At 73.4% G+C, this 52,955-nt stretch carries 52 protein-coding genes and 2 pseudogenes; 28 read left to right on the top strand and 26 right to left on the bottom strand.

The features are described from left to right. Together JHAT_RS26110 and JHAT_RS26105 are read right to left on the bottom strand one after the other, a co-directional pair. On the bottom strand, nt 1-550 hold a 550-nt coding region (locus JHAT_RS26110; RefSeq protein WP_077800716.1), incomplete at its 3' end, for a phosphatase PAP2 family protein. Nucleotides 551-636: 86 nt separating this feature from the next. Then, entirely contained in the window at nt 637-1,197 is a 561-nt protein-coding gene (locus JHAT_RS26105) for a DUF5134 domain-containing protein (RefSeq protein ID WP_077800710.1), read from the bottom strand. 181 nt (nt 1,198-1,378) lie between these two features. Here JHAT_RS26105 and JHAT_RS26100 point away from each other — a divergent pair, with 181 nt between their 5' ends. Both JHAT_RS26100 and JHAT_RS26095 read left to right on the top strand, forming a co-directional pair. Continuing rightward, the gene (locus JHAT_RS26100; protein WP_077800709.1) at nt 1,379-3,076 is read left to right on the top strand and encodes an FUSC family protein; all 1,698 of its coding nucleotides are present in this window, start codon (nt 1,379-1,381) and stop codon (nt 3,074-3,076) included. Next, nucleotides 3,073-3,639: a MarR family winged helix-turn-helix transcriptional regulator gene (locus JHAT_RS26095; protein ID WP_077800708.1), complete on the top strand. Its 567-nt coding sequence runs from the start codon at nt 3,073-3,075 to the stop codon at nt 3,637-3,639. The genes JHAT_RS26100 and JHAT_RS26095 overlap by 4 nt, the downstream gene beginning before the upstream one ends. Before the next feature lie 30 nt (nt 3,640-3,669). Here the strand turns inward: JHAT_RS26095 and JHAT_RS35515 are convergent. Continuing rightward, nucleotides 3,670-3,855: pseudogene (locus tag JHAT_RS35515) on the bottom strand (VOC family protein); the annotation flags it as partial. A 12-nt stretch (nt 3,856-3,867) separates the two neighbouring features. Next, nucleotides 3,868-4,260 carry a VOC family protein gene (locus tag JHAT_RS26085; RefSeq protein ID WP_077800707.1) on the bottom strand — a complete coding sequence of 131 codons (393 nt, stop codon included), beginning with the start codon at nt 4,258-4,260 and terminating at the stop codon, nt 3,868-3,870. 76 nt (nt 4,261-4,336) lie between these two features. Here JHAT_RS26085 and JHAT_RS26080 point away from each other — a divergent pair, with 76 nt between their 5' ends. Then, nucleotides 4,337-4,876 carry a GNAT family N-acetyltransferase gene (locus tag JHAT_RS26080; RefSeq protein WP_077800706.1) on the top strand — a complete coding sequence of 180 codons (540 nt, stop codon included), beginning with the start codon at nt 4,337-4,339 and terminating at the stop codon, nt 4,874-4,876. A 17-nt stretch (nt 4,877-4,893) separates the two neighbouring features. Here the strand turns inward: JHAT_RS26080 and JHAT_RS26075 are convergent, their stop codons facing one another. After that, on the bottom strand, nt 4,894-5,577 hold the full coding sequence (locus JHAT_RS26075; protein ID WP_077800705.1) for a glycerophosphodiester phosphodiesterase family protein: 684 nt from the start codon (nt 5,575-5,577) through the stop codon (nt 4,894-4,896). Between the two features lie 228 nt (nt 5,578-5,805). Between JHAT_RS26075 and JHAT_RS26070 the strand changes: the two genes are divergently transcribed. The 4 genes from JHAT_RS26070 to JHAT_RS26055 all read left to right on the top strand — a co-directional run bounded on the left by JHAT_RS26070 (nt 5,806) and on the right by JHAT_RS26055 (nt 9,735). Then, entirely contained in the window at nt 5,806-7,203 is a 1,398-nt protein-coding gene (locus JHAT_RS26070) for a DUF6421 family protein (RefSeq protein WP_077800704.1), read from the top strand. Nucleotides 7,204-7,262: 59 nt separating this feature from the next. After that, nucleotides 7,263-8,009, top strand: coding sequence for an SDR family NAD(P)-dependent oxidoreductase (locus JHAT_RS26065; protein WP_171991057.1), 747 nt, complete (start codon nt 7,263-7,265; stop codon nt 8,007-8,009). After that, nucleotides 8,006-9,076: a low specificity L-threonine aldolase gene (locus JHAT_RS26060; RefSeq protein ID WP_077800702.1), complete on the top strand. Its 1,071-nt coding sequence runs from the start codon at nt 8,006-8,008 to the stop codon at nt 9,074-9,076. The genes JHAT_RS26065 and JHAT_RS26060 overlap by 4 nt, the downstream gene beginning before the upstream one ends. Nucleotides 9,077-9,162: 86 nt before the next feature. Next, the gene (locus tag JHAT_RS26055) at nt 9,163-9,735 is read left to right on the top strand and encodes a transglutaminase domain-containing protein (protein ID WP_171991056.1); all 573 of its coding nucleotides are present in this window, start codon (nt 9,163-9,165) and stop codon (nt 9,733-9,735) included. A 10-nt stretch (nt 9,736-9,745) separates the two neighbouring features. Here the strand turns inward: JHAT_RS26055 and JHAT_RS26050 are convergent, their stop codons facing one another. Beyond that, the gene (locus tag JHAT_RS26050) at nt 9,746-10,474 is read right to left on the bottom strand and encodes a 1-acyl-sn-glycerol-3-phosphate acyltransferase (RefSeq protein WP_077800700.1); all 729 of its coding nucleotides are present in this window, start codon (nt 10,472-10,474) and stop codon (nt 9,746-9,748) included. 295 nt (nt 10,475-10,769) lie between these two features. Here JHAT_RS26050 and JHAT_RS26045 point away from each other — a divergent pair, with 295 nt between their 5' ends. The 5 genes from JHAT_RS26045 (at nt 10,770) to JHAT_RS26025 (ending at nt 15,297) form a co-directional block, all read left to right on the top strand. Next, entirely contained in the window at nt 10,770-11,111 is a 342-nt protein-coding gene (locus tag JHAT_RS26045) for a thioredoxin family protein (protein WP_077800699.1), read from the top strand. Nucleotides 11,112-11,256: 145 nt separating this feature from the next. Then, complete coding sequence (locus JHAT_RS26040; protein ID WP_077800698.1) at nt 11,257-11,769, top strand: flavin reductase family protein; 513 nt, start codon at nt 11,257-11,259, stop codon at nt 11,767-11,769. Nucleotides 11,770-12,004: 235 nt separating this feature from the next. Beyond that, the gene (locus JHAT_RS26035) at nt 12,005-12,793 is read left to right on the top strand and encodes an electron transfer flavoprotein subunit beta/FixA family protein (RefSeq protein ID WP_077800697.1); all 789 of its coding nucleotides are present in this window, start codon (nt 12,005-12,007) and stop codon (nt 12,791-12,793) included. Nucleotides 12,794-12,851: 58 nt separating this feature from the next. Continuing rightward, nucleotides 12,852-13,814, top strand: coding sequence for an electron transfer flavoprotein subunit alpha/FixB family protein (locus JHAT_RS26030; protein ID WP_077800696.1), 963 nt, complete (start codon nt 12,852-12,854; stop codon nt 13,812-13,814). A 184-nt stretch (nt 13,815-13,998) separates the two neighbouring features. Next, complete coding sequence (locus JHAT_RS26025; RefSeq protein ID WP_077800695.1) at nt 13,999-15,297, top strand: DUF6986 family protein; 1,299 nt, start codon at nt 13,999-14,001, stop codon at nt 15,295-15,297. A 313-nt stretch (nt 15,298-15,610) separates the two neighbouring features. Here the strand turns inward: JHAT_RS26025 and JHAT_RS26020 are convergent, their stop codons facing one another. Next, the gene (locus JHAT_RS26020) at nt 15,611-16,690 is read right to left on the bottom strand and encodes a LacI family DNA-binding transcriptional regulator (RefSeq protein ID WP_171991055.1); all 1,080 of its coding nucleotides are present in this window, start codon (nt 16,688-16,690) and stop codon (nt 15,611-15,613) included. Nucleotides 16,691-16,920: 230 nt separating this feature from the next. Here JHAT_RS26020 and JHAT_RS26015 point away from each other — a divergent pair, with 230 nt between their 5' ends. Beyond that, complete coding sequence (locus tag JHAT_RS26015) at nt 16,921-17,874, top strand: ROK family protein (RefSeq protein WP_077800694.1); 954 nt, start codon at nt 16,921-16,923, stop codon at nt 17,872-17,874. A 16-nt stretch (nt 17,875-17,890) separates the two neighbouring features. On the opposite strand, the gene JHAT_RS26010 is transcribed toward JHAT_RS26015, so the two are convergent. Beyond that, the gene (locus JHAT_RS26010) at nt 17,891-19,957 is read right to left on the bottom strand and encodes an NPCBM/NEW2 domain-containing protein (RefSeq protein ID WP_171991054.1); all 2,067 of its coding nucleotides are present in this window, start codon (nt 19,955-19,957) and stop codon (nt 17,891-17,893) included. A 274-nt stretch (nt 19,958-20,231) separates the two neighbouring features. Here JHAT_RS26010 and JHAT_RS26005 point away from each other — a divergent pair, with 274 nt between their 5' ends. Beyond that, entirely contained in the window at nt 20,232-21,272 is a 1,041-nt protein-coding gene (locus tag JHAT_RS26005) for an NUDIX hydrolase (protein ID WP_077800693.1), read from the top strand. A gap of 257 nt (nt 21,273-21,529) precedes the next feature. Here the strand turns inward: JHAT_RS26005 and JHAT_RS26000 are convergent, their stop codons facing one another. Then, the gene (locus JHAT_RS26000) at nt 21,530-22,885 is read right to left on the bottom strand and encodes a dipeptidase (protein ID WP_077800692.1); all 1,356 of its coding nucleotides are present in this window, start codon (nt 22,883-22,885) and stop codon (nt 21,530-21,532) included. Nucleotides 22,886-23,114: 229 nt separating this feature from the next. Here JHAT_RS26000 and JHAT_RS25995 point away from each other — a divergent pair, with 229 nt between their 5' ends. Further along, on the top strand, nt 23,115-24,383 hold the full coding sequence (locus JHAT_RS25995) for a geranylgeranyl reductase family protein (RefSeq protein WP_077800691.1): 1,269 nt from the start codon (nt 23,115-23,117) through the stop codon (nt 24,381-24,383). Here JHAT_RS25995 and JHAT_RS25990 read toward each other — a convergent pair. Then, on the bottom strand, nt 24,373-24,861 hold the full coding sequence (locus JHAT_RS25990; protein ID WP_077800690.1) for a nitroreductase family deazaflavin-dependent oxidoreductase: 489 nt from the start codon (nt 24,859-24,861) through the stop codon (nt 24,373-24,375). The two genes, JHAT_RS25995 and JHAT_RS25990, sit on opposite strands and share 11 nt — an antisense overlap. Nucleotides 24,862-25,034: 173 nt before the next feature. Between JHAT_RS25990 and JHAT_RS25985 the strand changes: the two genes are divergently transcribed. The 3 genes from JHAT_RS25985 (at nt 25,035) to JHAT_RS25975 (ending at nt 27,739) form a co-directional block, all read left to right on the top strand. Then, nucleotides 25,035-25,727, top strand: coding sequence for a TetR/AcrR family transcriptional regulator (locus JHAT_RS25985; RefSeq protein WP_077800689.1), 693 nt, complete (start codon nt 25,035-25,037; stop codon nt 25,725-25,727). A 108-nt stretch (nt 25,728-25,835) separates the two neighbouring features. Further along, on the top strand, nt 25,836-27,080 hold the full coding sequence (locus JHAT_RS25980; protein WP_077800713.1) for a sensor histidine kinase: 1,245 nt from the start codon (nt 25,836-25,838) through the stop codon (nt 27,078-27,080). Beyond that, a complete protein-coding gene (locus tag JHAT_RS25975; protein WP_077800688.1) occupies nt 27,077-27,739 on the top strand; it encodes a response regulator transcription factor in 663 nt (220 codons plus the stop codon). The genes JHAT_RS25980 and JHAT_RS25975 overlap by 4 nt, the downstream gene beginning before the upstream one ends. Here the strand turns inward: JHAT_RS25975 and JHAT_RS35510 are convergent. From JHAT_RS35510 to JHAT_RS25945, 6 genes and pseudogenes are all read right to left on the bottom strand, one after another. Then, nucleotides 27,700-27,977: pseudogene (locus JHAT_RS35510) on the bottom strand (DUF6332 family protein). The gene JHAT_RS25975 and the pseudogene JHAT_RS35510 sit on opposite strands and share 40 nt — an antisense overlap. A 144-nt stretch (nt 27,978-28,121) precedes the next feature. Beyond that, nucleotides 28,122-28,856, bottom strand: a complete 735-nt coding sequence (locus JHAT_RS25965) for a maleylpyruvate isomerase family mycothiol-dependent enzyme (protein ID WP_077800687.1) — start codon at nt 28,854-28,856, stop codon at nt 28,122-28,124. Nucleotides 28,857-29,046: 190 nt separating this feature from the next. Next, nucleotides 29,047-30,426: a GH1 family beta-glucosidase gene (locus tag JHAT_RS25960; protein WP_077800686.1), complete on the bottom strand. Its 1,380-nt coding sequence runs from the start codon at nt 30,424-30,426 to the stop codon at nt 29,047-29,049. Nucleotides 30,427-30,457: 31 nt separating this feature from the next. Then, a complete protein-coding gene (locus JHAT_RS25955; RefSeq protein ID WP_077800685.1) occupies nt 30,458-31,285 on the bottom strand; it encodes a carbohydrate ABC transporter permease in 828 nt (275 codons plus the stop codon). Between the two features lie 6 nt (nt 31,286-31,291). Further along, the gene (locus JHAT_RS25950; protein WP_077800684.1) at nt 31,292-32,242 is read right to left on the bottom strand and encodes a carbohydrate ABC transporter permease; all 951 of its coding nucleotides are present in this window, start codon (nt 32,240-32,242) and stop codon (nt 31,292-31,294) included. 12 nt (nt 32,243-32,254) lie between these two features. Further along, nucleotides 32,255-33,514 carry a sugar ABC transporter substrate-binding protein gene (locus tag JHAT_RS25945; protein ID WP_077800683.1) on the bottom strand — a complete coding sequence of 420 codons (1,260 nt, stop codon included), beginning with the start codon at nt 33,512-33,514 and terminating at the stop codon, nt 32,255-32,257. A gap of 279 nt (nt 33,515-33,793) precedes the next feature. Between JHAT_RS25945 and yicI the strand changes: the two genes are divergently transcribed. Continuing rightward, the gene (gene yicI / locus JHAT_RS25940; protein ID WP_077800682.1) at nt 33,794-36,064 is read left to right on the top strand and encodes an alpha-xylosidase; all 2,271 of its coding nucleotides are present in this window, start codon (nt 33,794-33,796) and stop codon (nt 36,062-36,064) included. Nucleotides 36,065-36,173: 109 nt separating this feature from the next. Here the strand turns inward: yicI and JHAT_RS25935 are convergent, their stop codons facing one another. The 3 genes from JHAT_RS25935 to JHAT_RS25925 all read right to left on the bottom strand — a co-directional run bounded on the left by JHAT_RS25935 (nt 36,174) and on the right by JHAT_RS25925 (nt 39,271). Next, nucleotides 36,174-37,376, bottom strand: coding sequence for a cysteine desulfurase-like protein (locus JHAT_RS25935; protein WP_077800681.1), 1,203 nt, complete (start codon nt 37,374-37,376; stop codon nt 36,174-36,176). Nucleotides 37,377-37,466: 90 nt separating this feature from the next. After that, on the bottom strand, nt 37,467-38,537 hold the full coding sequence (locus tag JHAT_RS25930) for a hypothetical protein (RefSeq protein WP_077800680.1): 1,071 nt from the start codon (nt 38,535-38,537) through the stop codon (nt 37,467-37,469). A gap of 140 nt (nt 38,538-38,677) precedes the next feature. Beyond that, nucleotides 38,678-39,271: a Dps family protein gene (locus JHAT_RS25925; protein WP_077800679.1), complete on the bottom strand. Its 594-nt coding sequence runs from the start codon at nt 39,269-39,271 to the stop codon at nt 38,678-38,680. 268 nt (nt 39,272-39,539) lie between these two features. On the opposite strand from JHAT_RS25925, the gene JHAT_RS25920 reads away from it, so the two are divergent. The 4 genes from JHAT_RS25920 to JHAT_RS25905 all read left to right on the top strand — a co-directional run bounded on the left by JHAT_RS25920 (nt 39,540) and on the right by JHAT_RS25905 (nt 42,980). Next, the gene (locus JHAT_RS25920; protein ID WP_077800678.1) at nt 39,540-40,655 is read left to right on the top strand and encodes a Gfo/Idh/MocA family protein; all 1,116 of its coding nucleotides are present in this window, start codon (nt 39,540-39,542) and stop codon (nt 40,653-40,655) included. Beyond that, on the top strand, nt 40,652-41,581 hold the full coding sequence (locus JHAT_RS25915) for a PmoA family protein (RefSeq protein ID WP_077800677.1): 930 nt from the start codon (nt 40,652-40,654) through the stop codon (nt 41,579-41,581). The genes JHAT_RS25920 and JHAT_RS25915 overlap by 4 nt, the downstream gene beginning before the upstream one ends. 152 nt (nt 41,582-41,733) lie before the next feature. After that, a complete protein-coding gene (locus tag JHAT_RS25910) occupies nt 41,734-42,186 on the top strand; it encodes a phospholipase (RefSeq protein ID WP_077800676.1) in 453 nt (150 codons plus the stop codon). A gap of 140 nt (nt 42,187-42,326) precedes the next feature. After that, the gene (locus JHAT_RS25905; protein WP_077800675.1) at nt 42,327-42,980 is read left to right on the top strand and encodes an SRPBCC family protein; all 654 of its coding nucleotides are present in this window, start codon (nt 42,327-42,329) and stop codon (nt 42,978-42,980) included. Here JHAT_RS25905 and JHAT_RS25900 read toward each other — a convergent pair. Beyond that, on the bottom strand, nt 42,941-43,624 hold the full coding sequence (locus tag JHAT_RS25900) for a phosphatase PAP2 family protein (protein ID WP_077800674.1): 684 nt from the start codon (nt 43,622-43,624) through the stop codon (nt 42,941-42,943). The two genes, JHAT_RS25905 and JHAT_RS25900, sit on opposite strands and share 40 nt — an antisense overlap. Before the next feature lie 257 nt (nt 43,625-43,881). Continuing rightward, complete coding sequence (locus tag JHAT_RS25895; protein WP_077800673.1) at nt 43,882-44,661, bottom strand: DeoR/GlpR family DNA-binding transcription regulator; 780 nt, start codon at nt 44,659-44,661, stop codon at nt 43,882-43,884. 146 nt (nt 44,662-44,807) lie between these two features. Between JHAT_RS25895 and JHAT_RS25890 the strand changes: the two genes are divergently transcribed. Both JHAT_RS25890 and JHAT_RS25885 read left to right on the top strand, forming a co-directional pair. Continuing rightward, nucleotides 44,808-45,689 carry an SIS domain-containing protein gene (locus JHAT_RS25890; RefSeq protein WP_077800672.1) on the top strand — a complete coding sequence of 294 codons (882 nt, stop codon included), beginning with the start codon at nt 44,808-44,810 and terminating at the stop codon, nt 45,687-45,689. A 52-nt stretch (nt 45,690-45,741) separates the two neighbouring features. Further along, nucleotides 45,742-46,602: a ketose-bisphosphate aldolase gene (locus tag JHAT_RS25885; RefSeq protein WP_077800671.1), complete on the top strand. Its 861-nt coding sequence runs from the start codon at nt 45,742-45,744 to the stop codon at nt 46,600-46,602. Here JHAT_RS25885 and JHAT_RS25880 read toward each other — a convergent pair. Then, nucleotides 46,592-47,725 carry a methyltransferase gene (locus tag JHAT_RS25880; RefSeq protein WP_077800670.1) on the bottom strand — a complete coding sequence of 378 codons (1,134 nt, stop codon included), beginning with the start codon at nt 47,723-47,725 and terminating at the stop codon, nt 46,592-46,594. The genes JHAT_RS25885 and JHAT_RS25880 overlap by 11 nt on opposite strands. 86 nt (nt 47,726-47,811) lie before the next feature. On the opposite strand from JHAT_RS25880, the gene JHAT_RS25875 reads away from it, so the two are divergent. Continuing rightward, nucleotides 47,812-48,525 carry an alpha-ketoglutarate-dependent dioxygenase AlkB gene (locus JHAT_RS25875; protein WP_077800669.1) on the top strand — a complete coding sequence of 238 codons (714 nt, stop codon included), beginning with the start codon at nt 47,812-47,814 and terminating at the stop codon, nt 48,523-48,525. After that, a complete protein-coding gene (locus tag JHAT_RS25870; RefSeq protein ID WP_077800668.1) occupies nt 48,522-49,760 on the top strand; it encodes an ROK family protein in 1,239 nt (412 codons plus the stop codon). Before JHAT_RS25875 ends, JHAT_RS25870 begins: the two co-directional genes overlap by 4 nt. A gap of 159 nt (nt 49,761-49,919) precedes the next feature. Here JHAT_RS25870 and JHAT_RS25865 read toward each other — a convergent pair whose 3' ends face one another. After that, on the bottom strand, nt 49,920-50,510 hold the full coding sequence (locus JHAT_RS25865; RefSeq protein ID WP_077800667.1) for a DUF4865 family protein: 591 nt from the start codon (nt 50,508-50,510) through the stop codon (nt 49,920-49,922). A gap of 18 nt (nt 50,511-50,528) precedes the next feature. Continuing rightward, nucleotides 50,529-51,116 carry a TetR/AcrR family transcriptional regulator gene (locus JHAT_RS25860; protein WP_171991053.1) on the bottom strand — a complete coding sequence of 196 codons (588 nt, stop codon included), beginning with the start codon at nt 51,114-51,116 and terminating at the stop codon, nt 50,529-50,531. A gap of 163 nt (nt 51,117-51,279) precedes the next feature. Here JHAT_RS25860 and JHAT_RS25855 point away from each other — a divergent pair, with 163 nt between their 5' ends. Further along, the gene (locus JHAT_RS25855; protein WP_077800712.1) at nt 51,280-51,564 is read left to right on the top strand and encodes an SHOCT domain-containing protein; all 285 of its coding nucleotides are present in this window, start codon (nt 51,280-51,282) and stop codon (nt 51,562-51,564) included. Nucleotides 51,565-51,733: 169 nt separating this feature from the next. Here JHAT_RS25855 and JHAT_RS25850 read toward each other — a convergent pair whose 3' ends face one another. Both JHAT_RS25850 and JHAT_RS25845 read right to left on the bottom strand, forming a co-directional pair. Next, nucleotides 51,734-52,255, bottom strand: coding sequence for an ATP-binding protein (locus JHAT_RS25850; RefSeq protein WP_171991052.1), 522 nt, complete (start codon nt 52,253-52,255; stop codon nt 51,734-51,736). Nucleotides 52,256-52,439: 184 nt separating this feature from the next. Continuing rightward, on the bottom strand, nt 52,440-52,763 hold the full coding sequence (locus JHAT_RS25845; protein ID WP_077800665.1) for a hypothetical protein: 324 nt from the start codon (nt 52,761-52,763) through the stop codon (nt 52,440-52,442). Nucleotides 52,764-52,955: the final 192 nt, after the last annotated feature.

Genomic DNA, 52,955 nt, shown 5'->3' with positions numbered 1-52,955 from the left:
CCGCCACGGAGACCGCCGCCGCCGTCACCGCGGCCAGGCGCACGCCGCGGGGGGCGCCGTGGTGGTGGAGCAGCCACACGAGGAGGCCGCACACGAGGGCGGCGGTCATGGCGTGGCCCGACGGAAAGGCGGAGTAGTGCGCGGAGTCCACGGGGTCGGGCCAGACGGGGCGGGGGCGGTCGACCGCGGCCTTGAGGAACTGTTGCAGCATGCTGCCCAGCGCGCAGGTCACGGCCAGCCACACGGCCGTCCGCCGGTCCCCGCGCCGCCACCACAGCCACACCACCACCAGCGCGCACAACAGGCGCATCGTCCAGGGGTCCCACACCCAGTCGGTGAGGACGCGCATGATCTGCGTGACGCCCGTTTCGTCCACCGCCCAGCGGTGCGTGGTCCGCGCAACCTCGTCGTCCAGGCCCGTCAACGGGCGCCACTCGGCGGCGACCAGGACGAGCAGCGCCGAGGAGCACAGGGCCAGGACCCAGGCCGTGCGGACGGCGGTGCGGGGCTGCGGCGGACGGGGCGGGGAGTCGACGGGCGGCGAGTGCATGCTGCGATACTCGCCGACCCCGGGGGCGGGGAGCCACTCTCCCCGCTGAAGTCCGTGCGCGGAGGCCTGCCGGGCCGGCCCGGCGGTCACATGGTCAGCAGCATCCCCAGCATCGCGATCCCCATCGCCAACCGGCAGGCGTGCGCCAGCTCCGGCCGGTCGCCCCATCCGGCCGCCGGGCCGCCGCCCGTCGCGGCCGCGACGGGTATCAGGCGCACGCCGGTCAGCAGCACATAGCCGGTGAAGTAGAGCAGCAGCGCCCCGGTCAGCAGCGGGATCCCGGAACCGCCGTGCCCGTGGCCGTGCCCCTGCGTGCCGACGGGGACACCCGCCATCGCCACCGCCATGTAGACCATCGCCGCGGCCCCGACGAGATGGTGCAGATGATGCCGGGACGAGCGGGCCGCCCACAGCGCGCGCAGCCCGGCACCGCCGAACACCACCGCGTAGGCGGGCCACGCCCACGGGGGCGGGGTGAACACCGCCGCGGGCACGGCCATGGCGGCCATGCCGAATCCCATGAGGGCCTCGCCGCCGGCCGCGCGGCGCTGCTCCTCGACGTCGCTGCGCATCCGCAGCAGGCAGTAGGTCCCGGTCGCCGCGCACAGCGCGACCAGCAGCCAGCCGGACGTTGCCGGTCCGTGCACGTGCACCTCCCCGCTCGGCGGTCGGTCAAGGCCTGCCCGGGTGATGCGGCGCGCACGCGAGCGCAAGGGAGTGCACGGGGGGCATTCGGTGGAGCACGACGGGTCGGAGCAGGTCGGAGGCGGGCGCGCGCCCCTCCACCGGGCATCTTTCACTGGTAAAACACCTGCTAAAGTAAATTCCATGAGCAGTGCGACCCCCACCTCCGGCACCTCACTCGGCCGCCGCCTGTCCCTGACCGGCGTGCTGCGGCTGCGTCGTCCCTCCGAGATCTGGTTCAAGCCCGCCCTCAGCTCGGTCGCCGCCATCGCCCCGCCCAACCTGCTCCTGCTGGCGCTCGGCCGGCTCGACCTCGCGATGTACACGATGGCCGGATCCCTGTGCGCGCTCTACGCCCACAACCGCCCCTACGCCGCCCGGGCCCGCACCCTGGCGTGGGTGGTGTTCGGCATGCTCGGCGGCGTCGCCGTCGCCCTGGTCGCCGCCTCGCTCACCCGCGACGCCGTCGTCCTCGTCACCGTCGGCGCCCTCCTGGCCGCCGTGCAGAAGGCGCTGTGCGACGCCACCCGCGTCGGCCCGCCGGGCAACGTGGTCCTCACCTTCATCAGCTCCGCATCCCTCTTCGTCCCGCAGACCCTCGGCCAGGTCCCCGGCCACCTGGCGCTGGGCGCCGCGGCCGGCGCCTGGGCCTGGCTCGTCGGCATGGCCCCCGCCCTGGTCCGCCCGCACGGCCCCGAACGCCGCGCCACCGCCCAGGCCCTGAACGCCGCCGCCGCGTACGCCGACACCCGTGGCACCGGTGACGGCCACGCCACGGCCCGCGCCGCCGGGTACACGGCCGTCCAGGCCGCCTGGCAGACCCTGCTGTCCCTGCCCGCCACCGGCACCCGCGCCACCACCCGGCACGCCCTGGAACGCCTCGTCGTCCGCGCCGAGGTCGCGCTCGCCGCACCCGCCGACACGGACCCGGAGCGGCTGCGCGGCTGGGCCCGCGCCCTGCGCGGCACCGGGCGCGTGCCCCGCGCCGCCGCTTCCTCCGCCGACGCCTCCGTCACCGAGGAACTGCTGGGCGTGGACGCCGAACTCGCCGCCCGTCCCGCGCCCCTGCGGCAGCGGCTCGGACCGCTCGCCCCCATCGCCGTGCGCACCGCCCTCGGCTGCGCACTGGCCGGCTACGCCTCCCTGGCGCTCGGCATCGGCCGCCCCTACTGGGCGCTGGTCACCGCCGCCGCGCTCTACCAGGCCAACCTGTCCCTGACCTGGGGCCGGGCCGTCCAGCGCGTCGTCGGCAACCTCGCCGGAGTGCTGCTGTTCGCCGCCCTCGCGCCGCTCGCCCACCTGGGGAAGATCCTCCTCGTCCTGCTCTGCCTCCTCCTCAACTTCGGCGCCGAGGCGCTCATCACCCGCAACTACTGGCTCGGCAGCGTCTGCGTGACGCCGATGGCCCTGCTCATCACCGAGTTCCCCGGCTACCAGGCGCCCGGCGAGCTGATCACCGAACGGGTGGTGGACACCCTCGTCGGCGCCCTGGCGGGCTTCCTCGCGGCCGTCGTCGTCACCAACCGGCGCGCCGGCGACCGCGTCGAGCAGGCGGTGACCGCCGTCGACCGCGCCCGCGAGCGCGCCGCCCGCCTCCTCGCGGAGCCCGAGCCCGCGCCCGGCGCCCTGGAGGGGGCCCGCCGGAGCCTGGCCGCCGCCCTGACCGACCTGCGCGCCACCGCCGACGCCGCGGCCGGCGAGTGGTGGCAGCGCGCCCTGCCCCAGGAGAGGGTCGTGCTCGCCGAGCAGGCCGGACACCGTACGCTCGCCGCAACGGTGCGACGCCGGGCAGCGCGTGCGCACCGGGACACGGGCACGAGAACGGAGGACGTACGGCCATGACCGCAATTGACGGGGGCTCGGCGACCGGGGGCAGTGCGACCGGCGGACCGGGCGTACCGGGCGGGGACACCGTCGCCGCCGTCGTCCGGCAGTGGCGGGCCGTCCACCCCGACCTCGACACCGGCCCCATGGAGATCATCGGTCGCATCAACCGCTGCGCCGCCCTCCTCCAACAGGCCGAGGACGCCCCGCTGCGCCGGGCGGGCCTCAGCCGCGCCGAGTTCGACCTGCTCGGCGCGCTGCGCCGCACCGGGCACGAGCTGACCCCCGGTGAGCTGGCCCGCGAGACCTTCTCCTCCGGCGCAGCCGTCACCAAGCGCCTCAAGCAGCTCACCGAGCGCGCCCTGGTGGAGCGGCGCGGCGACACCCGCGACCGCCGGGTCGCCCACGTCCGCCTCACCGACGCCGGACGCGATCTGGTCGACGGCCTCCTGCCCGAACAGCTCGCCTACGAGTCGGCCGTCCTGTCCGGCGTCGACGCCTCCGAGCTGGACGACCTGGCCGCGCTCCTCGGGGCACTGCTGGGCCGGCTGGAGGGCCGCCTGGACGCGCTGCGGATCTGACCGCCGCCCGGCGGTGCCGCGGCCGGCTCGGCGCCCGTCGCCCGCCCGGTACACGCCGAACACCGCGCCCTGCGGGTCCCGGAGCACCGCGATGCGCGGCCCCTCGGGCAGGGCTGTGGGCTCCACGGGCACGGTGCCGTCGCCGTCGGTCGTGTCGACCGCGGCGGCGTCCACGTCCGCCACGGCGAAGCACGGCAGCCAGTGCGCCGGCACCTGCCGCCCCGGCGCTCAGATCCCGGGCCGGTAGCGCAGCGGATGGTCCGCCGGCACCTCCACCAGCACGATCCGCGTGCCGTCCGGGTCCTCGATCCACATCTCGACCAGCCCCCACGGCTCCCTGACCGGCGGCCGAACGATCCCGACGCCCTTCGCCCGCAGCTCCGCCTCGGCCGCCGAGGCGTCCTCGACCTGGAGCCACAGCGCGAGCGCGGGGGACAAGGGCGTCTCGGAACGTCCGGAGACCTCCAGGAAACCGCCGCCGAGGAAGTACACGGTGCCCCGCTCGGGCCCGGTGCCGAACTCGCGGTGGACGGCGAGGCCGAGCTGCTCGCCGTAGAAGGCGCGGGACCGGTCGGGGTCGGTGGGACGGAGCAGGATCCGGCTGCTGAGTACGTGCACCATGCGTCCGGAGCCTAACGGCGGGGTTAGGCTCATCGGTGCCCGCGCCGCGCCCGAGAACGAACCGGAGAGACACCCCATGGAGACCGCCACCGGCCGACTGACCTTCCGCGACGCCACCGATGCCGACGTGGACGCACTCGTCGCACTCGTGGAGTCCGCGTACCGGGGCGAGTCCAGCCGGGCCGGGTGGACCACCGAGGCGGACATCCTCCAGGGGCAGCGCACCGACCCCGAGGGCGTGCGGGAGGTCGTCGAATCGCCGGACAGCCGCCTGCTGACGGTCGAGCGGGACGGCGGGATCGTGGCCTGCTGCCAGCTCGAGCACCGCGGTGAGCACGCCTACTTCGGGATGTTCGCCGTCAGCCCGGCGCTCCAGGGCGAGGGGATCGGCAAGAGGGTCATCGCGGAGGCGGAGCGGCAGGCCCGCGAGGTGTGGGGTGTGACGGAGATGCACATGACCGTGATCTCCGTGCGCGAGGACCTCATCGCCTGGTACGAGCGCCGCGGCTACCGCCGCACGGGAGAGACGACCCCCTTCCCGTACGGCGACGAGCGCTTCGGCATCCCGCAGCGGGACGACCTGCGGTTCGAGCTGCTGGTCAAGCCGCTGGCCTGAGACTCACGCCGTGACGTTCACGCCGTGAAGCGGCCGGTGCGTTTGATCTCCGGGTAGTCGGTCGTCGCACCGTCCAGCCCCAGGGCGCGCACCAGCCGCAGGTGGTCCTGGGTGTTCACCGTCCAGGCGAAGACCCTGAGGCCCGCCCCGCGGGCCCGCTCCACGACCTCCAGCGTGATCCGGTTGACGTCCAGGCACAGGGTCGCGGCGCCGGCCTCGACGGCGCGGTCCACCACCTCGGGCCCGTAGTACTGCGCGACCAGGGCGGTCCGCACCCCCGGCACGAGCCGGGCGATCTCGACGACGGCCTCGTCGTGGAACGAGATCACCTCGACCCGGTCCACCAGGTCGCGCCGGCGCATCACCTCGGCCAGCGTCCGCGCCGCCGCCACGTCCTTGATCTCGGCCTGCAACGGCACCGAGACGGCGTCCAGGACCTCCTCGAAGACCGGGATCCGCTCCCCGAGGCCCGCGTCCAGCGTGCGCAGTTCCTCGAGCGTCCGGTCGGCGATCGCGCCGGTGCCGTCGGTGGTGCGGTCCACGTCCGCGTCGTGCATGACGACGAGCGCGCCGTCCTTGCTCAGGTGCAGGTCCAGTTCGACGACGTCGAGGCCGGCCCGCTCGGCGGCGACGAAGGAACGCAGGGTGTTCTCGGGCTCGACACCCATGACTCCGCGGTGACCGATGGTGAGGAAGTTCAAGGCTCGACTCGCTTCCGTCGACGTCGGCGATGGCAGGGCGGCAGTCCGGCGGCCCTGCGGGACCGTTTCCCCTCTGCCGCTCCCGGTATACGGACTTCGGTGTCCCGCAGGAAGAAATGCGGTGAAGGGCAGGGTGGGGCAGGATAATTTACGGAGGTGCCCCTTGCTGGGAGAAACCTCGTATGCATACGGTGTCCTGACGCAAGCTTCTCCCGTGGAGGATGGGACATGACGGAAATTCTTGTGCAGGTGGGTGCGGAGGGGAACGTTCCTCCGGTGAGCAGGGTGGTGGAGCACCCGGCGTGGCCCGTGCTCAAGGATGCCGTGGAGCGGATCCGGCCATGGCAGTCCAAGGACGGGTCGATCGACTTCGACGCCGAGGGCGCCCCGGAGCGCGCCGCCGCCGAGGACGCGGTGCGCCGCGTCGTCGAGGCCGTGCGCGAGCTGTCCCCGCTGCTGCCGCACGACCGCGCGTACCACGAGGCACTGGTGAAGGACCTCGGCCGCTGGGCCGACGGCGGCTTCCAGGTGCCCGACTTCCTCGACTCCCTGCTGGCCTTCCAGCCGGCCGCGAACCGCCGGGACGGCCTCCAGCACCTGGTCGTCTTCCCGATGTACACGCAGAACGGCAACCCGGACCGCAACCTCGAGGCGGTCGTGCTGCGCATGGTCTGGCCCGACTGGCTGGCCGAACTGGAGCGCACCCGCTACGACAACCCGCTGTTCTGCGGCATCACCTTCGAGGACTTCACGGCCGGCTACGACACCAACTCGGCCGTGCTCTTCCCGGAGACCATCGCCGTGCGCGAGGCGCCCGAGCGCTTCTCCTGGGGCGGCATCTTCTGCGACCGCGAGGCCGCCCGCTTCCGCCGCGTCACCGACGCCGCCGTGGACATCCTCGGCCTGGAGCTGCCCGAGGACATCGCCGCCATGGTCCACGACCAGAAGCGCTGCGAGGAGGCCTTCGTCCTGTGGGACATGGTCCACGACCGCACCCACAGCCACGGCGACCTGCCGTTCGACCCGTTCATGATCAAGCAGCGCCAGCCGTTCTGGATGTACGGCCTGGAGGAGCTGCGCTGCGACCTCACCGCCTTCAAGGAGGCCGTGAAGCTGGAGGCGGACGGCGTCCCCCAGGCCCGTGACGTGCAGTACGCGGTGCTCTTCGACCGCATGTTCCGCTTCCCGGTCACCGGCGAGCGCGTGCGCAACTACGACGGTCTCGGCGGCCAGCTCCTCTTCGCCTACCTGCACAAGCACGACGTCGTCCGCTGGACGGACAACAAGCTCTTCATCGACTGGCAGCGCGCCCCGCAGGTGACCAACCAGCTCTGCGCCGAGATCGAGACGCTCTACCGCGACGGCATCGACCGCCCCAAGATCGTCCACTGGTTCGCCGGCTACGAGCTGGTCTCCACCTACCTCGCCCCGCACCCGGGCTCGAAGTGGGCCAAGGGCCCCGACGCCCTGGACCTGACCCAGCCGCCGCGCAAGCTCGTCGACGACGTGCTCCCGGACGAGTTCCCGCTGAGCATGTTCTACGAGGCGCTGTCCAAGAAACTGAAGAACGTGATCGCCTCCACCAAGGGCATCACGGCGGACGACGCCGAGCGGGTCGCCGCGTGAGCGACGGCGCGGGCACGCGGGAACGGACTCGGCAGGCACAGGATCGGGAGGCGAGGACCATGGGGAACGGTGCGCTCGACGGCGCGGTGATCGCGGTGGCCGGAGCGGGCGGACCCGCCGGACGGGCCGCGCTGCTGCGGCTCGCCGAGGCGGGCGCGACCGTCGTCGGCTCGGACAACGACCCCCAGCGGCTGGCGGAGGCGGTGGACGCGGCGCGCTACGCGCACGGCGGCGCCACGGTCACCGGTGAGACGGTCGACCTGCTCGACCTCGCCTCCACCCGGGCCTGGGCCGATCGCATCGAGAAGGACTTCGGCCGCGTCGACGGCCTGGTCCACCTCGTCGGCGGCTGGCGGGGCAGCCAGACCTTCACCAAGACCGACCTCGGCGACTGGGACCTGCTGGAGAAGCTGCTGGTGCGCACCGTGCAGCACACCTCCCTCGCCTTCCACGAGGCGCTCCAGCGCAGCGACCGCGGCCGCTACGTCCTGATCAGCGCCGCGGGCGCGTCGCGGCCGACCGCGGGCAACGCCGCCTACTCGGCCGCCAAGGCCGCCGCCGAGGCGTGGACGCTGGCCATGGCGGACTACTTCCGCAAGGCGGGGGGCGAGCAGGGGCCGACCTCGGCGGCTGCGATCCTGGTGGTCAAGGCGTTGGTGCACGACGCGATGCGCGCCGAGCGCCCCAACGCGAAGTTCGCGGGTTTCACGGACGTCAAGGACCTGGCCGAGGCGGTCGCCGGAGTCTGGGAGAAGCCCGCCGCGGAAGTGAACGGAAACCGTCTGTGGCTGACCGACAAGCCGTGAACCCACCGAAGACCGACGCGCGTCGCCATCACGACCCCGAGACCCGCGGATTCGCCAGCGACAACTACGCCGGCGCCCATCCGGAGGTGCTCGCCGCCCTGGCCCTGGCCAACGGCGGGCACCAGGTCGCGTACGGCGAGGACGACTACACGGCGAACCTCCAGCGGGTGGTCCGCAGTCACTTCGGGCCGACGGCCGAGGCCTTCCCGGTCTTCAACGGCACCGGCGCCAACGTCGTCGCGCTCCAGGCGGTCACCGACCGCTGGGGCGCGGTGATCTGCGCCGAGAGCGCACACATCAACGTCGACGAGTGCGGGGCGCCGGAACGGGTCGGCGGCCTGAAGCTGCTCACCGTGCCGACCCCCGACGGCAAGCTCACCCCCGAGCTGATCGACCGTCAGGCGTACGGCTGGGACGACGAGCACCGTGCGATGCCGCAGGTCGTCTCGATCACCCAGAGCACCGAGCTGGGCACCCTCTACACGCCCGACGAGATCCGGGCCATCTGCGAGCACGCCCACGCGCACGGTATGAAGGTGCACCTGGACGGCTCCCGGATAGCCAACGCCGCCGCCTCCCTGGACGTGCCCATGCGCACGTTCACCAACGCGGTCGGCGTCGACCTCCTCTCGCTGGGCGGCACCAAGAACGGCGCCCTGTTCGGCGAGGCGGTCGTGGTGCTGAACCAGGACGCGGTGCGCCACATGAAGCACCTGCGCAAGCTGTCCATGCAGCTGGCGTCCAAGATGCGTTTCGTCTCGGTGCAGCTGGAGGCCCTGCTCGCCAAGGACCTGTGGCTGCGCAACGCCCGCCACGCCAACGAGATGGCCCAGCGCCTGGCCGAGGGCGTACGCGCCGTGCACGGCGTGGAGGTCCTCCATCCCGTGCAGGCCAACGCCGTCTTCGCCCGGCTCCCGCACGAGGTGAGCGAGCGCCTGCAGAAGCGGTTCCGCTTCTACTTCTGGGACGAGGCCGCGGGCGACGTGCGCTGGATGTGCGCGTTCGACACCACGGAGGACGACGTGGACGCGTTCGTCGCCGCGCTGAAGGAGGAGATGGCGCGCTAGGGGACGCCACCCGACTGATGCATAGGTATGCGGCCATCGGAAAAGTCATTGACTGACGGGTGGTCGCGTTCCTATGCTCTGGCGTCATGGAGCTGATCCAGAAGAACCCTGATCTGTCGGCCTACTTGGCCGCTGACGAGGTCATCGACCACGACCACCCGTATGTGCGGGAGGTGGCCGGACGCCTCGCGAAGGAGGCGGAGGACTCGTATGCCTATGCGCGACTGGCGTTCGAGTTCGTGCGCGACACCATCCCGCACTCGCAGGACGCCGGCGATCCGCGCGTCACCTGGCGCGCCTCGGACGTCCTGGAGCAGCGCACCGGCATCTGTCACGCCAAGGCGCACGCGCTCGCCGCGCTGCTGCGTGCCGAGGACATCCCGACCGCCCTGTGCTACCAGCGCCTGGACGTGGTGCACGGGCTGGTCGCCGTGCGGTTCGACGGGGCCTGGCACCGTCAGGACCCGCGCGGCAACAAGCCCGGTGTGAACGCCCGCTTCTCCCTGGGACGGGAACAGCTGGCCTTCGTGCCGGACCGCGAGGCCGGTGAGGCGGACCACCCGGAGCTGTACGCGGCCCCGCACCCGGCCGTGCTGGCCGCCCTGCGGGCGGCCACCGACCGCGCGCACCTCTGGGAGACGCTGCCCGCCGCCCTCTGACGCGCCCGGCTCAGTGGGCCTCGGCCGTGCGCAGCTGCTCGGGCGTCGGCGCCGAACCCCCGAGGTGGGCCGGCATCCACCAGGTGTCGTCGGCACCCCTGGGGCGTACCGGGTAGGCGCGCTGGGCGGCCTCCAGGAGCTCCTGGACGCGCTCGCGCAGCCGACGGGTGAGGGCGCCCGCGTACTGATCGCGGGGGGCCTCCATCGCCTCGCCGACCCGGATGGTGACCGGGGTGTGGCTGCGCTTGAAGTTGCGCGGGTGCCCCTTGGTCCACAGCCGCTGCGTGCCCCACACCGCCATGGGCACCAGCGGGACGCCCGCCTCCTGGGCCAGGCGCGCGGCGCCCGACTTGAAGCTCTTGAGCGTGAACGACTCGGAGATCGTCGCCTCCGGGAAGACCCCGATGATCTCGCCGGACCGCAGCGAGTCCAGGGCGTGCGCGTAGGCCGCCTCGCCCTGCTTGCGGTCCACCGGGATGTGCTTCATCCCGCGCATCAGCGGACCGGAGATCCGGTGCCGGAAGACCGATTCCTTCGCCATGAACCGGACCAGCCGCTTCTGCGGCAGCGCCGCCAGGCCGTTGAAGATGAAGTCCAGGTAGCTGATGTGGTTGCTCACCAGCACGGCGCCGCCCGAGCGCGGGATGTTCTCCGACCCACGGCAGTCGATCTTGAGGTCCCACACCTTGAACATGGTGCGGGCGAGACCGATGACCGGGCGGTAGACGAGTTCTGCCATGGGCGGGTCGGACCCTTCCTTGTCTGCCTGGGAAGGGGGCTCCCAGTCGAAAGTTACGCAGCCGTAGGTTTACGGCCTGTCGAGATCGTGCCCCAAGAACGGCCGGGGTACCACCCCTGGTGCCCGGCCGCGGCGAGATCCTCATCACGTCATCGGCCGTCGTGTGGCCGGAACTCGTCGGTGGACCGGGAATCTTCACCCGCCCCCGGGCGCTGGACCTGGGGACGACCGGATCGGGGCGCCCTCGCGGCGTACCCACGAATGGCCGCGAGGCGGCGGAGCGGGAGACGTACGAGTGGGCGGGCGGAACGACGGCGAGCGGTGCGGCGGCCGACGGCTGGACGCGGCGGACCTGGGGGCGGAACTGGGCGCGCGCGCCACGCTCGTGCAGTTCTCCAGCGCCTTCTGCGCCCCGTGCCGGGCCACCCGGCGGGTTCTCGGCGAGGTGGCCGGCATGGTCCCCGGCGTCGCCCACGTCGAGCTGGACGCCGAGGCCCGGCTGGAACTCGTCCGCGCGCTGGACGTGCTCAGGACCCCGACCGTGCTGGTCCTCGACGCCGAGGGCCGCGTCGTGCGGCGCGCCGTCGGCCCACCGCGCAAGGCGGACGTGATCGCCGCCCTGGGGGAGGCGGTGTGATCATCGCCACGCCGCCGGTGAGGCGTTCTCCACAGCCTCCGGATCCGGGACGTATTTGACTGTGTGTGCCACCCATCGTCACCCTGCCCGTATGCCCTCCCTCCCCCCTCCCCGGACCGAGGCGCACGGCGGAAGGACATCCCGCATGACGGCCACATCCGACCTCGCCGCCCCCCGGACCGCCGCGGGCGGCGACCTCCTGCGGTCCGTCTTCCGGCGGCACGCGGCGGGTGTGGCGGTGATCACCGCACGCGGCGACGCGGGGCCGGTCGGCTTCACGGCCACCTCCCTCACCTCCGTGTCCGCCGAGCCGCCGCTGCTCTCCTTCGGCATCGGCACCGGCTCCTCCAGCTGGCCGACGGTGGCCGGCGCCGAGTACGTCGGCGTCCACCTGCTCGGCGAGCACCAGCGAGAACTGGCCGCCACCTTCGCGCGCAGCGGCGCCGACCGTTTCGGCGCGCCCACCGTCTGGCACGAGGGCCCGGAAGGCGTACCCGTGCTGGACGACGTCCTCGCCTGGCTCGTGTGCCGGGTCGTCGGCCGTGTCCCCGCGGGGGACCACCGCATCGTGCTGGGCGAGGTGCTCCTCGGCGACCCGACGGGCCCGGGCCGCCCGCTGCTGTACCACCAGGGACGTTTCGGCGGTCTGCGCGACTGAGGCTGCTCGGCCTCCGCCTCCGTGGGCCCCTTCTGCGGAACGGTCGAGTTCCGGTTACGCTGCGTTGCGAAGGTCACAGTTCAAAGCGCTTGCTTAGCGGGGAAGAACTGGGTGTACTGGCGAGTAACGTTCCAGGTGGAAGCGTGGGTCGCCCCGACCGGAATCGGCCGCTTGAGGCGCCTATGCTGCCTGCAAGCAGGCAGCACTGAAATGACGATGCAGTAGGAGAGCCGGCGTGAGCTTGAGGATCGTTGTCACTGTGAAGTACGTGCCCGACGCCACTGGCGACCGGCACTTCGCCGATGACCTGACCGTCGACCGTGACGATGTGGACGGTCTGCTCTCCGAGCTGGACGAGTACGCGGTCGAGCAGGCGCTGCAGATCTCGGAGAACTCGGACGACGACGTGGAGATCACCGTCCTGACGGTGGGCCCGGAGGACGCGAAGGACGCGCTGCGCAAGGCGCTGTCCATGGGCGCGGACAAGGCGATCCACGTCGAGGACGACGACCTGCACGGCACCGACGCCATCGGCACCTCCCTGGTCCTGGCCAAGGCGATCGAGAAGGCCGGCTACGACCTGGTCGTCTCCGGCATGGCCTCCACCGACGGCACCATGGGCGTCGTCCCCGCGCTGGTCGCCGAGCGCCTCGGCGTCCCGCAGGTGACGCTGCTGTCCGAGGTCTCGGTCGAGGGCGGCGTCGTGAAGGGCCGCCGCGACGGCGACTCCGCCACGGAGCAGCTGGAGGCCTCCCTGCCGGCGGTCGTGTCGGTCACCGACCAGTCGGGCGAGGCGCGTTACCCGTCCTTCAAGGGCATCATGGCGGCCAAGAAGAAGCCGGTGGAGTCCTGGGACCTGTCCGACCTCGACATCGACGAGGACGAGGTCGGCCTCGAGAACGCCTACACGGTCGTGGAGTCGGCGGCGGAGCGTCCGGCGCGCACCGCGGGCACCATCGTCAAGGACGAGGGCGAGGGCGGCAAGCAGCTCGCCGCCTTCCTCGCGGGCCAGAAGTTCATCTGAGCCCCGCTGGTTCCGCAGACCGCCCCTCACATCTCGCAAGCAGGAGAGAAGAAGTCCCATGGCTGAAGTTCTCGTCTACGTCGACCACGTGGACGGCGCCGTCCGCAAGCCCACCCTGGAGCTGCTGACCCTGGCCCGCCGCGTCGGCGAGCCCGTCGCCGTCGCGCTGGGCGCCGGTGCCGGCGACACGGCCGCGGCCCTCGCCGAGCACGGCGCGGTCAAGGTCCTCACCCACGAGGCCGCCGAGTACGCCGACTACCTGGTCGTGCCGAAGGTCGACGCCCTCCAGGCCGCCGTCGCCGCCGTCTCCCCGGCCGCCGTGCTGGTGCCGTCCTCCGCCGAGGGCAAGGAGATCGCCGCCCGTCTGGCGCTGCGCATCGGTTCCGGCATCATCACCGACGCCGTCGACCTGGAGGCCGGCGACTCCGGTCCGGTGGCGACCCAGTCGGTGTTCGCCGCCGCGTTCACCACCAAGTCCCGCGTCTCCAAGGGCACCCCGGTCATCACGGTCAAGCCGAACAGCGCGGCCGTCGAGCCGGCCCCGGCCGCCGGCGCGGTCGAGGCCCTGTCGGTCACCTTCTCCGACGCCGCGACCGGCACCAAGGTCACCTCGCGCACGCCGCGCGAGTCGACCGGCCGCCCCGAGCTGACCGAGGCCGCGATCGTGGTCTCCGGCGGCCGCGGTGTCAATGGCGCGGAGAACTTCGCGATCATCGAGGCGCTCGCCGACTCGCTCGGTGCGGCCGTCGGTGCCTCGCGCGCCGCGGTGGACGCGGGTTGGTACCCGCACACCAACCAGGTCGGCCAGACCGGCAAGTCCGTCTCCCCGCAGCTGTACATCGCCTCCGGCATCTCGGGCGCGATCCAGCACCGCGCGGGCATGCAGACCTCGAAGACGATCGTGGCGATCAACAAGGACGCCGAGGCCCCGATCTTCGACCTGGTCGACTACGGCGTCGTCGGCGACCTCTTCGACGTCGTCCCGCAGCTCACCGAGGAGATCAAGACCCGCAAGGGCTGAGCCTTCCCGCCGGAGACCCGGCCGAGGCCCCCGCGACCGTCCGGGTCGCGGGGGCCTCGTCGTGTGCGCGGGACGGTGGGGCCCGCCGGGCCCTCGTGGGGGATGGTTGACCGGGGCAGAGGCGGCAGATAACTTCACTCTACGGATTATTGATTCCGTTCAGCGGAAAATAGGAGAGTGTGGGATGGGTCAGCAGGAGAAGGTGGCAACGAGTCTCGCGGGCGCCGTCGGCGAGGAGATCAGTGCCTCCCTCGCACCGGTCGACGCGGAGTTGGAGCGCCGCTACCCCGGGGACCCGGGCACCCGTCAGCCCGTCCACACCGTCTACGTCCCCGGTGACGCCTTCGCCGCCGGCACGATCCGCTCCTGGGGGGACCAGGCGCTCGCCGCGCTCGACGAGCACGCCCCCGACGCGGCGTCCTTCGCCGCCGTCCTCGGCCTGTCCGACGAACTCGCCGAGCCGGTGTACTCCCGGGTGCGCGCCAAGCTGGAGCGGGAGCCGATCGAGGACCTGCGCATCGACTTCGAGGACGGCTACGGCAACCGGTCCGACGCCGAGGAGGACGAGGCCGCGGCCCGCGCGGCCCGGCTCGTCGCCGAGGCCTACGACCAGGGCACGGCGGCCCCGTACATGGGCATCCGCATGAAGTGCATGGAGGCACCCGTGCGCGCCCGGGGCATCCGGACGCTCGACGTCTTCCTCAGCGGCCTGATGGAGGCCGGCGGCCTGCCCGACGGGCTGGTCCTCACCCTGCCGAAGGTGACGTACCCCGAGCAGGTCACCGCCATGGTGCGGCTCCTGGAGGCCTTCGAGGAGGCCCGGGGGCTGGAGCCCGGCCGGATCGGCTTCGAGATCCAGATCGAGACCAGCCAGTCCATCCTCGCCGCCGACGGCACCGCCGCCGTCGCCCGCATGATCCAGGCCGCCGAGGGCCGAGCCACCGGACTGCACTACGGCACCTTCGACTACAGCGCCTGCCTCGGCGTCTCCGCCGCCTACCAGGCCAGCGACCACCCGGCCGCCGACCACGCCAAGGCGGTCATGCAGGTCGCCGCCGCCGGCACCGGCGTACGCGTCTCGGACGGCTCCACCAACGTCCTGCCGGTCGGCTCCACGCAGAAGGTCCACGACGCGTGGCGCCTGCACTTCGGTCTCACCCGCCGCGCCCTGGCCCGCGCCTACTACCAGGGCTGGGACATGCACCCCGGCCACATCCCCACCCGGTACGCGGCGGTCTTCGCCTTCTACCGCGAGGGCTTCGAACAGGCCGCCGCCCGCCTCGCCCGCTACGCCAACCGGACGAGCGGCGACGTCATGGACGAGCCCGCCACCGCCAAGGCCCTCAGCGGCTACCTGCTGCGCGGCCTGGACTGCGGCGCCCTCGACACGGGCGAGGTCGCCCGGCTGACCGGCCTGACCCGCGCCGACCTGGAGGGCTTCTCCTCGCCCCGGCGCGGCGACCTCACGGCCTCGGCGCAGTAGCGCCCCGGCCCCCGCGACGGCGGACCGTCCGGCCCGGAGCGCACCTGCCGCTACGGGCCGGACGCCGGCACCCGCCTCCGCGGACACCGGCCGGTCGCACGGGCGCGGTGCCGGTGTCCTCGGACTCCGTGAACTCCCGGTGGGGGAGTCCCGGGACGGCTCCCGCGGTCGTGCGGACGTGTGCCGTGCGGCACGCCCCGCGGGCCCTGCGTCCCCCGAGCCGACTCCCGTGCGATCGCGTTCGTCCGAGCGTCCCGGCCGGCCTGCGGGGGACTTCGCCGCAGCCGGTGTCCGCCACGGCCCGCCGGGCCGCTCAGTCCGCCGGCGGCAGTTCGCCCGAGCCGCGGGTGATCAGACGGGTCGGCAGTTCGACGCGCTCGGGAACGAGCAGTGTGCCGTCCAGCTGCCGGAAGAGCCGTTCGGCCGCCGTGCGGCCGAGGGCCGCCGCGTCCTGGGCGACCACGGTGACGCCCGGCCGCAGCAGGTCGGCGAGCTCGATGTCGTCGAAGCCGACGAGGGCGACGCGCCGGGTGTGCTCGGCGAGGACGCGGATCACGGTGACCGTCACCCGGTTGTTGCCGGTGAAGATCGCGGTCACCGGGTGGTGCGGGTCGGCGAGCATCTCCTCGGCGGCCCGGCGCACCCGCTCGGGGCCGGTGACGCCCAGCGACATCCAGGAGTCCTTCACCGGTATGCCCGCGTCCTCCATGGCGGCCCGGTAGCCGCGCAGCCGCTCGGCGGCGGTGTGGATGCGGGGCATGTCGCCGATGAAGCCGATCCTGCGGTGCCCGTGCGCGATCAGATGGGCCACGCCGTCACGGGCGCCGCCGAAGTTGTCGGAGACCACCACGTCCGCGTCGATCCGCCCCGCCGGACGGTCGACGAACACCGTGGCCACGCCGGCCCTGAGCTCGGGCTCCAGGTACCGGTGGTCGTCCCCGGCGGGGATCACCAGCAGTCCGTCCACGCGCCGCGCGCACAGCGCCAGCACCAGTTCCCGCTCGCGGTCCGGGTCCTCCGCGCTGGAGCCGTTGATCAGCAGGGCCCCGTGGGCGCGGGCCACCTCCTCCACCGCACGGCTCAGCGGCCCGTAGAACGGGTCCGCGAGGTCCTCCAGCACCAGCCCGATGCTCGCCGTACGGCCCTTGCGGAGCACCCGCGCGCTGTCGTTGCGGCGGAAACCGAGCGCGTCGATGGCCTCCTGGACGCGCCGTTCGGTCTCCGGGGTGACCCCCGGTTCCCCGTTGACCACCCGGGAGACGGTCTTCAGGCCGACGCCGGCGCGGGCGGCCACGTCCTTCATGGTGGGGCGGTTGCCGTAGCGACTCCCGGGAAGCCGGTCTGCGCGGCGGGGCGTGTCGGGCACGGTGCGGTGTCCTGTCCTGTCGTCCACGGGATTGCGTCGGCTCCTGTCGTCCACGCCGGATGCGGTGTTCGTGCGCTTGTATGAGGATGTGGCGTCGAGCATAGAGCCTGGACAACGTTGTCAGATGCACGAGACACTGTCCACCGCACTCTCCGGCCCGCGTCCCCACCGCGCGCCGGCCTGCTGCTCCCGTTCAGGTTCCTCACTTTCCTTGCTTTCCTCACTTTTCCTTCGGTCGACGGGGAGATCCGACTCTGATGCACACCGACCTCGTGGCAGCGCTGGACATCGGCGGCACCAAGATCGCCGGGGCGCTGGTGGACGGCCACGGCCGGATCCAGGTCCGCGCGCAGCGCGCGACGCCCGCCCAGGAGAACGGCGAGACCGTGATGCGGGCCGTGGACGCGGTCCTCGCGGAGCTGGCCGTGTCGCCGCTGTGGGGGCGGGCCGGGGCCGTCGGCATCGGCAGCGCCGGGCCGGTGGACGCCTCCGCGGGCACGGTCAGCCCGGTCAACGTGCCCGGCTGGCGCGACTTCCCCCTCGTCCGGCGCGTCCGCGCCACCGTCGGTGACCTGCCCGTCGAGCTGATCGGCGACGGAGTGGCGATCACGGCGGCCGAGCACTGGCAGGGGGCGGCCCGCGGGCACGACAACGCGCTGTGCATGGTCGTCTCGACGGGCGTCGGCGGCGGTCTGGTCCTGAACGGGGTGCTCCACCCCGGCCCGACCGGCAACGCGGGACACATCGGGCACATCAGCGTGGACCTGGACGGCGACCCGTGCCCGTGCGGTTCGCGCGGCTGTGTGGAGCGCATGGCCAGCGGCCCCAACATCGCGCGGCGTGCGCTGGCCGACGGCTGGCGGCCGGGCCCGGACGGCGACACGTCGGCCGCCGCGGTGGCCGCCGCCGCCCGCCTGGGCGACCCGGCCGCCGTGGCCTCCTTCGAGCGGGCGGCGCAGGCGCTGGCCGCCGGCATCGCCGCCACCGCCACCCTCGTCGAGATCGACATCGCCGTGGTCGGCGGGGGAGTGGGCAAGGCGGGCGAGGTGCTCTTCGGCCCGCTGCGCAGGGCCCTGGCCGACTACGCGACGCTGTCCTTCGTGCGGCGCCTGACGGTCGTGCCCGCCCGGATGGGTACGGACGCGGGACTGGTCGGGGCCGCCGCGGCCGCGCTCACCAGGACGGCGGGCGTGACCGCGGCGGGGGTCTGAGACAGGCCGGCGCGGATCAGCAGGTCAGCCGGGCCTGTGCCCAGTCGGCGTGATCGGAGTCGGTGTTGTCGCCGCCGTTGGTGACGACGAGCCGGACCACCTCGGCGCCGGTCACGTCCGCCGTGATCGGCTGGGCCGGCATCGCGTTGGTGAGGACCCCGGTCGAGGCCACCTCGGTGCCGTCCGCCCAGATCTGGAAGGAGACGGTTCCCTTGGCGCCCTTCTCGTCGTCCACACCGACCTCGGCGGTGACCTTCTCGCAGGCCCGGTCCGTGTAGAAGGCGACGCTGCTCTGCGCGTGGACGCCGAGGCCGGTAGCGTACACCACCCCGCCGATGGTGAGGGGGTTGCCGTCGCCCGCGGCCTGCTCCCCGTTGCTGGTGTTGCGCTCGACGGGACCCCAGCCGTTGGTGGCCGACAGCCACGGGAGGTCGCCGAGCTCGGACGTCCCGGCGGGCGGCGGCACCACCACGGTCGCCGTCAGCGGCAGGTCCGACTCGACGCGCTTCCCGGCCGGCGAGCGGTGACTCGTCCGGACGACGAGGTCGTACGACCCGGGGGGCGTGCCGGCGGGTGCGGTGACCGACCACGTGGTGCGCAGCGACCGGCCGGCGGGGACGACGGGCGCGCCGGCCGGCGAGGTGGCCCGGATCCGCCAGCCGTCGGGGCCGTGCAGGATCACGGACACCCGGTGGGCCGGGGTGCGGCCGAGGTCGGTGACCGTCGTGGTCAGCGACGCCGGGGTACCCGCCTCGACCAGCGTGCTGCCCTCCAGGCCGAGTTCGACGGCGGGCGGGTACTGGGCCCACCGGCGGTCGGCGCCGACCCGCAGGAGGACCGTGCCGTGCGCGGGGACGGTGGCCGACAGGGTGCCCGCGGTGTGCGAGCTCTCGTGCCGCCACAGGTCCCGCAGGGTGTAGCCGGCGGCGTCGGGCAGTCCGACGGCCTCGGCGCTGGTGGTGATCCGCTGGGGGCTGTCGGACTCGTTGAACAGCGCCACCGCGCGGCTGCCGTCCCGCATCTCCTTGGCGACGACCCAGCGGCCGCCCTCGGAGGAGACCACGGTGCCCTGCTTGCCCAGCGGGTCCTGGTCGACCGCGATGACCTCCCGGTTGCCGAGGATCTCGAAGGTCTCGTCGGACGCCTTGCGCAGGTCGGTGCCGATGAGGAGCGGGGCCGCCATGACCGACCACATCGAGAAGTGGGTGCGGTACTCCGTGGCGGTCATGCCGCCGTTGCCGACCTCCAGCATGTCGGGGTCGTTCCACCGGCCGGGGCCGGCGTACTCGGCGAGCGGGAGGTTCTTCTTGAGGATCGACAGCATGGAACCCCAGCTGTCGTTGATGTCGCCGGTGGTCCGCCAGAGGTGTCCGAGGTCCCCCGCCCATTCCCAGGGCTTGTTCTCGCCCCATTCGCAGATGCTGTAGACGATGGGCCGACCGGTGGCCCTCAGGGCGTCCCGCATGGTGGTGTACCGCTGCACGGCGTCCACGCCCTGGTTGTTGCAGTTGTCGTACTTGAGGTAGTCCACGCCCCAGTCGGCGAACTGCTGCGCGTCGCTGTACTCGTGGCCCAGCGCGCCGGGCATCCCCGTGCTGTCGCACGTCTTCGTGCCCGCGCTGGTGTAGATGCCGAGCTTGAGGCCCTTGGCGTGGACGTAGTCGGCGACCGCGTCGATGCCGTTCGGGAAGCGCACCGGGTCCGGTACGAGCTTGCCGTCGGCGCCGCGCTGCGGGAGCGCCCAGCAGTCGTCGAGGTTGACGTACTCGTACCCGGCGTCCTTGAGGCCCTTCGCGACGAAGATGTCCGCGATGCCCTTGACCATCGCCTCGTTGAACTCGGCACGGCAGTGGGTGGAGTTCCAGTTGTTGAAGCCCATGGGCGGGGTGAGGGCGAGCCCGTCGTCCGGGGCGAGCTCGCCGTTCGGGGCGGTTCCGCCGTCCGGGGCGGGTGCCGGCTCTTCCCGGGCGGTCGGCGCGGCGGCGGCCGTGGGGGCGGCGAGCCCCGCCGCGCACAGCAGTCCGGTGACGAGCGCCCCGGCCAGGGGTCTGCGGGTGGTACGGGGGGAAAGGCGACGTCTCATTACGTTCCTCCGAATCCGCGGCAGGTGGAACGGCAGGTGAACGCGGCACGGGCACAAGGGGACACGGCCCATTGCATCATGTGCACGTCATTGCTGAGCGTTTACGTTAGGACGTGTCCGACTGTGTTGGAAGAGGGTGGGTGGTGGTGGTTCACCGCTCGCCGTCACCGGGGCACGCGGACCGCGCGGCACCGGCGACGCCCTCAACTGGGCCTGGTTTCCGTGGCAGGGTGGAGCGGGCAAGCCACAGGGGGCCAAGACAAGAGGGGGACCTGTGACCGTCGTCTGGATCAACGGCGCGTTCGGTGCGGGGAAGACCACCACCGCACGGGAGCTGATCGAACTGATCCCGAACAGCACGCTCTTCGACCCCGAGGTCATCGACGAGGCGCTCGCACGCCTGCTGCCGCCCAAACGCCTCGCGGAAGCGGGCGACGTCCAGGACCTGCCGATCTGGCGGCGCCTCGTGGTCGACACCGCGGCCGCGATGCTCGCCGAACTCGGCGGGACCCTCGTGGTCCCCATGACCCTGCTGCGCCAGGAGTACCGCGACGAGATCTTCGGCGGCCTCGCCGCCCGCCGGATAGCGGTCCGGCACATCCTCCTGGCTCCGGCGGAAACGATCCTGCGGGAGCGGACGGCGGCCCGCGAGGTGCCCGCGGCGACGGACGGGGGGATACGCGCACGGCAGTGGTCGTACGACCACATCGAGCCGTACCGGGCCGCCCTCGCCTCCTGGCTGACGGCCGACGCCCATCCGGTCGACACCAGCGCCCTCACCCCGTACGAGACCGCCGCCCGCATCGCCGAGGCCGTCGGCACCGGGGCGGCGCCCGCCTGCGACATCGTGCAGACCCCCGAGCCCACCGGCGAGACCCTGGCCGCCGGCGTCCTCCTCTTCGACGAGCAGGACCGGGTGCTGCTGGTCGACCCCACCTACAAGCCCGGCTGGGAGTTCCCCGGCGGCATCGTGGAGCCCGGCGAGGCGCCCGCCCGCGCCGGGATGCGCGAGGTCGCCGAGGAGACCGGCATCCGCCTCGACGAGGTGCCCGCCCTGCTGGTCGTCGACTGGGAGTCGCCCGCGCCCCCCGGCTACGGCGGCCTGCGCCTGCTCTTCGACGGCGGCCGGCTCGACTCCGCGGAGGCCGGCCGGGTGCTGCTGCCGGGGCCCGAACTGCGCGACTGGCGCTTCGTCAGCGAGGACGAGGCCGCCGCCCTGCTGCCCCCGGTCCGCTACGAGCGCCTGCGCTGGGCCCTGCGGGCCCGGGAACGCGGGGCGGCGCTGTACCTGGAGGCGGGCACACCGGTCGGCTGACACCGGGCGACCGCGGGGCGCGTCCAGTCCCGTCGTCCTCCCGGGGGCGGCTGCGGGGCGCGGCCACGTCCGTGCCGCTTTCCCGGGGCGACCGCGGGGCGCGTCCACACGCACGGCGCCCCCCGGGGCGGCCGCAAGGCGCGTCCACGCCCACGGCGCCTACCGGGGCGGCCGCGGGGACGGCCCGGTAGGCGCCGTGGCGGAGGCCGTTCGTCGCCGTGCGGGGCCGCCGTGCGGGGCGCGAACGGGCGGTGCGCTCAGCTCGCCGCGTAGTTCCGCAGGAACAGCGCCTCCGCCACCGACAGCCGCTCCAACTCCTCGGGGGACACGCTCTCGTTCACGGCGTGGATCTGCGCCTCCGGCTCGCTCAGGCCGATCAGCAGGATCTCCGCCTCCGGGTAGAGCGTCGCGAGGGTGTTGCACAGCGGGATGGAGCCGCCCTGACCGGCGTACTGCATCTCCTGGCCCGGGTACGCCACCGCCATCGCGTCCGCCATCGCCCGGTAGGCCGGGCTGGTGGTGTCGGCGCGGAACGCCTGGCCCTGGCCGATCTGCTCGACCTGCACCCGCGCACCCCACGGCGTGTGCGTCTCCAGGTGGGCCCGGAGCAGCTTGGTGGCCTCGGTGGCGTCCACGCCCGGCGGCACCCGCAGGCTCACCAGCGCCCGGGCGCTCGCCTGCACCGACGGCGTCGCGCCGACCACCGGCGGGCAGTCGATGCCGAGCACCGTCACGGCGGGGCGCGCCCAGATGCGGTCGGCGACCGAACCGGAGCCGATCAGCTCGACGCCGTCGAGCACCTTGGCGTCCCGGCGGAACTGCTCCTCGTCGTAGGCCAGGCCCTCCCAGGTGCTGTCCGACGCCAGACCGTCCACGGCCGTCGAGCCGTCCTCGGTGCGCAGCGAGTCCAGCACGCGGATCAGCGCGGCCAGCGCGTCGGGGGCCGCGCCGCCGAACTGGCCGGAGTGCAGGTTGCCCTCCAGCGTGTCGACCTTCACGCGGACCAGCGTCATGCCGCGCAGCGTCGAGGTGACCGTCGGCAGACCGACCCGGAAGTTGCCGGCGTCGCCGATGACGATGGTGTCCGCCGCCAAAAGCTCCGGGTGCGCCTCGGCGTACCGCTCCAGACCGCCGGTGCCCTGCTCCTCGGAGCCCTCGGCGATCACCTTGACGTGCACCGGCACGCCGCCGTTCGCCTTCAGCGCGCGCAGCGCGAGCAGGTGCATCAGCACACCGCCCTTGCAGTCGGCCGTGCCGCGCCCGTACCAGCGGCCGTCGCGTTCGGTCAGTTCGAACGGCGGCGTGTCCCAGCCCGCCTCGTCCAGCGGCGGCTGCACGTCGTAGTGGGCGTAGAGCAGCACCGTCCTCGCGCCCTCGGGGCCGGGCAGGAAGCCGTACACCGACTGGGTGCCGTCCGGTGTGTCGAGCAGGGCCACGTCCTCGAAGCCCTCGGCGCGCAGCGCGGACGCTATCCAGTCGGCGGCGCCCACGCTCTCGCTGCGCGGGAACTGGTCGAAGTCCGCCACCGACTTGAAGGCCACCAGCGCGGCGAGCTCCTCCTTCGCCCTGGGCATCAGGGAGGAGACGGTCTCGGCGACCGGATTCGACGACATGGGCACGCTCCTTGTGGATGCGACGTTGTACCGATCGGTACATGAGCGGGCGCTGCTGACGAGTGCCCGCGCGCGTACCGCTGTGCACGGATGATCGTGCGGGTGCGGACACCTCCCGGGGTGCGGGCGGCGTCCGCCGCCGATCCTCCCACAGTGGCCTGCGGCGATGCCCGCCGTAGGATGCGGGGGTCAGGTGCGGCATGCGGTTTGATCGGAGCAGTAGACCATCGTGAGCAGCGAGAACTCTTCGGCGGACGACACGCGTCAGGTCTGGGACGTCGTCGTGGTGGGCGCGGGACCGGCGGGGGCCTCGGCCGCCTACGCGGCGGCGGTCGCGGGGCGGCGTGTGCTGTTGCTGGAGAAGGCGGAGCTGCCCCGCTACAAGACGTGCGGCGGCGGCATCATCGGTCCCTCGCGCGACACCCTGCCCCCCGGCTTCGAACTGCCCCTGCGGGACCGCGTGCACGCGGTGACGTTCTCCCACAACGGCCGCTTCACCCGCACCCGGCGCTCCAAGCAGATGCTGTTCGGCCTGGTCAACCGGCCGGAGTTCGACCAGCAACTCGTCGAACACGCCCAGAAGGCGGGCGCCGAGCTGCGCACCGGGGCGACGGTGACGCGGGTCGAGCAGCACGGGTCGGCGGTGCCGGACCGGCGCACGGTCGCCGTCGTCCTCCAGGGCGGCGAGACGGTGCTGGCGCGGGCCGTCGTCGGCGCGGACGGCAGCGCGAGCCGGATAGGCGCACACGTCGGGGTCAAGCTCGACCAGGTCGACCTCGGCCTGGAGGCGGAGATCCCGGTGCCCGACACGGTCGCCGACGACTGGAAGGGCCGGGTGCTCATCGACTGGGGTCCGCTGCCGGGCAGTTACGGCTGGGTGTTCCCCAAGGGGGACACGCTCACCGTCGGTGTGATCTCGGCACGCGGTGAGGGCGCGGCGACCAAGCGGTACTTGGAGGACTTCATCGGCCGGCTCGGACTCGCCGGGTTCGAACCGAGCATCTCCTCCGGCCACTTGACGCGCTGCCGCGCCGACGACTCGCCGCTGTCCCGGGGCCGGGTGCTGGTGTGCGGGGACGCGGCGGGGCTCCTGGAGCCGTGGACGCGCGAGGGCATCTCGTTCGCGCTGCGCTCGGGGCGGCTCGCGGGGGAGTGGGCGGTGCGCATCGCGGAGGCGCACGACGCCGTGGACGCGCGCAAGCAGGCCCTGAACTACGCGTTCGCCGTCAAGGCCGGGCTGGGCGTCGAGATGAGCGTCGGCAAGCGGATGCTGGCGGTCTTCGAGCGCCGCCCGGGGCTCTTCCACGCGGCGCTGACCGGTTTCCGTCCCGCCTGGAGGGCGTTCCGGGACATCACCCAGGGCTCGACGTCACTGGGTGAGCTGGTCCGCAGCCATCCGCTGGCGCAGCGGGCCCTGTCGGCCGTGGACCGGCGGCCTGCGGAGCCCGCCCGGTCCGCGGAGCCCGCTCGGTCAGCGGAGGACGGGATCAGCTCTTGAGCTCGATCCGGAACACCGGGTGGTCGGCGGCGCACGCGGTGATCTCCTCGTCGGAGGACCCGGCCGTGACCCCCTGGAAGTACCGGTCGACCTCCCAGCCCCACTTCTCCAGGTAGGTCCGCAGGACGGGGAGCTTCTCCTCGTCGGGAAGTTCCACCGCGGTGAAGGGACGGACCCTGCGTCCCACGCGCAGTTCCCCGCCGCCGGCGGCGCGCATGTTGCGCACCCACTGGGAGTGGCCGCGTGCGGAGACCAGGTACCGCTCGCCGGCGTGGGTGTGCGGATTGACCGGGATGCGCTGCGGCCGGCCGCTCTTGCGGCCGAGGACGGACAGCTCGGCGGTGCCCGCGATGCTGATGCCGTACCGGGCGAGCCGGCCGACGACGCGGTTGAAGCGCACGGTCAGCGGACTGCCCTTGAAGTAGTACGGCGACGAACCGGTCGGGGAGGGGGCGGGCGAAGACGTGGACGACGGCATGAGGGCTCCCGATGGAGAGGATGAGAGAGCAGTGCTCACTTTTGTGAGCACTGCTCTCGCTCGATGCTCCCAGTCTGCATGCCCGCCGCCGATAAAGCAAGAGCAGCGCTCTCGTTTGTGTGCACCGCTCTTGTTTGTGTGCACCGCTCTCTCTACGTGCGACACTGGACGGCATGACCAGCACCCCACTCGGAGCCCGTGCCCGCGCCCGGATCGAGGTCACCGCCGCCATCAAGGACGAGGCGCGCGGACAACTCGCGCGGGAGGGTGCCGCCAAGCTCTCGCTGCGCGCCGTCGCCCGTGAACTCGGCCTGGCCTCCTCCGCCCTGTACCGCTACTTCCCCAGCCGCGACGACCTGCTGACCGCCCTGATCATCGACGCCTACGACGCGATCGGCGCCGCCGCCGAAGCGGCGCGCGACGCGGCGGCCGAGGCGGGCCCCGTCCGGCGCTGGACCACCGTGTGCGAGGCCGCTCGCGGCTGGGCGCTGGCCCACCCCCACGAGTACGCGCTGATCTACGGATCACCGGTGCCCGGCTACACCGCCCCCCAGGACACCGTGCGCGCCGCCTCCCGGGTGGGGCAGGTCCTCGTCGGCATCGCGCGCGAGGCGCACCGGGGCCGGGGCCTCGCCCTGCCCGTGCTGCCCGCCGAACTGCGGCCCGAGGCGCACCGGATGGCCGCCGACCTCGCCCCCGACCTGCCGCCGCAGGTCGTGGCGGCGCTCGTGGCGGCCTGGGCGGAGCTGTTCGGGCTGATCGGGTTCGAGGTCTTCGGGCAGTTCGACCGGGTCGTGGAGGACCGCGCCGCGTTCTTCCGGCACGCCGCCGGCCGGCTCGCCCACGAGGTCGGCCTGGAACACTGAGCCGCCCCCTCCCGGGACGCGGGCGGCCGGCGTACTCCACCGGGAGCAGGCGCGGCCACCGCGCACGGATGACGCCGCCCGGTGCGCGCGGCGTCTAGCGTGGCGGACATGGACGGACAGCACGAACACGGGGGCGGACCACCGCGGTGGTGGCGGCCCGGACCCTCGTGGGGGAACCACCGGGGCGACGAGGAGCGCGGCTCCCGCCTGCCCTGGCTCTCCACGGCACTGATCACGGCCTTCGTGCTGCTCGGTTCGAACTTCGCCGCCCACGCCCAGGCGGGGGAGCGGACCCCGCTCGATCCCCTCGCCCACGTCCTGCTGCTCGTGACCGGCCTCGCCCTGCTGGGCCGGCAGCGGTACCCCGTGGCCGTCGTGTTCGGCACGGCCGCCACCACCCTGGCCTACCTGGGCGTCGGATACCCCTACGGGCCGGTGTTCCTGGCCGTCGCGGTGGCCTGCTTCAGCGCCGTCGTCGCCGGGCACCGCAGGGCCGCGTGGACGGCGATGGCCGCGCTGTGGGCCGGGCACGCCCTGCTGGCCCACTGGCTCTACCGGTGGCTGCCGCCGTCCGGGGACGAGGCCGCCTCCTGGGGGCAGGAACTGGTCGTCGCCGCCTGGGTGGTGGCGATCGTCGCCCTGTCGGAGCTGGCCCGGACCCGGCGCGAGCAGTGGGCGCGGGAGCGGGCCGAACGGGCCCAGGCCGCCAAGCGGCGCGCGGACCGGGAACGGCTGCGGATCGCCCGCGAACTGCACGACGTCCTCGCCCACAGCATCTCCGTCATCAACGTGCAGGCGGGCGTCGGCCTCGCCCTCCTGGACAGCGACCCCGAACAGGCCCGCACCGCGCTCACCACCATCAAGGACAAGAGTAAGGAGGCGCTCGGCGAGGTCCGCCAGGTCCTCGACACCCTCCGCGCGCCCGGCGCCGCGCCGCGCGCGCCGGCTCCCGGCCTGGACCGGCTGCCCGAGCTGGTGGACCAGGCGGCGAGCGCCGGCCTCACCGTGGAGGTCGAGGGGGAGCCGCCGCGCCTGCCGCCCGGCACCGACCTCGCCGCGTTCCGGATCGTCCAGGAGGCCCTCACCAACGTCGTGCGGCACTCGGGTTCGCGCCGGGCCCGCGTCCGCCTCGCCCGGGACGGCGGCACCCTGCGGCTGCGCATCGACGACGACGGACCCGCGACCGGCGCCGACGCCGGGGGCAGCGGCAACGGACTGGCCGGGATGCGCGAGCGGGCGGCGGCGCTCGGTGGCACCATCGAGGCGGGCCCGCGCCTCGACGGCGGCTTCCGGGTGCTGGCGTCCCTGCCGCTCACCGTGCGGCACGCCGAGGAGTCCGAGGAGGACCGGTGATCCGCGTACTGCTCGCCGACGACCAGTCACTGGTACGCGCCGGTTTCCGGGCGCTGCTGGACGCGCAGCCGGACATCGAGGTGGCGGGTGAGGCCGCCGACGGCGAGGAGGCGGTGCGCGCGATCCGCGAACTGCGCCCCGACGTCGTCCTGATGGACATCCGCATGCCCGCCCTCGACGGCCTGGCCGCCACCCGCCGGGTCACCGGGGACGAGGGGCTGAGGGACGTGAAGGTGGTCATGCTCACCACCTTCGAACTCGACGAGTACGTCTTCGAGGCCATCCGCTCGGGCGCCTCCGGGTTCCTGGTCAAGGACACCGAGCCCGACGAACTCCTGCGCGCCGTACGGGCGGTGGTCGCCGGGGACGCGCTGCTCTCGCCGGGGGTGACCCGCCGCCTGATCGCCGAGTTCGCGGCGCGCTCCAAGGAACCCGCCGCCGGCGCGCTGTCCCGCCTCACCGAGCGGGAACGGGAGGTGATGGCCCTGGTCGGCATCGGCCTGTCCAACGAGGAGATCGCCCGCCGCCTGGTCGTCAGCCCCCTCACCGCCAAGACCCACGTCAGCCGCACCATGGTGAAGCTGGGCGCCCGCGACCGCGCCCAGCTCGTCGTCCTCGCCTACGAGTCGGGACTGGTGCGGCCGGGCTGGCTGGGCTGATCCCCGCGCCCGGACCGGACCAGCACGCTCACCGCCCGGGCGACGAACAGCACGACGGCCGGCACCGTGCCCGTGCCGACCGGTCCGCCCCGGCCGGCGGCCCGAGGGCACGGGCCGGCCCCGCAACGGCCCCGAACAGCACCGCCGCCGCGAACGCCGCGCCGCACAGCGCGTCTCCGGTCTCGACGGTCGTCGCGGCCCGCTCGCCCCGCGCGCGGCGTCCCCCGTCACCGGTCACATCCGCACGTCCCGGATCCGCACACCGGCGAAGCGAGCGGTCCGGCCGGTTCCGGACCGTCCGCTCGCGGCGCGGCCGCCCCTGCGGGGCGAGGGGCAGCGGGAGAAGCGGCCGGCCCGGTACCGGCGGGTGTCCCGCTCGCCTTCAGACGACGGCCGACCTCTCCCGCCACAGCGCGGCGAGCGAGGCGTCCCCGGTGACGTGCGGGAACGGCAGCCGGTTCCACAGCGACAGGTACAACTGCGCCGCCGGACCGGCCACTTCGCATTCGGCGTCGCCGGTGTCCCCCCGCTCGGCCGCGGGCGGCTGTGCCGACAGCCGTACGGTCCACACGGCACCGTCCAGGTCCGTCGCCCGTACCCGCAGCACACGGGGCTCCGCACTGCGGACCCCGCTCCTCGGGAGGGCGTGGAAGCCGCGCAGCAGTTCGTCGATGCCGTCCGCGGCGAAGCCGGCGTCGACGCCGGACGGATCGCCGCCCCCGGCCGACTCCGCGTCGAACCGGTGGACGGTCGTCTCGTGCGCCTGCCGCCGCGCCCAGAACGCCAGCGGCGACGGCGCGGGCAGGAAGTGCCAGCACTCCACGTCGGGCGCGGCACCGGCGAGGGTGTCGACGAGCTGCCGGTGCCCCTGCCGGAACCAGGCCACGAGTTCGACACCGTCGAGGTCCGGCAGCCCTCCTTCGGGGCGGTACGAGGTGTGGCCCTCGGCGACGAACGCCGCCGCCCAGCGGTGCACCGCCCCGGTGTGCCGCAGCAGGTCCCGTATCCGCCAGCCGGGGCAGGTCGGTATTTCGGCGCCGGTCCCCGCCTTCTCCGCGGCGGCGGCCAGCAACTCGCCCTCGTGGTCCAGTGTCTCGACGAACGTGATGATCTCCATGCGGAGAGTGTGCACGAGGGAGCGCGCTCCGCGGGAGGGGTGCCGTCGCCCTGTGCCCGGGGTACCGGACCGGTCCGGGGCGGAACGGCCGCGCGCCCGGGCGCGGGGACGGCGCGCGCCGCCACGGCCGCCGGCGTCGTGACGCCGGTGAGCGCGGCCGGCGGCGGGAACCGGCCGGCCGCGCGGCACCTCACCCGCGGTGCGCGGCGATCAGGTCCCGGTACCAGCGGTAGCTGTCCTTCGGCGTGCGCTGCTGCGTGTCGTAGTCGACCCGCACGATGCCGAAGCGCTTGTCGTAGCCGAACGCCCACTCGAAGTTGTCCAGCAGCGACCACACGTAGTAGCCCCGCACGTCCACCCCCGCGTCCATCGCCGCCCGCAGGGCCGTCAGGTGGTCGCGCAGGTAGGCGACCCGGTCGGTGTCGTGCACTGCTCCGTCGGCGGCGACCGTGTCGTCCTCCGCCGACCCGTTCTCCGTGATGTGGACGGGCGGCAGCGCGTCGCCGTACTGCTCTCTCAGCCGGACGAGCAGGTCGGTGAAGCTGTCGGGGACGACCGGCCAGCCCATGGCGGTGTGCCGCACGCCGGGAAGCCGTACCTCCTCGTAACGGTTGTCCGTCGCCACCCTGCGCGCCGGGTCGGCCTCGCGGTGCGGGGCGTCGGCGACCACGATCGGCCGGTAGTAGTTGATGCCGAGGAAGTCCAGCGGCTGGGAGATCAGCTCCAGGTCGCCGTCCCGCCGGAAGTCCGCGCCGGTGATCAGCTCGCCGAAGGTCTCCTCCTCCGTCGCCGGGTACCGGCCCGCCAGGATCGGCTCGGTCCACACCAGGTTGTGCTGGGTGTCCGCGCGGACCACGGCCGCCAGGTCGGCGGGGGAGTCGGTGGCCGGCAGGTTGCGGTCGAGGTTGAGCGTGATGCCCACCTCGCGCACCCCGGCCGCCCGCAGCGCCCTCACCGCGAGACCGTGGCCGACCAGCAGGTGGTGGACGGCGGCCAGGGCGCCCCGGCCCTCCTTGGCCCCGGGGGCGTGGCGGCCGATGGAGTAGCCGAGGAAGGAACTGCACCACGGCTCGTTCAGCGTGATCCAGCGCGGCACCCGGTCGCCCAGGTGCTCGGCGACCACGGCCGTGTACTCGGCGAACCGTTCCGCGGTCTCCCGCACCCGCCAGCCGCCCCGGTCCTCCAGGGCCTGCGGCAGGTCCCAGTGGTAGAGGGTGGCGGCCGGTTCGATGCCCGCCGCGAGCAGTTCGTCGACGAGGCGCGAGTAGAAGTCCAGCCCTTCGGTGTTCACCGGGCCCGAGCCCTCGGGCACGATCCGCGGCCAGGCGATCGAGAAGCGGTACGAGTCCACGCCCAGGTCGCGCAGCAGCGCCACGTCCTCCCGGTAGCGGTGGTAGTGGTCGCAGGCCACGTCGCCGGTGTCGCCGTTGGCCGTCAGGCCGGGGGTGTGGCTGTAGGTGTCCCAGATCGACGGACCGCGGCCGCCCTCCCGCGCGGCGCCCTCGATCTGGTACGAGGCGGTCGCGGCGCCGAAGACGAAGCCGGGCGGGAAGCGGGGGAAGTCGCTCATGCGGGGAAGCCCCTCTCCTGGTGTGCGGTGGTCACTTGACGGAACCGCCGGTGATGCCGGCGGCGATGTACTTCTGGGCGAGGACGAGCAGGATCGCCGCCGGGACCGCGGACAGCACGGAGGCGGCCATCACCGAACCCCAGTCGCCGACGTGCGCGCCGATGTACTGGTAGATGCCCAGGGTGACCGGCTTGACCTCGTCGGTGGTGTTCAGCGTGAGCGCGAACATGAAGTCGCTCCACGCGAACAGGAACGCGAACAGACCCGAGGTGATCAGGGAGTTGCGGCTCATCGGCAGCACCACCCGCAGGAACGTCCGCACCGGTCCGGCGCCGTCCATCTGCGCGGCCTCGATCACCTCGCCGGGGATCGACACCATGAAGGACCGCATCAGGACGATGGAGAACGGGATGCCGAGCGAGGCGTCCGCCAGCATCAGGCCGAAGTAGGAGTTGACCAGGCCCAGGTCGACGTAGGAGTTGTAGAGCGCGTTGGCGATGACGATGCCCGGCACCATCTGGGTGATCAGCGTGCCGAACACGATGGTGCGCGAGCCGCGCAGCCCGAACCGCGCGAGCCCGTAGGCGGCCGGCGCCGAGATCGCCAGGCAGATGACGACCGCGCCGAGCGAGACGGCCAGCGAGGTCAGCAGGTGGCCGCCCTGGTCGCCGATCGCCTTGGAGAAGCCGGACAGGTCCAGGCTGCCCGGCACCGGGTCGACCTGGAGCAGCCCCGACTCGGGCTGGAGGGCGGTGTTGAGCATCCAGTACAGCGGGAACAGCATCACGCACAGGACGAGCACACCGGCGACGGTGGAGCCCCAGCGGCGCCGGGACCCGGTGGGAGTGCGGTCGGCCATCGTCGGTCACTTCCCTTCGGAGCGGTTGGCCCGCAGGTAGAACACCGCGAACACGGCGGAGATCAGGATCAGTACGTTGCCGACGACGGCGCCCGCGCCGAAGTCCAGCTGGACGAACGAGTTCTGGTACGTGAGCGTGCCCAGGGTCTGCGTGGAGTCGGCGGGGCCGCCGTCGGTCAGGGCGAGGATCAGGTCGAGGATCTTGACCGTCGACATGAAGCCCAGCACGAGCACGACCGTGATGACCGGCTTGAGCATCGGCAGGGTCACGGAGCGGAAGGTCCGCCACGCGGAGGCGCCGTCCAGGGAGGCCGCCTCGTGCAGCTCCTTCGGGATCTCCTGGAGACCGCCGTACAGGATGACCATGTTGAACGGGATGCCGATCCAGATGTTGACCAGGATGACGGACAGCAGGGCCATGTGCGGGCTGGTCAACCACGGTGTGTGTCCGCCGAGGCCGAGGGTGTCCAGGAACGAGTTGAGCACGCCCGTGTCCTGGTCGAGGATGCGCCGCCAGACGATGCCGGAGACCACCATGGGCACCAGCCAGGGCAGCAGGATCAGCGAGCGCAGCGCACCGCCCAGCGGGAAGCGCCGGCTGAAGAACACCGCGAGCGCGAGACCGATGCAGAACTGCCCGAGGAGCGAACCGGCGGTGAAGACGAGCGTGTGCCACAGCGCCTTGCCGAACAGGGCGTCCTGGAACACGTGGGACCAGTTGTCGACGCCGTTGAAGGGCGCCTCACCGGTGAAGAAGGTCTTCGGCGTGTAGTGCTGGAAGCTCATCACGACGTTGCGGACGAGCGGGTAGCCGAAGAACAGCAGCATGAAGACGACGGCGGGGGCGACGAACCCCCACTGGGAGAGCCTGCGCCGGCGCGCGGTCCGGGCCGGGTCCGGCACGGCCGCTCCGGACGTCTCGGCGGCTGCCCGTGCGGTGACGGTGGACGTGGTCATGGTGGCGTTCCCTCAGTTCCCGCTCGTGGCCCGCTGCTGGGCGCGCTTCAGGGCGGCCTCACTGGACTGGCCGGTCAGGGCGGACTGGAAGGCGCTCTGCAGGGCGAGCGACACGCTCGACCAGCCCGCGCCGAGCTTCGCCGTGCGGGACCGGGCGACGGCCACCTGGTCGGCGAGGGAGTCCAGCTCGGGCACCTTCTCGCGCCAGACGGCGGCGGCCTTCGCGTTGGCCGGGACCATCCAGCTGTTGAGGGCGTAGGTCAGCTGCTCCTTCTCGCTCGCCAGACAGGCGACGATCTTCCCGGCCGTCCTCTCCCGTGCCTCGTCACCGGTGTCGGGCACGGTGAGCACCGCGCCGCCGAGCGGACCGACCGAGTCGTCGCCCGCCTCGGGCACCGGGATCGGCGCGATGCCCCAGTGCAGCGACTCGTCGCTGTTGAGGGTCTCCACCTGCCACGGACCGTTGATCATCATCGCCGCGTTGCCGGCCATGAACTGGTCGTTGACGTCCGCCTGGGTCCAGTTGACGGTCGCCTTGGAGAGCGAACCGTCCTGCAGCAGGCTCTTCCAGTAGTCCAGGGCCTCGACGACCCGCGGGCCGTCCAGCTTCGTCTCGTCGCCGCCGTTGGACCACATGAACGGCGTGAACTGGAAGACCCCGTCCTCCGCGCCGCCCGCGCTGAGCGCCAGGCCGTACCGCTTGCCCCGCGTGAGCTGCTTCGCGGTCTCGCGCAATTCGGCCCAGGTGGTGGGCACCTCGACGCCCGCCTCGTCGAGGACGTCCTTGTCGTAGAAGAGGGCGAGCGTGTTCACGGAGCGGGCCGCCCCGTAGTACGTGCCCTTGTACGAGCCGAAGTCGACGATGCCCTCGGGGATGTCGTCGGTGCTCAGCCCGAGGCTCCTGAGGTCGACCAGACCGCCCGCGTCGGCGAAGGTCGGCATCTCGGACGCGTCGAACTGGACGATGTCCGGCAACGACCTGGACGACGCCATGCGCAGCGCCTTCGTCATCACCTGCGCCGCGGGGACGCTCTGCTGCTCGATGGTGACGCCCAGCCGCTCGCCGCAGCGGGCCATCGCCTCCGCGTCCCAGCGGTGGTACGACTCGTCGGTCGAGGAGTTCATCACGGTGTACACGTCGGCGTCGCGCTGCTGCCCGCAGCCGGTCAGCGCCGTGCCCGCGACCAGCACGGAGACGGCGGCGAGCGGGACGGCGACTCTGCGTGAGCGTTCGCGCCCCCGATGCGGGGCGTTGAAGCGCTTCGACATCATGCGGCCCTTGCTGTCGTACGGTCCGGCTTCCTTGCCGGACTGTTTGTTTGTTGTGATGACTAATACGCCAGGGGTGGGCTGCGGCGCTAGGGGCAAGTGGCCCCCATCTTGTCGTCCCGCCGCGTGAAGGAAGTGTTCTTTTCGGTAATCATCCCTGTTCAGAGCGGCTATCGACGCGAGAGGGCCTCGGTTTTCCGAGGTGTTCTGTGTACGATCAAAACGCTGTGGGAGGGCCTCCGTGCACCCACTCGACCGCTCCCGCCCCACCCAAGGAAGATCATGAAGTTCACCGACGGCTTCTGGCTCATCCGCGAGGGCGTGCATCTGTCGTACGCCACCGAGGTACGCGCTGTACGCACCGAATCGAAGCGCTTCACCGCCCATGCCGCCGTGAAGAAGGTGGCGCGGCGGGGCGACACGCTCAACGCCCCGCTCCTCACGGTCGAGTGCTTCTCCCCGGCCGAGGGCGTCATCGGCGTCCGGGTCACCCACCACGCCGGCAAGCACCGCCCCGGTCCCGACTTCGCCCTCACCGGCGCGCCCGACGGCGCGGGGGAGGTGCGCCAGGACGGCACGGTCACCGAGCTGACCAGCGGCCCGCTGACCCTGCGCCTGGACGGCGAGGGGCCCTGGGGCCTCACCTTCCACGACGCCGACGGACGCGAACTGACCCGCGCGGACGCCAAGAGCACCGCGTTCGCCACCACCGGCGACGGCGCCCACCACATGCTGGGCCGGCTCGCGCTCGGCGTCGGCGAGCAGATCTACGGCCTCGGCGAGCGCTTCACCCCGTTCGTGAAGAACGGCCAGGTCGTCGACATCTGGCAGGCCGACGGCGGCACCAGCAGCGAACAGGCCTACAAGAACGTCCCGTTCTACCTCTCCTCACGCGGCTACGGCGTCTTCGTCAACCACCCCGGGGCGGTCTCCTTCGAGGTCGGCTCGGAGTCCGTCGGACAGGTCCAGTTCAGCGTCGAGGACCAGACGCTGGAGTACTACGTCGTCGCCGGCCCCACCCCCAAGGACGTCCTCAGCCGCTACACCGCCCTCACCGGCCGCCCGGCCCTCCCGCCCGCCTGGTCCTTCGGCCTGTGGCTCACCACGTCCTTCACCACCTCCTACGACGAACGGACGGTCACGTCGTTCGTCGACGGCATGGCCGAGCGCGGCATCCCGCTGACCGTGTTCCACTTCGACTGCTTCTGGATGCGCGAGTACCAGTGGTGCGACTTCCAGTGGGACCCGGAGGTCTTCCCCGACCCGGAGGGCATGCTCGCCCGGCTCAAGGCCAAGGGCTTGAAGATCAGTGTCTGGATCAACCCCTACATCGCCCAGAAGTCCCCGCTCTTCGACGAGGCCGCCGCGCTCGGGCACCTGGTGCGCCGGCCGAACGGCGACATCTGGCAGTGGGACCTGTGGCAGGCCGGCATGGGCCTGGTCGACTTCACCAGCCCCGCCGCCCGCGACTGGTTCGCCGGCAAGCTCAAGCCGTTGCTGGACCAGGGCGTGGACTGCTTCAAGACCGACTTCGGCGAGCGCGTCCCCACCGACGCGGTGTGGCACGACGGCTCCGACCCGGAGCGGATGCACAACTACTACACCCACCTGTTCAACCGGACCGTCTTCGAACTCCTCGAGAAGGAGCGCGGGCAGGGCGAGGCCGTCCTCTTCGCCCGCTCCGCGACCGCGGGCGGCCAGCAGTACCCCGTCCACTGGGGCGGCGACTGCTGGTCCTCCTTCGAGGCGATGGCCGAGTCCCTCCGGGGCGGCCTGTCCCTGTCCCTGAGCGGCTTCGGCTTCTGGAGCCACGACATCGGCGGCTTCGAGGGCACGCCCGACCCGGCGGTCTTCAAGCGCTGGCTGGCCTTCGGCCTGCTCTCCTCGCACAGCCGCCTGCACGGCTCCTCGTCGTACCGGGTGCCGTGGGAGTTCGGCGACGAGGCCGTCGACGTGGCCCGCCGCTTCACCCTGCTCAAGCACCGCCTGATGCCCTACCTGTACGGTGCCGCCGCCGAGGCCCACCGCACCGGCGTGCCGATGATGCGGCCCATGGTCCTGGAGTTCCCGCGGGACCCGGGCTGCCGCACCCTGGACCGCCAGTACATGCTCGGCCCCGACCTCCTGGTCGCACCGGTCTTCACCGAGGACGGCGAGGTCGAGGTCTACCTCCCCGAGGGCACCTGGACCCACCTGCTGTCCGGCGAGCGCGTCACCGGCCCGGTCTGGCGCACCGAACGGCACGGTTACGACAGCCTGCCCCTGTACGTCCGCGAGGGCGCCGTCCTGCCGCTGGCCCGTGACGACCGGCGTCCCGACGGCGACTGGCTGGACGCCCCGGTCCTCCTGGTGCACCCGACCGCCGAGGCCGGGTACGCCGCCGAGGTCACCGTGCCCGACCTGCTGGGCGCCCCGGCCGCGACCTTCCGCGTCCGGCGCGAGGACGACGTCCTGCGCGTCACCGCGAGCGGCACCGACCGTCCGTTCACCGTGCGTGTCGCGGGCGGGGCGAGCGCGGAGGGCAGCGGCGAGGTGACCGTGTCCCTCGCGTGAGGCGGCGTCAGCGGCGAGAGCGGCGCGAACGCCCCCGCGGACGCGGACGCCCCGGCGGCACGCGGTCCGTGCGGCCGGGACGCCCGCGCCGCCCCTCGCCGTGCGTCCGTCAGCGGGGGAGACCGCCCAGCGCCGTCAGCAGCCGGTCCACGTCGTCCGCGCTGCTGTACGGCGCGAGCCCGACCCGGACGCCGCCCTCGTCGCCCAGACCCAGGCGGCGGGCCGCCTCCACCGCGTAGAACGACCCGGCGGGGGCGTCGACCCCCCGCTCGGCCAGCATGCGGTGGACCTCGACGGGGCTCAGGCCCGCCACGGTGAACAGCAGGGTCGGGGTGCGCCGCGCGGCCCGGGAGTACACCGTGATCCCGCCGAGCTCGGCCAGCCCCCGCTCGATCCGCTCGCGCAGGGCGTCCTCGTGGGCCTCCAGCGCCGCGAAGGACGCGAGCAGCCGCTCCCGCCGCCCGCCGGGGGCGCCGGGCACCAGATCCGCGAGGAAGTCCACCGCCGCGCGGGCGCCGGCCAGCAGCTCGTACGGCAGCGTGCCCAGCTCGAAACGCTCGGGGACGGCGTCGCTGGACGGCAGCAGCTTGTCCGGGCGCAGGGTCCGCAGGAACTCGGGCCGGGCCGCCAGCACGCCCAGGTGCGGGCCGAGGAACTTGTACGGCGAGCACACCAGCGTGTCCGCACCGAGCGCCGCCAGGTCGACGGCGGCGTGCGAGGCGTAGTGCACCGCGTCGACGTGGAGCAGTGCTCCCGCACCGTGCGCCAGGCGGGCGAGGGCCGGCAGGTCGGGCATGGTGCCGATGAGGTTGGAGGCGGCCGTGACCGCGACCAGCCGGGTGCGCGGGGACAGCACCGCCTCGACGTGCTCGGGGAGCAGCTCCCCGGTGGCCGGGTCGAAGTCGGCCCACCGCACGGTCGCGCCCACCGCCTCGGCCGCCTGCGTCCAGGGCCGGATGTTGGAGTCGTGCTCGAGGCGGGTGACGACCACCTCGTCGCCCGGCCCCCACTCCTTGGCGAGCGTCCGGGCGAGGTCGTACGCGAGCTGCGTGGCACTGCGGCCGAAGACGACGCCCCGCGGGTCGGCGCCGAGCAGGTCGCCCAGGGCGGCGCGGGCCTGCGTGACGATCCGGTCCGCGTTGCGCTCGCCCTCGGTGAACTGCCCCCGGTTGGCCAGGGGAGCGGCCAGGACCTCGGCGACGGCGTCGATCACGGGCTGCGGGGTCTGGGTGCCGCCGGGCGCGTCGAAGCGGGCGGTGCCGGACTTGAGGGCGGGTATCTGCGCGCGGATCGCGTCGACGTCGAGGGCCATGTGCACTCCAACCGGTGGTGGGGTCTCCCGCCTCATGATCGCAGCAGTGCGGCGCCCGGAACAGGTCCCGAGGGCGGGACGGGCACCGGATCAGGACTCGGCGTGCGCCGGGTGTTTCTCGCGTCCGCCGGGGTGACGGTGCCGCCAGGTCCAGAACACGGCGCAGGACAGCAGCGCCCACCCGCCCAGCACCAGGTACGGGAACAGGTGCTGGTGCCCCTGGAAGTACACCGCCGTGTGCTGGGCGTTGACCGACGCGCCGGGCGGCAGCCACTGGCCGATCACGCCCAGCGGGGACGGCAGCAGCGGCCAGGACACCGCACCGCCGGACGAGGGGTTGCCGAGCAGCACCATGAGCCCCCAGGTCGGCAGCATCGCCCAGCGGCCGAACAGGGTGTTGAACATCGTGAAGACCATGCCGCTGGTGAACAGGGTGAGCGCGAGGATCAGCCACGACTCGACGAACGGCAGGTCCAGCGCGCCCAGCAGCCAGTCCACGGTCGCGGCGACGGCGAAGCCGCCGAGCAGTGCGTAGGCGGCCGTGAAGAGGATGCGTTCGAACGGGGTCAGGGCCCGCGCGTGCACGCTGAGCTGGATCGCCCCGACGAAGCCGATGATCACGGCGGCCAGGGAGACGTAGAAGATCGCCAGTCCGCGCGGATCGCCCTCCTGCAGGGGATTGACGTCCCGGACGGTGAGGGCGACCCCGGTCTTCCTCCCCACCTCCGGTGCCGTCCGGGCCAGCACCTCGGCGACCGAGGCGCCCGAGGCGCTGGACAGGTCGAGGACGGCCGACCGCCCGTTCTCGTGCAGCTCGAAGATCGCGAAGACCTTCTGTTCCTCGATCGCGTCACGTGCCTCGGCGGTGCTGTCGTAGGGGTGCACCTTCACCGAGGCGTTCAGCGCCTGCTCCAGGCCGTCCAGGAAGGCCTTGCCGCGCCCCTGCGCGTACGAGCCGACCACGGCCGTGGGGAGCGAGTGCGGCGTCGGGTCCGCCATGGAGTAGGTGTACGAGCCCGCGAAGAGCCCGGCCGCTGCCGCGAGGATCAGCACCAGCACGGTGGCCGGCCAGAACGGCGACTGCCGGAAAGCGGACCACCTCCGGCCGCGCGTCGGGGGCTGGGCGTGGGCGCCGTGGGAACCGGAGGACATGTGGGCCATAGAGGGACACTTCCCCAGCATGGGTGAAAGGGCATCGAGAGGGCGCTTCGCGCACGGCGCCCGGGGGCGCGGGGCACCCGCGGACGTGGAACGGGCCGGCCCCGGACGGGAGGCGTCCGGGGTCGGCGCGCCGCGGCCGGTCAGACGTGCACGAGGGGCGTGTCGACGAGGTGCTCCGCCAGGAACCAGGCCTGGAGCTCGTTGGTGCGCACGACGTCGGAGACCAGGAGGTCGTTCGTGCCGTCGTCGCCGAGCTCCTGGGTGCGCGCCGCGGCGTCGTGGCAGTCGGTGAGGATCAGCTCGTGGGTCTCCAGCAGCCGCGAGAGCATCGCCGGCACCTCCTCCACGCCGTCCGGCGGGCGCGGCACCGTGGTGATCTCCGCGACGTGCCGGGGGTCGCCGACGGCGACGCCGCCGAGCGTCTGGACGCGTTCGGCGACGGTGTCGATCAGCTCCAGCTGTTCCCCGGCGTGCTTGTCGAGCAGCAGGTGCAGTTGGTAGAACGTCGCCCCGCGCATGAGCCAGTGGTACTTCTTGTACAGGTCGTGCAGGATGCGGGTGTCCGCCAGGACCTTGTTGAGCCGCTGGCACGAGTAGAGGCGGGTCTCCATGGACAGTGCCACGGGGAACTGCTTGACGGTGCCGAACTCCTGAACGGTCCGGCCCCTCTGGTGCAGCCAGGGCTGGCTGCCGTCGGAGCCGTGCCCGTGTGCCGACGGCTTCGGGGTGTTCACGCCAGAACTCCTTCCGGAGGAAAACCGAGGTGTCCGCACCGGCGCGGTGCGGCCGGCCCGCCCCCTGCGACAGTCGACCAGCCGCACGACGGTCCCGCAAACGCGGGGATCCGGGCCGGCCGGCCGCCCCCGCTCCCCGCGGGGGGTTGTCCGCTCCTTCCTCCGCGCTCTAGGGTCTGCCGGGGTGCAAGCGCTTTCTAAAGGTCTCCGAGGGCCCGTCCGAGCGGCCGGGAGCGCGTGCCGCCCGCCACCGTCCGAGGAGGAGCGCATGTCCCCGCATCCCGCCCGCCGCCGCGTCGCCGTGGTCGGTACCGGCGCCGTCGTCGTCGACAGCCACCTGCCCGCGCTCGCGGCCCACACCGACCGCGTGGAACTGGTCGCCGCCGTCGACGTGGACCCGTCCCGGCTGGACGCCTTCCGGCGGAGCGCGGGCGGTGACGTCGCCGGCTACACCTCGGCGGATGCCATGCTGGACGCCGTGCGCCCCGACCTGGTGCTCATCGGCACGCCGCCGTCCCTGCACCGGGAGCAGGCGGTGGCCGCCCTCGAGGCCGGCGCGTGGGTGCTGTGCGAGAAGCCGCTGTGCCTCTCGCTCGCCGAGTACGACGACATCGCGGCGGCCGAGGAGGCCTCCGGGGCGTACGCCTCCGTGATCTTCCAGCACCGGTACGGCTCCGGTGCCGCGCACGCCCGGGAGCTGATCGCGGGCGGCGAGCTCGGCGCGCCGCTGGTCGCGCACTGCCAGACCACCTGGCACCGCGACGCCGCCTACTACGCGGCGCCCTGGCGCGGGCGCTGGGCCACCGAGGGCGGCGGCCCGACGATGGGCCACGGCATCCACCAGTACGACCTGCTGCTGCACCTGCTCGGGCCGTGGCGGGAGATCCGGGCCATGGCCTCGCGCCTGGTCCACGACACCGAGAGCGAGGACGTCTCCACGGCCCTGGTGCGGTTCGCGAACGGCGCCCTCGCCACCGTCGTCAACAGCGTCCTCTCCCCGGCCGAGGTGAGCCGCGTCCGCGTCGACTGCGCCGACGCCACCGTGGAGCTCACCCATCTGTACGGGCACCGCAACGACGACTGGACCTACACCCCGGCCCGGCACGTCGACCCCGCACGCGCCGCCGCCTGGCGCACGCCGGCGGCGGACGTCCCGAGCTCCCACACGGCGCAGCTCGGCGCCGTGCTGGACGCCTGGGACGCCGGTGCGCGACCGCCCGGCAGCGGTCCCGAGGCCCGGGGCACGCTGGAGTTCGCCGCCGCCCTGTACAAGGCGGCGTTCACCGGACGGCCGGTGTTCCGGGGCGAGATCGGCCCCGGCGACCCCTTCCACGCGGCCATGCACGGCGACCACCCCGACTGGGCCCCCGAGGGGCGCGCATGAGCACCCTGAGCGTCAGTCACACCCACGGCGACCACATCGCCGTCACGGCGGCGAACGGCACGGAGATCCTGCGCTACGTCTACCGCCCCGACCCCGAGGCCTTCGAGTCCCGCAAGCCCTACGCCCACCCCGTGCGCACCCTGGCCGGGCACACGGTCACCGGGTACCGGCCGAACGACCACCGCTGGCACAAGGGCGTGCAGATGACGGCGAGTCACCTCTCCGGCCAGAACTTCTGGGGCGGCAACTCCTACGTCCACGGCGAGGGGTATCTGCCCCTGCCCGAGCGCGTCGGCTCCATGCGGCACGACGGCTTCCCGGACCTCACGGCCGGCGACGACCGGCTCGACGTCACCGAGCACCTCACCTGGGTCGAGAACGGCGGTGCCGAGTGGGCCCGTGAGGAGCGCGGGCTCGCCGTCCACTCGGTCGACGAGGAGGCCGGTGCCTGGGTCCTGGACTGGTCGATCCGCCTCACCAACATCCGGGCCGAGCCGCTGGTCTTCGGCTCGCCGACCACCGCGGGCCGGGAGGCGGCCGGCTACACCGGCCTCCAGTGGCGCGGCCCCCGCGACTTCACCGGCGGCACCGTCCTCGCCCCGGGCACCGGTGCCGGCGCCGAGGAGCTGATGGGTACGCAGGGCCCGTGGCTCGCCTTCACCGCCGAGCGCGACGGGAGCGACGGCCACTCCACGCTCGTCTTCGCGCACGCGCCGGAGAACCTGGACGGGAGGAGCGCGATCCACCCCTCGCACTGGTTCGTGCGGGCGACCCCGGTGCCGACGGTCGCGTTCTCCTGGGCGTTCTTCCAGGAGTTCGAGCTGCCGCCCGGTGAGTCCTTCGCCTACCGCTACCGCCTGGTGATCGCCGACGGGGCCTGGGACGGCGACCGGGTCGGCGCCTGCCTGGAGGGCCTGCCGTGGTGAACGCCGCCCCTCGGGGCCGCAGGGGCCCGTCACCGTCCAAGAGTTGACGATCCGTTAGGGTGATGGAGGTGTGAAGGGGTGGTCGAGGTGCGCATCATCTTGTCATGAACCTGCGGTCCGAGTGGCGGGCCGCAGCCTCATGGAGGTGTGGGATGCACCGAAGACTCGCCACCGGACTCGCCGCCTCGGCCCTGGCCGTGACCACCGTCGTCGCCACCGCCGCGACCGCCGACGCCGCTCCCGCCGACAAACCGCAGGTGCTCGCGAGCTGGACCCAGACCAGCGCGTCGAGCTACAACGCCTGGACCGCCGCACGGGCGAACCGGTCCGCCTGGGCCGCGTACGGATTCGACTGGAGCACCGACTACTGCTCGACCTCGCCCGACAACCCGTTCGGCTTCCCCTTCAGCACCTCCTGCGCACGGCACGACTTCGGCTACCGCAACTACAAGGCCGCGGGTTCCTTCAGCGCGAACAAGTCCCGCCTCGACAGCGCCTTCCACGAGGACCTCAAGCGCGTCTGCGCCCGCTACGGCGGGGCCACGAAGTCCGCCTGCGACAGCACGGCGTGGACGTACTACCAGGCGGTGAAGGTGTTCGGCTGACGGGTGCGTCCCGAACACGGGCAGACCATCAGCTGGTGCCCGCGCGGGCACCAGCTGACAGTCTGTGCGCATGCGTGCCTCCGGCGCGCGCGGCCCCGTGCGCCGCCGGTGCCTCGAATCCGTCCAGGAGGAGTTCACCCGTGATCGATGTGACGCACCAGATCGACTCCGTGCGCCGGCAGGTCGGCACGCGTGCCTTCAAGGCGGGCGAGGCCCACGTCCTCACGGTGGGCCGTACCTACGACACCCCGCTCGACGACCTGTGGGCGACCTGCACCGACCCCCGGCGCATCCCGCAGTGGTTCCTCCCCGTCTCCGGCGACCTGCGGCTGGGCGGGCGTTACCAGCTGGAGGGGAACGCGGGCGGCACGATCGAGAGCTGCGCCCCGCCCAGGGGCTTCGCCGCCACCTGGGAGTACGCCGAGGAGGTCAGCTGGATCGAGCTGCGGCTGACGCCCGGCGAGGGCGGCACCCGCTTCGAACTGGACTACCTCGCCCACGTCGACGACGAGCGGTGGGCCGCGTTCGGCCCGGGCGCGGTCGGTGTCGGCTGGGACCTGATGCTCGTCGGCCTCACCATGTACCTGTCGAGCGGCGGTACCCCCGTGGACCCCCAGGAGGTCGCGGCCTGGTCGGCCTCGGAGGCGGGACGGCGGTTCGTGCTCTCCAGCGGCGAGGCCTGGTACGGGGCCGACGTGGCGAGCGGCACCGATCCCACGTCGGCGCGCGTGAGGGCGGACCGGACCGCCGCCTTCTACACGGGCGCGGAGGGGACGGGCGGCGCCACCGGGTAGGCCGTCCGCAGGACGGGCACCGGAGCGGCCGCGGCCAGCGCCAGCGCGGTGGCCGCCCCGGCGACGCCGAGGACGGCGCCCGCCACCACGTCACCCGGATAGTGCACGCCGGTGTGGACGCGGGAGTACCCCACGGCGGTCGCCAGCGCGCCGAGGGGCGCGGCGGCCGCCGGCAGGACCATGCCGACCGCCGTGGCGAACGCGACCGCCGAGGCCGTGTGACCGGACGGGAACGACGCCGACGCGGGCATGGGCACGTACCGGTCGACCGTCACACGGGCCGCCTCCCGGTCGGGCCGCGGCCTGCGCACCAGACGCTTGCCGAGCAGGTTCGCGGCCGTGGAGGAGATGGCCACCGCACCGACCCCGACGAGCGCCGCGCCGCGGGCCCGCGCTCCACCCAGGGCGAGGGCGGCGGCGATGCCGAGCGAGATCTTGGAGTGGTCGGCGGCACGGGACAGCCGCCGCAGGGACCGGTCCAGTGCGGGCGTGTGCGTGGAGGCCACCGCCGCGTACAGCGCACCGTCCACGGCACGCAGATCGCCGAGCACGGCGGCGAGGCCGTGGCGTCGGGGGCGCGCCGGCCCCGCGTCCGGTGCGAGCGGGCCGCCGGTGCCCCCGTCGGCGTCGGTCGGTCCGGTCATGGGCTCCTGCTCCGTGAGGCGGCGGCGTCCGGGCACGGGCGGTCACTGCCGTCCCGCCCGTGCCGCCGGTGGCGACGGGCGGGACCCGCCCGCCGGACCAGCCTCGTCCGTGTCCCGCCGTACGGCGCCCCGGCGACGCCCGTCCGGGCGAGCCCGGGTGCCCGCGCCGCCGCGCGGGACGGTTGCCGCCGGTCAGGGCCCCGCGCCGGCCGCCGCGCGGGAGCACACCGACGGCCACGGCCACTGACCGCGGCCGCCTACGCCAGGACGACCCGGATCCCGGCCTCCTCGAACGGGCGCAGGGCGTCCGGGCCGGCCGCGCCGTCGGTGACCAGCGTGTCCACCGCGTCCGCGGCGCAGATCCGGGCGAACGCCCGCCGGCCCAGCTTGCTCGAGTCCGCGGCCACCACCACGCGCTCGGCCCGCTCGCACAGCAGCCGGTTGATCGCGGCCTCCGCCTCGTCGTGGGCCGCGGCGCCGTGCGCGACGTCGAAGCCGACGACGCCGAGCACCGCCACGTCGAGCGTGACCTGACCCAGCACCCCGTCCGCGAGCGGTCCGATCAGCTCGTACGACTGCGCCCGGGCCACCCCGCCGGTCACCACGATCTTGAACTGGGGCCGCACCGCCAGCTCGTTGGCGATGTTCAGCGCGTTCGTGACCACGGTCAGCGCGGGTGCGCCCGAGGCCAGGTCGGGGCGTACGGCCAGGGCGCGCGCCACCTCGGTGGTGGTCGTGCCGCCGGTCAGTCCCACCGCCTCGCCCGGCGCCACCAGCGCGGCGACGGCCTGCGCGATGCGTTGCTTCTCCGAGGCCCGGCGAGCGGTCTTGTAGCGCAGCGGCAGCTCGTACGACACGCCGTGCACCACCGCGCCCCCGCGCGTGCGCACGAGCATCTGCTGCTCCGCCAGCCGGTCGAAGTCGCGGCGGATCGTCGCGGCCGACACCTCCAGCTCGGCCGCCGCCTCCTCGACGTCCAGGCGGCCACGCTCGACGAGCAGCTCCAGCAGCGCCTTCCAGCGGGCGTCGCGCGACATCCGCGCCTCCGTTCCTCGATCTCCCGCCGACCCTAGCGCACGGCCCTCCTCCACCGATTGCTTGATAGTGCTCGAAAGTTCGCTATATCTTGCATGAACAATCAAGCGAGCCAGGTCTGCTCAGAGACCGGTCGGGAGTGTGCGGCATGACGTACGTCGAGGACGAGCTCACCAGCCAGCCCGAGTGCTGGACACGCGCCGCCGTCGAGGCGCCCGGGCACGCGGCGGTGCTGCCGGCGGCGGGGGAACGGGTGGCGATCGTCGGCTGCGGCACCTCGTACTTCATGGCCCGGTCGGCGGCGGCGCTGCGCGAGGAGGCGGGCCTGGGCGAGACCGACGCCTTCGCCGCCTCCGAGTTCCCGCAGGGCCGCGCCTACGACCGGGTCGTGGCCCTCACCCGATCCGGCACCACCACCGAAGTGCTCGACCTGCTCGGCGCGTTGAAGGGACGCACCCGCACCGTCGCGCTCACCGCCGACCCGGACACGCCCGTCATGGCCGCCGCCGACGACGCCGTCGTCCTCGAGTACGCGGACGAGCGGTCGGTCGTGCAGACCCGGTTCGCGACCACCGCCCTGACCCTGCTCCGCGCCCACCTGGGCCTGCACACCGAGGCCGTCGTCGCCGACGCCCGCACCGCACTCGCGGCCGAGTTGCCCCAAGGGCTCGTCGACTGCACCCAGTTCACCTTCCTCGGTCGCGGCTGGACGGTGGGCCTGGCCGACGAGGCCGGGCTGAAGATGCGCGAGGCGTCCTTGTCCTGGACCGAGGCCTACCCGGCGATGGAGTACCGGCACGGCCCCATCAGCATCAGCACGGCCGGCACGGCGACCTGGATGTTCGGCGAGGCCCCCGGCGGACTGGCCGAACAGGTCCGGGACACGGGCGCGCTGTGGGTGGCCGGTGGCCTCGACCCGCTCGCCGAACTGGTCCGCGCCCAGCGGCTCGCCGTCGCCGTCGCCGCCGCCCGCGGCCTCGACCCGGACCGTCCCCGCCACCTCACCCGCTCGGTGATCCTCGCCCCCTGACGCCCGCCCGGCACCCGGGAAGGACCGGGAGAGTCCGGGGATAGGAGAATCCGTGCCCCTCGCCACCACCGGCGACCTGATCACCCGTGCCGTCGCCGCGCGCTCCGCCGTCGCCGCGTTCAACGTCGTCACCCTGGAGCACATCGAGGCCGTCGTCGCCGGCGCCGAGTCCGTGCGCACGCCCGTCGTGCTCCAGGTCAGCGAGAACGCGGTGAAGTTCCGCTACGGCCGTCTGCTGCCGCTGGCCCGCGCCGCCGTCGCCGCCGCCGAGGGCGCCGCCGTGCCGGTCGCCCTCCACCTCGACCACGTCCGGAGCGACGGCCTGCTGCGCCAGGCCCCGGACGCCGGATTCAGCTCCGTGATGTACGACGCCTCACGGCTGCCGTACACCGAGAACCTCGCCGCGACCAGGGCCGCCGCCGACTGGGCCCACGCCCAGGGGCTGTGGATCGAGGCCGAGCTGGGGGAAGTGGGCGGCAAGAACGGCGAGGCGCCGCTCGACGCCCACGCACCCGGCGCCCGCACCGACCCCGCCGAGGCCCGTTCCTTCGTCGCCGACTCCGCGGTGGACGCCCTGGCCGTCGCCGTCGGCAGCAGCCACGCCATGACCACGCGCACCGCCGCCCTCGACCACGACCTGCTCAAGGAACTGTCGGGAACGCTGGACGTGCCGCTCGTGCTGCACGGCTCCTCCGGACTCCCGGACGACGAACTCGTCGCGGCGGTCGCGGGCGGCATCGCCAAGGTCAACGTCGGCACCGCGCTCAACATCGCCATGACGGGCGCCATCAGGGAGTACCTCGCCTCCCACCCGGACGCCGTCGACTCGCGCCGCTACCTCACCGTGGGAAGGGAGGCCATGGCACGGACCGTCGCCGCGCTCATCGGCGTGGTCACCGGCCCTACCGCTTGACGGCCTTCAGCACCACGAACTTGGGATCGCCCGCCACCAGACGGCTGTTGCCGAACAGGCGGCGCAGCTTGACGTGGTAGCCGAGGTGCCGGTTGCCCACCACCCACAGCTCACCGCCGGGACGCAGCACGCGCTTCGCCCCGGTGAACATCCGCCACGCCGTGGCGTCGGTCGTCGCCTGGTGGGAGTGGAACGGCGGATTGTTGAGCACCAGGTCCACGCTGCCGTCCGGCACCCCCGCCAGCCCGTCGCCGACCCGGAACTCCGCGTGCCCCGGCACCCCGTTCGCCCGGTACGTGGCCTCCGCCGAGGCGACGGCCTGGAAGGACTCGTCGATGAACAGCACCTCGGCACCCGGATCGGCCAGCGCCACCGCCGTACCGACCACGCCGTTGCCGCAGCCCAGGTCCACCACCCGCCGGGCACCCCCGCCGGCCGGCAGGTGCCGGAGGAAGAACCGCGTGCCGATGTCGAGCCGGTCGGCGCAGAAGACACCGGCGTGGTTGACGACCGTCCGCCCGGAGAGCACGCCGATGCCGTCGGGGAGCGGGTAGCTGAGCGGCCACGGACCGGCGGGCCGTTCCCGCGCGGGATCGGGCGTGCAGAAGACGAGCCGCGCCTTCTTCTCGGCGAGCGAGGTGCGGGTCGGACCGATGATCCGCTCGAACAGCGCGAGCGTCGAGGTGTGGATCTCCTTGACCATCCCGGTGCCGACGACGACGGTGCCCTCGTGCACGGCGGGCGCCAGCCGCAGCAGCTGGTCCTCCAGCAGCGCCAGGCTCTTCGGCACCCGCACCAGCAGGACGTCGATCCGCCCGGGCGGCGGGTCCTGCGTGGTGAGCAGCCGCACCGAACCGGACGCCACGCCGTTGCGCGCCAGGTTGGCGCGGGTCGCCTCCTGGGTGAGGTGGGAGTCGGTGATCTGCACCGGCCGGTGCGCCGCCAGCGCCGTCACCAGCGCCCCCCACCGGTCGCCGACGGCCACGACCGTGCCGGACAGCGGGACGTCCCGGTCCGCCAGGTGCCGGAGCAGGTACTCGTCGGAGGCGTCCCAGGCACGCAGCCGGTCGCGCGGATCCTCGGGGAAGCGGGCCAGCGCGAGCTCGCCCCATGGAGTCGTCATACGGTCGCTGCGGTCGTTCATCGTGCGTCCCAGGCTAGCGGAGCCGCAGCTCAGGCCGTGTCGCGGCGGTCGGGCAGGATGGGGACATGGACGCCGGACTGTTTCCGAGGGCCCGCACCGAGGTCGCCCCGGGTGCGGTGCACCTGCCGGACTGGCTGGACGCCGGCCGGCAGCGCGAGCTGCTGCGCGCCTGCCGGGAGTGGGCCCGCCCGCCCGCCGGACTGCGCACCGTCCGCACCCCCGGGGGCGGCACGATGACCGCCCGGCAGGTGTGCCTCGGATGGCACTGGTACCCGTACGCCTACGCCCGCACCGTCGTCGACGGCGACGGCGCCCCGGTGAAACCCTTCCCGGCCTGGCTCGGCGACCTCGGACGCCGGGCGGTGACCGACGCACTGGGCGCGGCGGCGGCCACGGCGACGTACGACATCGCGCTGATCAACTTCTACGACGCCGGTGCCCGCATGGGCCTGCACCGCGACAGCGACGAGCGGGCGGACGCGCCCGTGGTCTCCTTCAGCCTCGGCGACACCTGCGTCTTCCGCTTCGGCAACCCCGACACCCGCACCCGCCCCTGGACCGACGTCGAGCTGCGCAGCGGCGACCTGTTCGTCTTCGGCGGCCCCTCCCGGCTCGCGTACCACGGAGTGCCGCGGGTGCACGCGGGCACCGCACCACCCGAGTTGGGACTCACCGGGCGGCTGAACATCACGCTCCGGGTCAGCGGCCTCCAGCCGCCCCGGGACGACGGCCTCCAGGCACCCGCGGCCGGCGGGATCATGGGAGACTCCCCCTCATGAGCGGCAAGGCGGACCCCCGTACGGCGGGGGAAGGGACCACCTCGAGGACGCGGCTGGACCGGGGGCGCGGCGCGCTCGGACCCGCGTTGGAGCTCGTGCACACCGGACGCGCCCCCACCCGGGCCGTCCTCACCGCCGAGCTCGGCGTGACCCGGGCCACGGCCGGCGCCGTCGCCGCCGAACTGGAGGCGCTCGGTCTGATCCGGGTCGACGCCCGCCCCGGCGCGGCGGGGGGGTCGCAGGGCCGGCCCTCGCACCGCCTCGCGGTCGCCGAGGACGGTCCCGTCGCCCTCGCCGCCCAGATCCACGCGGACGGCTTCCGTGCGGCCCTGGTCGGCCTCGGCGGCCGGCTCGTCGCCACCGCGTCCGGCCGCGAGGTCGTCGACGCCGACCCGGCGAAGGTGCTCGGCTCCGTCGTCGAGGCGGGCGCCGGCCTGCTGCGGCAGACCGGGCGGCGCTGCGTCGGCGCGGGACTCGCCGTGCCCTCCGCCGTCGCGGAGCCGGAGGGGCTGGCCCTGAACCCGCTGCACCTGGCCTGGCCGGCCGGCGCCCCGGTGCGGCGGATCTTCGCCGAGCAGGTGCGCGCCGCCGGCATCGACGGACCCGCCTTCGCGGCGAACGACGTCAACCTCGCCGCCCTCGCCGAGCACCGGCACGGCGCCGGCCGCGGCGCCCGCGACCTGCTCTGCGTCGCCACCGGCCACCGGGGCGTCGGCGGCGCGCTGGTCCTCGACGGGCGTCTGCACAGCGGCAGTTCCGGTCTCGCCCTGGAGGTCGGCCACCTCACCGTCAACCCCGAGGGCCGCCCCTGCCACTGCGGCAGCCGCGGCTGCCTGGACGTGGAGACCGACCCGCTGGCCTTCCTCACCGCGGCCGGACGCGAGCCCGGCCCCGAGGTGTCCCTGCTCCAGCAGTCCAACGACCTGATCCGCGGCCGGTACGACGACCCGGCCGTCCGCACCGCCACCGAGACCCTCATCGACCGCCTCGGCCTGGGCCTGGCCGGCCTGGTGAACATCCTCAACCCGGACCGGATCGTCCTCGGCGGACTGCACCGCGCCCTCCTGGACGCCGACCCGGAACGGCTGCGCGCGGTCGTCGCCGACCGCAGCCTGTGGGGGCAGAGCGGCGGCGTGCCGATCCTGCCCTGCACCCTGGACCACAACAGCCTGGTCGGCGCCGCCGAGTTGGCGTGGCAGCCGGTACTGGACGACCCGCTGGGGGCACTGGCCTGAGACGGCGCGGTCGGGACGTCGGCGCGTGACCGGGGGTCCGAGGAAGGGGGCGACGTCCCCCCAGGTGCCCACCGTGACGATCAGAACACGCGTGGAACGGAGCACGTCCACGCGGCGGGCCTCCCCGGTGGGGCCGCGTCGACACGAACGCCCGGGTCCTCACCACTGGCGCCCCCGGGGCAGCCGGTCCCGTCCCGGGGCGGACACGTGCAGCACCTCGAACACGTCCCCCTCGGCGCCGGCCGCCGCGTCGTCGTGGGCGAGGAGGGTGAAGTGGACCAGCTCCCACCGGCTGGTGTCCACGACCGCCGCCGTCAGCACCGTGCCGTCCAGTGCCGCCAGCCGCCCGTTCTCCCGCACCGCATCCGCCGCCACCCCCGCGAGCGGCACCCCGTCGGGCACCGGCCGGCGGCTGCGCACCGCCGCCCGCGCCGGCGAACCGGCGGCGCCGCCCTCCTCGTACGCCAGGCCCGTCCACTGCCGGACCGAGGGCCGTCCGAAGTCGTCGGCGGGCCGTTGGAAGCCGCCCTCCCACAGGAAGGAGTTCATGCCCTCCACGGTGTTCCACAGGTAGAACGGCGCGTACTCGTTGACCGCCGAGCCGCGCACCCCGCGCTCCCGCATCAGGTACGCCTTGAGTCCGAGACCGGTCCACTCGTCGAGCAGGTGCCCGGTCCGGGCCACCCGCTCCCGGACGACGTCCATGGAGTAGTCGGCGGGCAGGGTGAACGCGTACTGCATGGCGTGCACGTGATGTCCTCTCGGTCGTCAGCGGGCGCGGGCGCCGGCCGGTGCGAGCAGCGACAGCAGCCCCCGGACGGCCGCGTCGAAGGCGGTGGGCGAACCGGACGCGCGGGCGAGGACGTAACCGCCCTGGACGGTCGCCACGACGGCCGCCGCGATCTCCTCGCCGTCCAGCGAGGGCGCGAACTCGCCCTGCTCCCTGCCCTCCTCGACGAGCTGCGCGAGTCGCTCCCGCAACCGGTCCAGCGTCTCGTCGACGGGTGCGCGCAGCGTCTCGTCGGCGATCACGTCCGGGTCCATCGTCAGCCGCCCGACGGGGCAGCCGCGCAGCACGTCGCGCTCGCGCCGCAGATACGCCTCGATGCGCTCGTACGGCGTTCCGGGACCGTCGAGCACCGCCTCGGCGACCGTCCACAGCTCCTCGGCCGTCCGCCGGATCGCGGCGAGCGCCAGATCGGGCTTGCCCTTGAAGTGGTGGTACATGCTGCCCTGCCCCGCGCCCGCGCGCTCCAGGATCGCCTTCGGGCTGGTGCCCACGTAACCGCGCTCCCACAACAGCTCGCGCGTCGACTCGATCAGTCGCTCCGAAGTGTTCACGCACGCACTGTACATACTAGTAGTTACAGAAGTCGAGAGCGGCGGGAGCAGGCGCGGCCCGTCGTCCTGCTCCCCGCGCGGTACGCACACTGCCGCCGGCCGTACGACGACCCGGACCCCCGCCGGGACGATGCTCGGAAGCGACACGCAGGACATCGCCCCCGAGGAGCTGGACGACATGCAGACCCTGGCACACTTCGCCGACGGCGGGCCCGGCCCGTGGATCCTTCTCTTCCCGGTGGTCTGGGCACTGGTCGTCGTCGGCGGCATCACCCTGCTGCGCCGCACCGTGTGGCGCGGCCGCCGCGGCCCCTGGCGCCCGCCCGCCGTCGCGGACGGCTCACCCATCGCCGTGCTCGGCCACCGCTTCGCCTCCGGCGAGATCGACGAGGACGAGTACTGGCGCCGGCTGTCCGTGCTCGACGAACAGTTCGGCCGGACGGGCAAGGGGGGTGCGGCATGACCGCGGCGACCGCCCCCGGTCCGCCCTCGCCGGCATGACCTACGCCGACGCGGAGAAGCGCCTCACGGCCGGGCGGGGCGGCAGGCGTCCGGGTGCGGGCAGGTCCCGGCCGCTCCCGCCCCGGAGCGGGTGCTGCCGGGGCCTGCGGCGGCGAAGGGTCACCGCCCGGTCAGCCGACAACGGCCGGCCGGGCGGGAGCGGGTTGCGGTCTGCCCGGCCCGTCGGCGCGTTCGGCCTCCGTGAACGCGCCGACGGGCACCTCGTCGACCGGACGGCGCGGCGGACGCGCGGCGACGGGTGCCGCGGGGAGCGTGAACCAGACGACCTTTCCGGACTCGCCGTCCGGCCGGGCGCCCCAGCTCTCGCTCATCGCCGCCACCATCGCGAGTCCGCGCCCGCAGGTGGCGAGGGGCTCGGCGTCGTCCACCACGGGCAGACGCGGATCGTGGTCGCGCACCGAGACCGTGAGCCGGTCCAGGAGCACTTCCATCTCCACGGTGCAGGTCTTGTCGGGTGCGGCGTGCAGGTGGACGTTGGTCAACAACTCCGTCACGCCGAGCGCCGCCCGGTCGATCAGGGAATCCATATGCCAGTAGCGCAATTGCGCAGATACGATTCTGCGGACCTGGCCGATCCGCGACGGCAGGGCTTGGAGCTCCACCGTGCAGTGTCTGCTTGGGTGACTGATCACGGCTGCGACTCCCCGACATAGAGGTCCGGAAGAACACGGAGTTCGGATCCAGCAGGGCGCACGCGGCACATCGCCGCCTGCTGTCATGGCCGGCGGGCTGGTTCGCAGCGTTATCGCCGGTAAACCCAGAGTGACGTGAGACCAGAGTGGCGCAAGGGACGAGGCACCGCAAGTCACGGACATCTCAGCCGTTGCGCCCCGCGGCCCTGCGCACGGCCTCGATGAAACGGCGTGCGGCGGGAGGGCCCGGCTCGCCGGGAGCGGGGTCGCGTTCGCCGAGGGTCAGCAGGTACCGCTTGCCGTCGAGATCGGCGAGCGCCCGGTCCTGAGGGGCGAACCAGGGCCGGGAGGCGCGCACGGCCCGCACCGGCGCACTGTCTATCTCGCTGCCGTAGCTGGTGAGCAACTCCAGCCTGCCGCCCCTGATCCGGACCTGCCCGGCCCGGGTGAGCGAACGCAGCCGCTTGCCGATCCGCACCCCCGTGGCCGTGAACTCCGGCTCCGCCATGCCACCGCCCCCTCGTGCGCGTCGGACCGCCGGACCATGGCACCGCGAGGGCCCCGGTACCGGCTCGTGCCGTGCTCCAGTGTGCGCCCGTGACGGGACTCCGGTCCCGCCGCGTGCAGTCTGCCCGCACCCGGCGCCGAGCACCAGTGCGCACCACTCCTTTCCGGAGGCGCCCGGAGCACTCGCGCGAAT

The organism is Streptomyces sp. JHA26 (genome assembly GCF_002005565.1).
In the GTDB taxonomy this organism is placed as follows: Bacteria; Actinomycetota; Actinomycetes; order Streptomycetales; family Streptomycetaceae; genus Streptomyces.
Note: the sequence above shows the minus strand (reverse complement) of the source record. Positions and strands in the feature narration are given on the sequence as shown.

Coding starts and splice junctions, on each gene's coding strand:
- JHAT_RS26100 (WP_077800709.1), top strand. CDS start 1,379: ATGAGCAGTGCGACCCCCACCTCCGGCACCTCACTCGGCCGCCGCCTG.
- JHAT_RS26095 (WP_077800708.1), top strand. CDS start 3,073: ATGACCGCAATTGACGGGGGCTCGGCGACCGGGGGCAGTGCGACCGGC.
- JHAT_RS26085 (WP_077800707.1), bottom strand. CDS start 4,260: ATGGTGCACGTACTCAGCAGCCGGATCCTGCTCCGTCCCACCGACCCC.
- JHAT_RS26080 (WP_077800706.1), top strand. CDS start 4,337: ATGGAGACCGCCACCGGCCGACTGACCTTCCGCGACGCCACCGATGCC.
- JHAT_RS26070 (WP_077800704.1), top strand. CDS start 5,806: ATGACGGAAATTCTTGTGCAGGTGGGTGCGGAGGGGAACGTTCCTCCG.
- JHAT_RS26065 (WP_171991057.1), top strand. CDS start 7,263: ATGGGGAACGGTGCGCTCGACGGCGCGGTGATCGCGGTGGCCGGAGCG.
- JHAT_RS26055 (WP_171991056.1), top strand. CDS start 9,163: ATGGAGCTGATCCAGAAGAACCCTGATCTGTCGGCCTACTTGGCCGCT.
- JHAT_RS26050 (WP_077800700.1), bottom strand. CDS start 10,474: ATGGCAGAACTCGTCTACCGCCCGGTCATCGGTCTCGCCCGCACCATG.
- JHAT_RS26040 (WP_077800698.1), top strand. CDS start 11,257: ATGACGGCCACATCCGACCTCGCCGCCCCCCGGACCGCCGCGGGCGGC.
- JHAT_RS26030 (WP_077800696.1), top strand. CDS start 12,852: ATGGCTGAAGTTCTCGTCTACGTCGACCACGTGGACGGCGCCGTCCGC.
- JHAT_RS26025 (WP_077800695.1), top strand. CDS start 13,999: ATGGGTCAGCAGGAGAAGGTGGCAACGAGTCTCGCGGGCGCCGTCGGC.
- JHAT_RS26015 (WP_077800694.1), top strand. CDS start 16,921: ATGCACACCGACCTCGTGGCAGCGCTGGACATCGGCGGCACCAAGATC.
- JHAT_RS26010 (WP_171991054.1), bottom strand. CDS start 19,957: ATGAGACGTCGCCTTTCCCCCCGTACCACCCGCAGACCCCTGGCCGGG.
- JHAT_RS26000 (WP_077800692.1), bottom strand. CDS start 22,885: ATGTCGTCGAATCCGGTCGCCGAGACCGTCTCCTCCCTGATGCCCAGG.
- JHAT_RS25990 (WP_077800690.1), bottom strand. CDS start 24,861: ATGCCGTCGTCCACGTCTTCGCCCGCCCCCTCCCCGACCGGTTCGTCG.
- JHAT_RS25985 (WP_077800689.1), top strand. CDS start 25,035: ATGACCAGCACCCCACTCGGAGCCCGTGCCCGCGCCCGGATCGAGGTC.
- JHAT_RS25980 (WP_077800713.1), top strand. CDS start 25,836: ATGGACGGACAGCACGAACACGGGGGCGGACCACCGCGGTGGTGGCGG.
- JHAT_RS25965 (WP_077800687.1), bottom strand. CDS start 28,856: ATGGAGATCATCACGTTCGTCGAGACACTGGACCACGAGGGCGAGTTG.
- JHAT_RS25960 (WP_077800686.1), bottom strand. CDS start 30,426: ATGAGCGACTTCCCCCGCTTCCCGCCCGGCTTCGTCTTCGGCGCCGCG.
- JHAT_RS25955 (WP_077800685.1), bottom strand. CDS start 31,285: ATGGCCGACCGCACTCCCACCGGGTCCCGGCGCCGCTGGGGCTCCACC.
- JHAT_RS25950 (WP_077800684.1), bottom strand. CDS start 32,242: ATGACCACGTCCACCGTCACCGCACGGGCAGCCGCCGAGACGTCCGGA.
- JHAT_RS25945 (WP_077800683.1), bottom strand. CDS start 33,514: ATGATGTCGAAGCGCTTCAACGCCCCGCATCGGGGGCGCGAACGCTCA.
- yicI (WP_077800682.1), top strand. CDS start 33,794: ATGAAGTTCACCGACGGCTTCTGGCTCATCCGCGAGGGCGTGCATCTG.
- JHAT_RS25935 (WP_077800681.1), bottom strand. CDS start 37,376: ATGGCCCTCGACGTCGACGCGATCCGCGCGCAGATACCCGCCCTCAAG.
- JHAT_RS25930 (WP_077800680.1), bottom strand. CDS start 38,537: ATGGCCCACATGTCCTCCGGTTCCCACGGCGCCCACGCCCAGCCCCCG.
- JHAT_RS25920 (WP_077800678.1), top strand. CDS start 39,540: ATGTCCCCGCATCCCGCCCGCCGCCGCGTCGCCGTGGTCGGTACCGGC.
- JHAT_RS25915 (WP_077800677.1), top strand. CDS start 40,652: ATGAGCACCCTGAGCGTCAGTCACACCCACGGCGACCACATCGCCGTC.
- JHAT_RS25910 (WP_077800676.1), top strand. CDS start 41,734: ATGCACCGAAGACTCGCCACCGGACTCGCCGCCTCGGCCCTGGCCGTG.
- JHAT_RS25900 (WP_077800674.1), bottom strand. CDS start 43,624: ATGACCGGACCGACCGACGCCGACGGGGGCACCGGCGGCCCGCTCGCA.
- JHAT_RS25895 (WP_077800673.1), bottom strand. CDS start 44,661: ATGTCGCGCGACGCCCGCTGGAAGGCGCTGCTGGAGCTGCTCGTCGAG.
- JHAT_RS25890 (WP_077800672.1), top strand. CDS start 44,808: ATGACGTACGTCGAGGACGAGCTCACCAGCCAGCCCGAGTGCTGGACA.
- JHAT_RS25880 (WP_077800670.1), bottom strand. CDS start 47,725: ATGACGACTCCATGGGGCGAGCTCGCGCTGGCCCGCTTCCCCGAGGAT.
- JHAT_RS25875 (WP_077800669.1), top strand. CDS start 47,812: ATGGACGCCGGACTGTTTCCGAGGGCCCGCACCGAGGTCGCCCCGGGT.
- JHAT_RS25870 (WP_077800668.1), top strand. CDS start 48,522: ATGAGCGGCAAGGCGGACCCCCGTACGGCGGGGGAAGGGACCACCTCG.
- JHAT_RS25860 (WP_171991053.1), bottom strand. CDS start 51,116: ATGTACAGTGCGTGCGTGAACACTTCGGAGCGACTGATCGAGTCGACG.
- JHAT_RS25855 (WP_077800712.1), top strand. CDS start 51,280: ATGCAGACCCTGGCACACTTCGCCGACGGCGGGCCCGGCCCGTGGATC.
- JHAT_RS25845 (WP_077800665.1), bottom strand. CDS start 52,763: ATGGCGGAGCCGGAGTTCACGGCCACGGGGGTGCGGATCGGCAAGCGG.